The organism is Ectobacillus panaciterrae DSM 19096, from assembly GCF_000430785.1.
Lineage (GTDB): Bacteria > Bacillota > Bacilli > Bacillales > Bacillaceae_G > Ectobacillus > Ectobacillus panaciterrae.
The window spans coordinates 62,771-105,761 of the sequence record NZ_KE387249.1 but is presented as its reverse complement, the minus strand read 5'-3'; the positions used below and the strand labels follow the sequence as shown (position 1 = coordinate 105,761).

Sequence of the window (42,991 nt, the reverse complement as noted above, 5' to 3'; positions counted from 1 at the left end):
GTAGTGTTCGTGCCTAGCGAAAAAATAAGCTAGGGCAGTTCGGCTTTTAGCTGGGCTGACGGCGGGAAAAAACGCCTAAGTCTATGGATATGGCTGAGTATCCCTGAAAGTGCCACAGTGACGAAGCTTTGTTGGAAATAGCAAAGATGGAACGCGGTAAACCCCACGAGCGAGAAACCCAAACTATGGTAGGGGAGCTGTCTTGAAGGAATCAAACGGAGAGACGGACGGTTATATTCATTTTAACCGTAGATAGATGATTGCCACCGGAGTACGAGAGTAAAATCATTTGTAGTACGAAGGTACAAAACATGGCTTATTGAACGTTATTGGAACAGGCTCGTTACATGCTTATTAATGGTTATCTTATATAGTCCGTAATGGTGGGCAATAATACTTATACAATTGGAAAGAATATGAGACGTTTAATTCCAATAATTAATACTAAAATGATATAGATATAGCTAAATTGACTAATTTACTGTTTAAAATCAACTAGCGATAATCTGGGTTATACCAAAAGAATCCCTTCAGTTCCGAAACTGAAGGGAATTTTTTGGTATAAATTGGGCAAGAATACCCCCACTTCAAGCGTGTGAATGGTGTAATGTAACGGTAAGTGGGGGAGGTTCATAAGCTCTCTTAGATAAGTTGAATGCTCATAGTTACAAATTATGTTAATCGCAAGGCCGTTCAAACATTGAAACGATATAAAATTTCACGTAATGTATAAATTTAATATATAATTAATGTACTAAAAAGCAATTACTAATTGAATTTAAATATAACTTAGGCTAATATTTTATTTTTCTGAAAATTAAATTTAATGATATGATAGAAAAAGAAAGGGCTACTATTATCTAGTAAAGGAGAATGGATAATGAGTACTAATGAGGAAAAGAAAGAAATAAGGAAAGCAGTTTTGCTTCATGACAACACTGAAATTGTTCTCACCATCTTGGATATGAAAGATGGAAGCTATGAAGTAAAGGGATCTGGTATACGTGTTATGGCTGTATTAAAACAAGGGAAAGATGGAATAGAACAGCTTCACCTATCAGGAAGAGGAGCTAAAAAATATAAAGAAGAAATCTTACATGCACTTTATACAGAAGCTGGAGAACAAGTAGAGAAACAGCAAGAACTTGGAAATGTATCGTTTATCATTACTGAGAATGATTTATGTGGTTATGATATCAAGGCACCTGGTGTACAAGTTGTAGCAAGGATTAAGGGTGGTAATACAAACAATGATTTTGGCTGGGAAGGATACGAACTATCTGGCCGTGGAGCAGAAAAGTATAAAAAAGACATTTTAGATGCCATAGAAGAATACAGAATAGAACATGATCTACATCCTTTATATGTTCTTCCTCCTAATCGGGAAGTGAAGGTGGGAGAGGTTGTTCGTGTCATTGCTAATATGTACATCTCTAAACAAAAGGATGGAAAACGGGATATTATAAAAGAGAAGGATACATACGTGGGTGCTATGGCCAGAGTTACTAATGTACAACATTCTCTTCAGTATGGAACTCAATATTCCTTAAAATTTTTAGACCCTATATTAGAAGAAAGATATATAATGGAAGGAAGTCACATGTTTTATCGAAAAGAAATTGTCTTGATAGAAGAATCGATTATTCAAGAAAAAATGAGATTAGCATAAACAAAATATGAATGTAGATTTTCCCTAATTAAATAGAAAGGGAAGAAGTAAAAACACTTCTCCCCTTTCCTGTTATGGTTTTATCCATTTTATCTTAAAATCATACTGATAGACATACATTGGTTTTAAGAAATATTTTTTAATTCCTCAGTTAATCGTAAGAATTCTTCCTTGTTACGATTTCGTAGCGAACGGTCGATTTCCTTTTGGATTTGTTTTTTTCGGAAATCATGAAGGGCTTTGTCTAACACCATTTCAGCAAATACAGAATCCATGATGTTTACTTCAGATTGTCGTGGTTTACTAAGGAAATACTTTTTCATAGGAAATCAACTCCTTGACCTTTTTTCTATTATACTAAAATTTTCTGATTATTCAACATTTATTTATGTGTGTAAATATTGGCAAAAGAAAATTAAAGGTTCTGGTGCAAATATAATTCGTTAGAACCATAGAATAGCAATATCCTATAAAATGTAAGAAGAGGGTTCTGGTGCAAAAAAACTATCAAACTTGGACATACTTTTCGCCTCTCTATAGCTCTTCTAAAGTATTTGCACCAGAACCCAAAAAACAATTTCAACTTTCAACTAATGAAGAAGGATAATAATTTAAAAATTTTGAATATTAATCCCTGATGTGATATCATGATAAATGCAATTAATCTTATAGGAAAAGGGTGTATATGATGAGTCTGATTGTTAATCCTACTGAACAACTCACAAGTGAGGTTAAAGAGCATCGTAAAGCCGAACATTCTGTAAATCCCTTGTTTTTAAATCGTTGGTCGCCTCGTGCGTATGACGATCGGAAAGTCTCTGATGAAGATTTGTATAGTATCCTTGAAGCGGCACACTGGGCTCCTTCATCCTTCAATGATCAGCCCTGGCGCTTCATTGTGGCGAAAACAGAAGGGCAACTGGAGACCTTTCATGAATTCTTGCATCCCTTCAATCGAGCTTGGGCAGAAAAAGCTCCTGTTCTTGTTCTAGTGGCATCAAACAAAAAAAGAGATAACGGCGATCAAAACGGTGCACATGCATTTGATGCCGGAACAGCATGGGGTTACTTAGCCATTCAAGCTACCTTACTTGGACTCAGCACACATGCAATCGGGGGATTCGATAAAGATAAAGCCCGCAGCTTGCTGAATGTTCCAGATGATTTTGATCTTCATGCAGTAATTGCTGTTGGCTATCGCGGTGAAAAAGAAACCCTCGATGCGAATTTGCAAGAACGGGAGAATCCTAGCACTAGAAAATCGTTAGAAGAAGTTGTTTTTGAAGGAAGAATAAATTTGTAAACTGAAATATATTTTGCGATATAACCTTATCAAAAGACAAAAAGAATCATTAACCCTTACGAAGTAATAGCTTAAAATAGTACACTTAGACAATACCTAAACAACCTGCCTCCTGCACTCTACAGGAAGCAGGTTGTTTAATTTCTATAGAAGAAACCCGTATACTACGACAATGACGTTATATCTCCTTGTTTATGACCAGCTACCTTCGAGCGGTTATTTTTTAACTTGAATTATAATATCTAAAGACTTTTTTAAAATTCATCGTGATATATGGATACGCGCCTATACATGGGACATTTTATCATCATAACATGAATTCAGATTGGGCGTTTTGAGACATAAGTTCAAAACAGCAAAAGGGATTCACATTTGAACTACTCCCCGCTTAGCTACGCTTGAAGTGGGGGATTCTCAGCTGAAAATGATAAAATTACATGAAAGAAGGGAAACATGATGTCTAAATCTGGATACGTTACTGATAATACTAATATTAAAAAAAGTTCAGGAACACCAAATCTTTTTTTTGACTCGCGAAACAGTGTTCTTTTCAAGAGGAACGATGAAAATATTGCTTACCAGGTAACCTCAACACAGTTACCAGCGATGATAGGAGGAGCTTTTGTGGATCTCTTTCTTACCAAAGGCCACATGAGGGAACCGCATTGGCATCCCAATGCTTGGGAACTAGATGTCGTAGTTTCTGGAGAAGTAATCACCTCTATTCTCGATCCAGACACGCAACAGTTGCACCATTACCGAGCAAAATCCGGTCAAGTGGTCTTTATACCTATGGCTTGGTGGCATTGGATTACGCCTGTTTCGGAAGAAGCACATGTCCATCTCTTCTTCAATAATGATCAATTCGAATCGGCAGAAGGATCCGACATGCTGCGGCTGACTCCTCCAGAAGTGTTCCAAATGGCTTATAATGTTGATGCTAAACAGTTAGCCGAAGTACTAGCCCCGATAACTGAATCTGTGGTGATTGGACCGCCAAACTCTGGTTCATATCAACCTAAAACAAAGGACAATTATCAAGACAATCGTTATGACCGACCGATAACTATATCAATTGGAGGGAAAAAACAAATACTTTAGTCGGTGTCCAAGGAACTGCCGATAACCTAAGTTATGTTGCTTTTGAGCATCTGGGCTGAGCGGTATAAAGGTATGGAAAATGTATATGAAATAATTGTAAAGTCCTCCGAGATTCCTGAATCTAAGAGGATTTTTTCTCTCTAAATTATAATCATATTGAAACAGGAATTTTGAAAACACAGATTTTAGAACTTATACTGTATCCTTTCTTACCATTCTTGTAAGAAAGGATTTTCTATCTATAATGTAGAAGAGGAAATATAGAAAAGATGAATATTTGTTCAATTTTTGAAAATTTTTTTATATTTGTATTAGAATTCATTGTATTTAAAAAGGATCGTGAGATGATAAAATGACAAGAATAAATTTTACCTTCATGAATCAAGACAATATACCAATAAACGTTCAAAAATGGATTCCTGAAACAGACATAAAAGGAGTCGTTCAAATTGCTCATGGTATGAGTGAAAGAGCTATTAGATACGATTATTTTGCAAGAGCATTAATGAAAGAAGGATTTGTAGTGTATGCTAATGACCATAGAGGGCATGGTGAGTCAGCCGCTTCTATAGATGAATTAGGATATATAAGTGATAATGACGGTTTCCATGATATGGTGGAGGACATGAAACAGCTAACAGATATTATTAAGGAAGAAAATCTTAATAAAAAAGTAATATTATTCGGGCATAGTATGGGTTCTTTTTTAGCTCAAAGATATATTCAGCTGTATGGTAATGAGCTATCTGGCGTTATTTTGTCTGGAACAAATGGTAAACAAAAGCCAATTGTAAACTTTGGAATCACACTCACGAAACTGATGATAGCTTTTAAGGGAAGAAAGACAGACGGAACATTAGTAGACAAGCTGGCTTTTGGTAGCTACAATAACAGATTTAAACCAAATTCTACTAAGTTTGATTGGTTATCTAGGGATAAAGAACAAGTACAAAAATATATAGATGACCCATATTGTGGCAACGTTTTTCCGGTATCTTTTTTCCACGATTTATTTATTGGGACAAAAGTTATTCATAAAAAAGAGAATTTAGAAAAGATTCCAAAGGACTTGCCTATTTATATTTTTGCTGGCGATAGTGATCCTGTTGGCAATTATGGCAGAGGTATTGTTGATCTGGATAATACATATAAAAGTTTCAATATCAATAATGTTACTTACAAGCTATATGCTGGCGGCAGGCATGAGATGCTTAACGAAATAAATAGAGACGAGGTTATTTTAGACACAATAAATTGGCTAAAAAATATTTGCCCCTAAGGCAAGGGTATGAAAGCATTTTTCACTAAATGCTAGAGTAGGCACGGTAACAAATTTATCATAAATTGGGCGAGAATACCCCCACTTCAAGGAGCGGAAGCGAGTAAGTGGGGAGGTTCATGATTACGAACCAGTATAGAAATGAAACCATAATTGTATAAGCTAATCAATCTGAGTAGAGGATGGCGACGGTTATCCATGCCTTGTCCCAACGCCGTATCCATATAGCTATGGGTATTAAGAGGATTTTGTGAAGAGGGAAGTTTGAGGATTTATAAAAAGTTTAAAAACTATTGTATGAAGGGGCACCACCTATTAGAACAGGTGGTGTTTTTTTCTGTCTACGTAATAACGATAAGTTTAATCAGTGCCAGTGATACAACTGGCTACAATGTCTATATAAAGAAAAACAAAGTAACAATGGCAGCACTGGTTTGCTATTCATTTTATTTTCTGTATAATGTAAGGTTTCTTGAACAACAGTTTCTTTACTGCTTAGAACAATAGAAGTTCCCTTTTTATCGAAGAACATAGAATTTTCTCTTTCTTGACCCGGAACAGGCTTGTATAAAATAGTGGGAATTTTGTTCCATTATAGTAAGAATTATAATTATGCTAGAAAGACAACACTTTATAGCAAAAAGTTCATCATGTATGATAAGTATTTATATAATTCTCATTTTCTAAGCAAAACGAGAATTATGTACGGAATGTGTCTTACACAGGTTAGATAATGAATGTGCCTCATACAGCGGAGTTATACTGAAAACAGGTCTTTGTGGAAGGGAATAAGATGATTTAGCAGTTCATTGTAGAGGACTCTTATTTTGTATCATGAATGAACTATTTCACGTTACATAGCGTCTTTTTAAAAAGAGAGATTGTTACCTGATTTTGAGTATGAGGCAGGAGGGACTGAAAGATGTGGACCAGGAATTGCACCAGGAATTGCACCAGTTAATTTTACAAGCTAAAAAGGGAAATGAAGAAGCATTTGCACAACTGGTCACAAGGTTTAAAGGACATGTATTTCGTCATGCCTATGCCATGGTCAATGATAAGATGGAGGCTGAAGATATTGCACAAGAAGCATTTCTAAAGGCTTATATATCTTTGTCGAAGTTGGAAAATGAATATGCATTTGTTTCTTGGCTGACAAGAATTGTCGCAAATTTGTGTTACGATAGGCTTAAAAAGTTACAAAAAGAGATGCAATATCAAACAGAAAAAGAAGAACAGGAACTATTTGTAAGCGGAAGTTCCAATATCGAGCGATCACAAGTGCGGCTAACGATACAGGAAGCATTGCAAACGCTGTCTGTTGAGCATAAAGCAGCTATCGTCTTACGAGATATCCAAGGCTATTCTTATGATGAAATTGCGGAGATTTTACATATTCCGGTTGGGACAGTAAAGTCTCGTATCAGTACAGCAAGGGCGGCTTTAAGGAGAGAACTTTCTAGGGGTGAGGAGTATGCATGATGATATGAAAGAGCTTTTATCAGCCTATTCGGATGATGAAGTGAGCCCAGTTGAACGAAGGGATGTAGAGGCTCACATCCAGATATGCAGAGAATGCAAAAAGGAGTTGGAGGAACTGCTGTGGCTAAAACAGGAAATGGAAATCGCATATCCTTTAAGCATGGAGCCGGATTTTCAGTTTGAACAGTCTGTGATGGACAAAGTCCGGAAATATAATCAACAAAAACAAGCGATACCTAAAAGAAGATTTGCAGTTGCCGGTCTTTTTGCTGTACTGCTCTTCTCTGTATTACTTCTGCAGACAGGTCAGGTTATGTACATGGCCATGAAATTTACATTTGCATTTGTAAAGATCGGAATCAGTCTTGCGCATGCTTTTGGATCCATTCTTTCTTCCGTTCCGTATGTTGTGGAAGTAATGGTACCCACGGTCATTATTATTCTTATTTTTTCAGGATGGTCCATCCGTCGCTTATTGATAACAAAAACAGCCGGGTAAGGAGTTGCGGAACATGAAGATATTTCGAATGACGCTTAGTTTTCTTTCGGTTCTCTTTTTAACATTGACGTTCCATCATCCAGTGCTTGCTGCCGGAAACAGTATCGTGCATTACAAAGAAACTGTTATACCGGAGAATCAGAAAGTAGAAAGTGTGCTTGTTTTGGGGAACGATGCCGTAATCGATGGTACTGTTCAAACAGCTGTCATTGTAATCAATGGAAATTTACAGATTCACCGTACAGCCGACATTAAAGGGCCCGTCCTTGTAATCGGCGGAAGAGTCGAGCAGGAAAAAGGAGCGAAAATTGGAGAGCATATTCTTTCTTTTTATTTAAATGATCCGACACAGAACAGCCTTATATTGGGAGGGGCTCTGTTTCTTGGAATGTGGTTCATTCGGCTTATAGGAAGTATTTTGCTAATCATTATGACAGTGTTGACCGGAATGGTAGTGAGAAATAAGCTGGATTATGTAAAGGAGCATATGAATCAGCAATTTGGCAGATTGTTAGTCACTGGAGCTATAACAAGCTTCGCTCTTTTAGCTCTTTGTGTCTTGCTGTTTATTAGCATTATAGGGATACCAGTTGTTATTCTTTTCGTTCTTGGTGTTCTCTGTTCTTTTTTAATAGGAATGAGCTTGCTTAGTAAGGAAATCGGTAAGCAATTGAAAGTGATGGACGGAAGAGCGGAGTGGCTCGTGTTGACCGTAGGGGCTTTTACTCTTACTGCCTTCATGAATATTCCTTTAATCGGTATGCTTGTTATACTTTTGATTATCTGGCTGTCACTCGGATTTACAGCTAAGTGGCTGCTTGAGAAGTGGATGTCTAGAAAGAAAGCAAAAACTCTTAACGAAGGTTAAGAGTTTTTATTTTGCATAATATTCCAATGAACTTTTACGTACATATCATGTCCCTTTAACTGAGTGGTAAAGAAGAAATTGCTGTAAACAATACTATGACTGTGAGAGAGAAGCGATCTGCTAAAGAGTATAAATGACTTTTTAGAGCGAGGTACGATTATCTTAATCATTATTACTAAGGGGTAGACATTATGATTCACTTAGTTATGACTTACATTGATCAATATGGGTATTTTCTTTTATTTTTTGGGCTTATGCTTGAGTTGATTGCCGTTCCATTCCCTGTAGAATTTCTTATGAGTTATTCCGGTTTTTTAGTGTACCAGGGACATCTCAATTGGATGGGCAGCATTCTTCTAGCCGGGGCTGGAAGTTCAATAGGGGTGACAATAACATATTGGATTGGATATAGATTGGGAAATCCTTTTTTTGAAAAATACGGTCATCGTATTTTATTAAGTCCTGATAAGCTGAAGAAAACGTCAGATTGGTTTAATAAGCAGGGCAATAAAGTTCTTATTGTCACTTATTTCATTCCAGGCGTCAGACATATCACAGGTTATTTTTCCGGAATTACAAAAGTGTCGTTTCGAACTTATGCTATGTATGCCTATACGGGTGCTTTTATTTGGACGGGGACCTTTATTTCTCTCGGTAAAGCATTAGGGCCGCACTGGGAACAATTCCACGGTGCTGTTAAAAAGTACCTCATTCTGCTCGGGTGCTTGCTTAGCGTTATCATATTGACTCTGTATCTATTTAGAAGATATAAAGCTCAACTAAAAGAAGTGACAATGACCACAACACAAAAGGCTGTAGAAATATTTCATACTCGGAGAAGAACGTCACTATTTATCATAACTGTAGGGATCTGTACCCTTGGATTGATCATGCTTATGGCGGGAGTTATTGAGGATTTTCTGAACAATGAATTCCACGCTTTCGACCAAGGTGTAATTTCAATTGTATTAGTGCTATTTGATACACATTGGACTACCACGATGAAGGCGTTCTTTTTGGCAGGTTCGGGAAAAGTGCTGGCAGGATTCGTTTTCCTTACCGGATTATGGATTGTTTGGAGAGGAGAAGACAAAAAACTGGAAGTATTGTTTTTATTATTGCTGGTTTGCTTAGGGAAATTGTATGAAGAAAGCTTGCGCCGGTTATTTCATCAACTGAATCCTTCATATTCGGGCTCATTGTTGTACTCGTTTCCGAATGAACAAACATTTATGATCATTGTAATATTGGGTTATTTTGTGTTCATGCTTGTACGTCATACAAGAAGGATTGGGATTCATACATTTGCTGTGTTCGTGACTCTTGGACTGTTATTCTTCATTTTCATCAGCTATGTATTCTTCCGGATGCAGCCGCCTAGCGATATTGCTTCCGGTTATGTATTTGGAGGAGCATGGCTTGCAGTAAACATTCTTTTACTGGAGATTTTCCGTATTATAAGAAGTGTTTAAATAGAAACGTAAAACCTTGCATGTAAGGATAAGATACATCGTACATGAAAAATCTTAGCTCAAAAACGATATTTAAGATTTTTTATTTTTGTTGAACTTTTTTGATTTAGAGGCAGTCTATTTACATGTATAGAAACAAAGAGGAAGTATATGAGCTGGTTTACTCATGTTGATGAATTTAGGATATTCAGGCATTGTCTTGGACTGATGGTAGAAGTGATTCCAAGTGAGCTTGTGCTGTCGTATGCAGGGTACCTAGTTTCGCAAGGGGAAGTCAACTTCTTCGGAGCATCATTATCTATCTCATTGTTATGACTATAAAAAGAAATAAGCAGCACCATGCTTAAAGGAGAGGAAACGTATGAACTACGCAGTATTTCAATGGATTAATGGATGGGCGGGAAATTCGCCTTTTCTTGATAAAGTAATGATAGGCATTACCGACAGTGCTCCATATGTTGCTGTAGCATTTATGCTGTTATTATGGTTCAGCAACGCAAATAGGGAAAAGGCAATTGCCAAACAGTATACAGTCTTTTATACACTTCTATCTACTGCGCTGGCATTATTCTCGAACGCCGTTATCCATCTCGTTTATTATCACCCACGTCCATTTATCACGCATCATGTACACAAATTGGTAGCCCATGCCGCTGATTCTTCATTTGTAAGCGATCATGCGGTATTAGTATTTGCGATAGCATTTACGATGCTGCTACGGGGAGATCGGTGGAAGAATATTGCATTCATTTGGGCTGTTATTGTTGGAATTTCACGTATATATGTCGGTGTCCATTATCCGGCAGATGTAATAGGGGCAGCTGCTCTTTCATGGGGGACAAGCTTCTTAGTCATCCGGCTTTCAGTCAAAATAGAGCCTTTGGCACAAATTGTGTTCCGTATCTATTACAAGCTAACAAAACGAGTTCCTGTGTTATCTAAGTACAGCCACACAGTACGATGAACGAGTGTGTTCATTGCCAGATGCATGTGTTGCTTCGGAATACAAATGGATAGTAGTTTTTCTGTACAACTAACTACCGATAGATCGATTATATTATGGCAACAGTTCTAGTTAGAACTAATATTTAACTACCTATAACCTAGGATATGTAAAGAAGCCTGTTTATTTGAACAGGTTTCTTTTGCTTGTGTTAAATAAAAAATGTCTGTAAATATTGTATTGATTTCCGCGAACGTTCAAAAATATCTACTTTTATAAATCATTCTTTTAAAATGCACAATTTCGGGTTCTAAACAATATTTTTTGAATTTTTATAATTTTATGTAAAATTGTTTTGATTTTTGTTAATATTATGTTAAGGATTTGTAAATTTGTCTTTTGTTGCAATTTTGAAGGAAGGTGTGGGTTGAAATGAGAATAGAGACATATTGTGGTAAGTTACACTTTGCTATACTTGATTTTACATTTTGTTTGCTTAACGAAATAACGAAAAAAATTCAAGAAAGAAACCTCTTTTATGAGAACCAAATTCTCAATTATGCTCGTAAGAAACTTGACAACTTCTTTCAAACTTTATGTTTAGAGCCAGCACTAATCAATACTTATAAAAATGAGACTTGGAATACTATTACTTTTAAACTAAAGCAAGTTGTTAAAGAGAAACAGATATTTCAATGTTTAGGATAATCCCAAAAGGTGTTGGTGCAAAATGTGAGAATTTTTTATGTTGTATATACAGCAGTATCACATGCACATAATGCAAAAGGCCCTCTCATTCCGGGGGACAGGAATGAGAGGGCCTTTCTTGCTAGTGTATATCCATTTATATGAACACGGGAATTATTTGTTTGCTTTTAATTGCTCTAGTTCTTTTTGTACTTCTTCCTGTAAGTTGTTATCAAGAGCTTGTGCCTTAGAGGCATAACTGATTTGGTAAAAGTAGTTGCTGGCAGCAGCTTCAGCTTCTAGCTTCTGAATATATGATTCTACACGCGCAAAGCCTTTCACAGCATTTTCTGTATGGAAAGAAGCAAGCGCAGCATTGCTCTGTTTCATTGCCCGAGCCGCATTTAGTCTGGAAACAAGCACAAGCTTTTTATATTGCAATTCTTGATATTTTTCCTGCAGCTTGTCGATCTGTTCATACAGTGCTGCTGTCTGTTGTTTTGTCATTTCATAATTCTCTCGATACATTTCTAGCTTCTTCTCGTTGGTGATTTTGTCTTGTAAAGCCAAATGAGCCATGTTATCCTCGTCACGAGACAGCGCAAGCTCAGCTTGACGTGTTCTCTTTGCAATGATATCCTCTGTTTCTGCAATAAGTGCCTCATATTTCTTTTCTAAGAATAGCTGCTGAGACAGTGCATGCTGAGCTTTTGCGACCTGTTCTTCTGTGTCTCTTAAGTATTGCTTTAACATGCTCACCGGGTTCTCCAGCTTGTCCAATGTTTCATGTACATCTGCCGTTACGATATTTTTAATTCGTTTTAAAATACCCATCGTTTATTTCTCCTCCTGCCCAAGAATTATATTTTCAATATGGTCGGGTTAAGCGGAAAGGAATAAGCATAAAGCTCTCTTTTCATTTGAGTTTAGAGGTTCGGTTGTTCGGGAGGGGGCTTTATCACCTCGCAATGTCTTAGTGATTCTTAGTGTAAAGAAGGGAGGTTGGAATGAGATGAAAGAAAGATGGTGATAGAATGAAAAATATATAAGAAACTTTTCATCTTGAAGAAAAAATAAAACGTCTTGAGAGGCGTTTTGTTCATAGATAGAGCAAGAAATGAATGGCTCTATGTTTCTAGTGAATATTTTTGCGCCAAAGCTGAATTGTTAACATTCACTTAACAAATCGCATTTATACTAGAAAAGAGATGAGGTGATAAGATGACTGTTACGATTAAGGATATTGCAAAGTTTGCGGGTGTTTCAAAATCCACTGTTTCTAGAGTAATTTCTGGAAAAGGATATATTAGTGAGGATGCTAAAAGAAAGGTAATGGAGGCTATTGAAGAATTGCAGTACCATCCGAATGCGGTTGCAAGGGCTATGGTTTCACAACGGACGAACAACATTGGCGTTATTATATACCGCCAGCATCATCCGATTGCTTCGCATCCCTTTTACGGGAAAATTCTGGATGCTATTCTCATGAGTGCAGCACGTTTAAACTACTCTGTGTTTGTGACAACAGATAAGGAATTGTCGTTAATATCTGCCGACTATATGTTGGAAAAAAGGGTAGACGGGCTAATTTTAATCAGTCGGCTTAGTCAAGAGGTCATCGGTTATATTGATAAATTTAACATTCCTTATATTATAGTAAACGGAACGATAGAAAAGGATGATGTGATTCAGATTGTTAACCAGGATAAAAAAGGAGGGAAAATGGTTGCCGATCATTTATACCAACAAGGTCATAGATGTATCTCCGTGATTGCTGGTCCGCAGGAACATCGGAGCCATCATTTGCGGCTGCAGGGGTTTTTAGAACGCATGCATGAGTTGGGCTGCTATATTTGCCAGGAAGATATATATTATTCTCCTACTTCTACCTTTGAAGATGGGCATAAAGGTTTATACATCATCTGGGAACGTTTCTGTATCAAGAAACCGACAGCTATTTTCGCTACAAACGATATGTTAGCTTTAGGGGGGATGCAGGCGCTTTTGGAAAAAAGCTTGAGAATACCGGAGGATGTGGCTGTATCAGGATTCGATAACATTGATTATTCCAAAATGTTTCATCCTCCGCTAACAACGGTGCATGTTGATAAAATGAGAATGGGTGAGGATGCTGTTTTGTTGCTCGATGACTTGATAAAAAAAGAGCAAGTGACTCCGAAGCGAATTGAATACGAGCCTCAAATGATCGTGCGGAAATCTACAAAGGGAGAATGAAGATGAGAGGATGCGTATTAAGCGTCATTTTGGACTGTTTAGTTCTGTGCGCATCTCAATTGCTCCTCAGAAGATATTCAGCATCGCCATCATTATGATGGGTGTCTATACTAGTTATTTAAATTGCCCTGAGGAAATAAATATTCAATTGTTAAACAAGCTTATTATAAATTTACATTATCTTTAAGTTTTAATAATATTGCATAAATATTTAAATTTTATAGTTATAAATGAAAAGAGGAATAAATCTATTGATTAAAAAATGGGGAAGCAAGAGAACCCCCTAAATTTTAATGGGATTGTGGGAACGTTCCCACATCTCATCCTAATCTTTTTGCAATTTATAGTATTCAATTAGTTAATGATAATGAAAAAGGCGGTGAAATGGTTACAGAATATCTTCATAAGCATATGAACCTATAATTTATAATAAGACAAGCAACAAATAGATTAATAATTCTTTGCTTTGAATTTATATGCATTTAACAAGTCAGTAATAATATCAAATTATAAAACATATGGGAACGTTCCCGGAAAGGTGTATGAGGTGAAAAACATGAAGAAAATGGTCTCAGCAGTTCTTGTCTCAGCAGTTTTAGGAGTAGGTCTTCTTTCAGGTTGTGGAAATCAAGAAGAGAGTGCAAATGCAAAAGAAGATGAAGTAGTGGTAATTAAGGCACAAACGGCAGGGGCTGAAAAAACGCGAGTAGATAACTTGGTTAAAGCCGCTGAAGAACTTAATAGCCAGCTGAAAAAGGAAGGGAAGCATACTACAGTTCAGGTAGAGCCTAACATCTTCCAAGGAAGTTGGGATGATTACGCAAAACAATTCATGTTAGCCTTTAAAGCAAAGAAAGAACCGGACATTTATGCTACAGGTCATGAAAATATTGGCTGGTTGGCAGACGGGCATTATATTCAAACGTTAGATGATGTAAAGAAAGATAAATCCTATTCCGATGTATTCCCAAAACTCTGGGATTCCGTTAAATACAATGGACATGTTTATGCAGTTCCACAGGATACGGAAGCAAGACCTGTATTTTATAACAAAGATGTTTTAAAGAAGTTAGGATGGTCAGATGATCAAATCAACAGCCTTCCTGAACGTGTTAAGAAAGGTGAGTTTACTTTAGAGGATATGACTAAATTGGCTGAAGAAGCAAAGGCAAAAGGATTGGTTCAATATGGAGTTATCCATCGCCCGGTAGATGGCCCGGATTTCCAAGAAATTGCCTATGATTACGGTGCCAAGTTATATGATGAGAAAGATAACAAAATTGTTCTTGATAAAAAAGCTGTTGCGAAACAATTAAACTACTTCCATGATCTTGCACAAAAGAAATTGCTCCCGGACAACCTTACATCGATGGACTGGACAAGCGTTCATAAAACGGTTGTAAACGGGAAATCCCTGTTCTTCTACGGTGGAATTTGGAATGTATTTAACTGGAGTCAAGATAACTTCCATGATCAACTCGGAAAAGTAGATGCGAAGTGGGTAGATGAACACTTCGGCATGATGCTAATTCCTGCAGCGGATAAAGGCGGAAAACCTGTAACATTATCCCACCCGTTTGTGTATACTGTGTCTTCTCAAACGAAGCATCCAGAATTAGTTCAGCGATTATTAAAACTGGTTGCAGATTCAAAACTTCAAGCCGAGCATGATGTTACTACTACACATTTACCGGTAACGAAGAAAGCCGCAGAGGAACCGAAATTTAAAGAAAACATTACATTGAGCAAGGTTACTTATATGCTGGACTATACAACTTTCTTACCAAATGCCCAAGGATTCCCTACATATTCTAAGGCTATTTTTGGAGCTATCCAAGCTGTCGAATTAGGTAAGAAAACACCAGAAGCAGCATTAAAGGATGTAGAAACAGAACTAAAATCTTCTCTAGGCGATAAATTAAAAGTAGTTGAATAAAAACATTGCTACCGTACCTGGCTTTATGCCAGGTACATACATTTAAGGAGGAAATTCGATGCTTTTTTTCCGAAGATGGGGCTTGCCTTTTGTCATGCTAGGTCCATTTACCTTGTTAATTGCCATCTTCTTTTTTGTGCCAGTCATTTTAATTACAATTTTGGCGTTCACGAATATGGATTCTTCCATGCAATGGACATTTAATGGGTTGGCTAATTTTAAAAGGTTGTTCCATGACCCTAACCTCTTGGAAATCCTTAACCATACACTGGTCTATGTTTTTTTTACTCTATTTATTAACGTTGTATTTGCTTTAATTTTGGCTATTATCACCACATATTTTATTCAAAAAGAGTCGGTTAGTTTGTTTATTAGGACAGTTTGGATGCTTCCGCGCATGTCCCCCCCAGTCGTCTATGTTTTACTATGGCTATGGTTCTTAGATTCGAGTTCTTATGGTGTACTTAACAGCATCCGGTCTCTTATGCATCTGGAGCCTAAAGCTTGGTTGACAACCCATCCAATGCTAGTTGTCATTTTAGCCAATGGGATTATTGGAGCGTCTTACGGTATGATTATCTTTTCTTCTGCTATTAAATCTATACCACAGGATTTATATCAGGCAGCAAAGGTTGATGGGGCATCTATCTGGTCAATAATTGGAGAGATTATTATCCCTTCCTTACGTTGGCCCATCATGTTTGTAACTATGTGGCAATTACTTTCTTTACTAACCTCCTATGAATATATTCTTCTGTTGACTAAAGGGGGACCGTTACATGAAAGTGAAGTGCTTTCTCTTTATTCTTTTCATAATGCTTTCCAAAACTTTGAATTTGGCTATGGTTCAGCCGTTGCTTTAGTTCTTGTTGTTATCGCGCTGATGTTCTCCTTTATTTTGTGGAAAGTATTTGGGATGAATAAAATGGTAAAAAATTCACGTGTTGATTAAGGAAGGGGATCTCAACGTTTTATGAAGTGGATACGTAAATCACCTTATGCTATTGCCTATATTATTTTAGGTGTTACAACATTTCCAATTCTTGCGATGTATATTTGGCTAATCCTAAATTCATTTTCAGAGAAAATGAAATATGGTTTTATTCCTATTCATTTCACATTGGAAAATTGGAGATTCCTTTGGTCTAATATCAAGCAGGGAGGAACAGTATATCCTAGTATTTGGACGGCAACGTGGAATTCCTTTTTCTTTTCCGGAATGTTAACGTTACTCGAAGTCGTTATTGGATTAATGGCTGGATATGCACTGGCTCGTCTCAGCTTTCCTGGACGCCAGAGACTCATGCAAGTGACTCTGCTATTGCATGCATTTCCTAGTGTAGCGTTGTTAATTGCAGTATTTTATATTTTAAATTTCTTAGGTTTGTATGACACATTGTGGGGAGTTATTTTGGTCAAAACTGCTCTTCAAATACCGATGACTGCATGGATCGTTAAAGGATTCTTCGATGAGGTGCCTTGGGATGTTGAATGGGCTGGTTTAATCGATGGATGCAGTCGCCTAAAGGTTTGGTATCAAATTGTTCTTCCTCTTGTTAAACCGGGGATTGCTGCGGTTACAATTTTTTCATTTTTATCTGGATGGTCCGAATTTCTTCTTTTATATAGTTTTATAGTCAGTGATGATAACGTGACGTTGTCTGCTTATCTCCAAAAATTAATTAGTGATCCGAACCTAATTAATTACGGATTACTTAGTGCAGTTTCCTTATTTTATATGTTACCTATTATTGTCTTGTTTATCACAACGCAGAAATCACTGTTACAAGTAAGTGCTAGTGGAGGAAAAAGGATATGAAAATTGAACTAAGAAACGTTTCAAAGTCGTTTCATAAAGATGCCAATACTATTGAAAATTTAAATTTAACCATTCCTGATGGAGAGTTAGTTGCTTTACTTGGCCCTAGCGGTTGTGGGAAATCAACTACAATGCTCATGATTGCAGGGATTTATAAACCAAATGATGGAACAATTTTATTCGATGATGAACCTGTTAATGATTTAGAACCGAAAGATCGAAACATTGGAATGGTTTTTCAAAGTTATGCGTTGTACCCACATATGACGGTTCTAGATAACATTGCTTTTCCATTAAAGCAAATGAGGGTGCCCAAGGAAGAGCGTTATCACCGAACGAAAGAGGCGGCAAAGAGGGTACATCTTGAAAATTTCCTGGAGCGTAAACCTTCTGAGCTATCAGGTGGACAACAACAACGTGTTGCGCTAGCAAGGGCAATTGTAAAAGAACCGCGCGTTTTATTATTGGATGAACCTTTATCCAATCTTGATGCCCGGCTGAAAATCGAAATGAGGGAAGAAATACGCCGCCTGCAAAAGGAACTTGGTATCACAACAATTATGGTTACGCACGATCAAGAAGAAGCTATGACGATGGCGGATCGAATTGCTGTAATGAAAGAGGGAGAGATTGTGCAATACAGTACGCCTATCGATTTATATCAACAGCCTCAAAGTTACTTTATTGCTCAATTTATTGGTACACCGCCGATGAATTTCTTAAAGGGGACACTATTATCCAATGGAACTTCCTGCGAATTCAAGATGAGGGAAACCGTACATGCTTTACCGATAGCTCCGCCTTTTCAGGGTGAGAAAACTGTTTACTTTGGAGTTCGTCCTCATGACATTAGTATTGGTTGCGAGGGAGATCTTCAATTGAAAGGGAAGGTGTTACTCACAGAATCCTTAGGCCATGCTTCGCTAATTAGTGCAGAAGTGGAACAAACCTATATTCGTTTTATGACCTCACCGCAATTAAGACCGGAGATCGGAGCTATCCTTGACTTAGCGATAAAGAAAGACGCACTTCATGTGTTTGATATGAAAACAGGGGAAAGGCTCGGATGAACATGAAAAACGAATATCTTAAGTCAGCTATTCAATTTGCGAAAGAGGCAGGGCAACTCATTTTAGAAAATATGAATCAAAGCAACACCATTCAACAGAAACTAAATCATGCTGATCTTGTAACAGAAGTAGATCAACTTAGCGAAGATTTATTACGGAAGCAAATTAAAACAATGTATCCTGACCATTGGATTTTATCCGAGGAAGCAACTGGACAAGAAGATCCTTTTGAAATCATAAAGAAGGAAAAGAGCGGAATTGGTTGGATTATAGATCCTATTGACGGAACAACTAATTTTATTCATAGAATCCCTCATTTTGCTGTATCGATCGGAATTGTTAATGGGGGAGAACCGATGATTGGTGTAGTGTATAATCCTGCAACGGATGACCTTTACTATGCCGTAAAAGGTGAAGGTGCTTTTCATAATGAAACATCAATACAGGTAAGTAAAGAAAGCGGAATTCAACAAGCTGTGCTTGCAACAGGATTTCCATCTAAAGAATGGAAGGAAAACTCATCCGTCAGCAAGCAAATACATGCGCTAACTGGGAAATGCAGAAACATTCGCTTACTAGGAGCTGCCAGTTTAGACTTATGTTTTGTCGCCAAAGGATTAATATCGGGGTTTTGGCACGATGAACTTAACCCATGGGACACAGCTGCTGGGTTGCTCATTCTTCAGGAAGCCGGCGGCAAAGTAACCACGCGCTGCGGTCAACTGTATAATCTTGAAAACCGTACACTCGTAGCATCAAACGGATTTATTCATGATTCACTTCTGAAACTTCTTCAATTTTAGGAGGCTATGATGGAACATTATATTCAATCCTACTCTTTCCCAGGTGGCCCTATTACGTTAAACGTAAGCCAGGGGTATGCTTGTCAATTCAATTTGAATGAACCCGGAGAGGTAATTCTAGATGTAATCGCTTCTGTCCCAAACGGTGACTGGGCAATACGGGGCAAGGAATCAGCCTTTGTTACTATTTATGTAGATGGGAACTACAATCAAGATTTCATTTTTTACTATGGTGCGGAACAGTTCTTATATCAACGATTGCTCGGACGGCTAGAAGCAGGGGAGCATAAGATTACTTTTTTGTTTAAGGAAGAGCATTCTTCTGCTGAGATTAAGGAAGCTTGTTTTCATAAGGTAGAGGTTCGACAAATTAAGGACAAGGATCCGGATTCTATTTTTTATCGACATACGCCATTAATTTATGGACGTAATGTCAGCCATCCGTATGAAAGTACCTTTACGGATACGCCTCTATTAATTTACTACTATTGCGATCAGCACGATGATATGTCTATGACGTTAGAATATCATGTTATTTTCAGTCATGAGGATTGGGGAACTACTGCTCCTGCTCTTATGTCGAAATGGGGAAGGACAACGGATATTGAATGGGTATATCGCGTACGGATTGACGCTGTAGGAAATATAGTTGAAGATGAACGTAAGATTGAAGAATTCCAAGGACCTGAACATGTAACAACGATATTTCGTGGAAGCAGGGAGTTAGGACAACACCCGGTATTGCAGGCCAAAACCTTAAATGGAAATGTATCAGACGATATTAGTTCCAACTATCGTTATATGTTACGACCGGCTGTACGTCTCTCACGTAAGGTGAACCGTGAAGCGGTAATGAATATGTTTCTGTGGACATATCGAGTAACTGCAAAAGAAATGTTTCGTCAGGAAGCATTGGAACAATTGTCAAATCCCCAGAATCCTTTTTTAGCGGATCAACGAAATTATTTGTTCCTACAAGTCGCTCGTCATTCAGTAAATGGAAATCACCGTATCGGTAGGATAGATATTCGCGTGAAATTAACGGAAGATAAACAAATTTATACATCCATCGACGGATATCCGGAATTAGCTTATGAAAGTGTAGACGGACCCTTCTCAACTACGGTTAAGTTACCACAAGGAGCTACAATAGAGCAAATTGAGAATATTACAGCTTGTTATGTACCTATCGAGGAAGCAGCAGAAGATTATCGGATTGTTATTCCAGGTATACGTACAGCGTTTTTCCTAGGTAATGATTTCATGCCTATTCGACCTATGATTACATCAACACGAATCGTCGAGATTTCGGAAAAGCAACCGGAGGCGATTCTTTGGGAGAGAGTGAAATGATTGATATCTATACGAGCGAGCTCAGGAAAGCAGGAGAAGCATTATTAGAGCAAGTAAGGGACGGAAAAGTTGAAAATAAGGATTATTTCCATCTGGGCGTTGAATTACTTGAAATCCTTCAACACACAAAACCCGAACAAATGGAATATGTTAATATGCAAGCAGAATATTATCATTTAGATGGAAACCTTCGCCGGGCAGGGGAGAAATACCGTCGGGTGTTGGAGATAGACCCCGTTCAAGAATGTACAGAAGAAGACATTCGCCGAATAAAAAAGTTTTGCCCGATTTTGATGACGACTCCAAAAGAATGTTTCCCATTAAAGGATGTAGTGGCTATTCACCATCCAACGAAACCTTTGATTGGATACCATTTGTTCTGGGAAGATGATTATGATTTTCCCGATGATTATGAACCTTGCGATCACGAGGAATTATGGATCGAATATAATCCAACTCAGGACGTAATTACTAAAGTAATGACATTTTTCCACAGTCGTGTACTTGAATCTACGTTAGCGGTGGAAGAGGCTCACGAAAACGGACAACGCCCGATTATCAGGATTGAATGGGGGAAGCATGGATCCTTATTAGCTGGTTGGAAGGATATGCAAGAACCGCTTACTAGAGTATCCCTCGAGGAATGGATTACTAAAACATATGAACATGTAAAAGCAGGCGGACGTGTTTCAACCCATCCACTTAAGAAATATTGGCCTAAAGGATTTGATGGAACATTTGCGGAATATATAGATTTTTCTATTTCTGTTGATCCTCTTAGTTTTCTAAAGAAGAAGCCTTACATGTTTAAAACAAAGTGGGTAAACGCATCAATTTTCACTCAATGCCTACTATATAATTTTCATCCCAAAATGGAATGGCCAGATCGCTTTTGGACAAGCCTAGATGAAAATGGCATAATACAGAATCTACAGAATCGGAAACATAGCAGTTACCAAGTTGTATCGAAAGAGTAAGCGGGTATTGAGATAGTAAGTAACTTTACAAATCTATATACAAGTGAATAAAAAACCGTCTTTTTATAGTGGGGAGAGATCATCCGGCGACGTACAGAAGCGGTCAAACCTTTGTAGTGATTCATGCAAGGGTAAACCAGAGAGAAGAAGTATGCAATACTCCCTTTTCGTTGCACATGGCACATGGACATGTCGAAATTATAATTCACTCATATATAGTAACAAAATTTGTTTACTTACTTTCGATAATCTGGGTTATGTAAACACAATACCCTCCTATCTAAAAAAGATAGGAGGGTATTCGATTATGATCTAGCCTAGAAAATCATAGATTTCTTGTACCAGAACTTTCTCACATGATTTAGCTGCGCTCTACAATTGTCGCTACCCCTTGTCCGCCGCCGATACAAAGTGTTGCTAATCCTGTCTTGCTATCACGTTTTAACATTTCGTGAATAAGTGTTACTAAAACGCGGGCACCGCTGGCACCGATTGGATGCCCTAGCGCAATAGCGCCGCCATTTACATTTAATTTTTCTTTATTAAAATGAAGTTCCCGATCCACAGCAATAGATTGAGCTGCAAAAGCTTCGTTTCCTTCAATTAAATCGATATCTTCTAATTGGATAGCTGCTTTTTCAAGAGCTTTTTTCACTGCTTGAACAGGACCGATTCCCATAATGCTTGGATCCACACCTGCATTCGCATTCGCTTTTATCGTTACTAATGGTTTAATTCCTAATTCATCTGCTTTTTTACGGCTCATTACGACAAATGCTGCAGCACCGTCGTTAATTCCTGAAGCATTAGCAGCTGTGACAGATCCGTCTTTTTTAAACGCTGGACGAAGTTTTCCTAATCCTTCTGCTGTAGCGCCGAAACGAGGAAATTCGTCTTGAGCAAATACTGTTACTTGCCCTTTTCGACCTGGTACTTCTACGGGAACGATTTCATCAGCAAAGCGATTCGATTCGATTGCAGCTTGAGCCTTTTGCTGACTCCAAGCAGCGAACTCATCTTGTTCTTCACGTGAAATGCTATATGTATCACAGAGATTTTCAGCCGTAATTCCCATATGGTAGTCATTGAAGGCACACCATAATCCATCTTGAATCATGCTGTCTACTAAGTTTTGGTTCCCCATCTTAAATCCGTTGCGAGCCCCATTCAGCAAATAAGGAGCTTGGCTCATATTTTCCATGCCTCCTGCCACAACCACTTCTGCATCCCCGGCAAGAATAGCTTGTGTTGCTAAATGAACCGCTTTTAGACCAGATCCGCATACTTTATTAATAGTAAGGGCTGATACCTCTTGAGGTAAGCCTGCAGCAATAGCAGCTTGTCTTGCTGGATTTTGTCCTAGTCCAGCTTGTAAGACGTTCCCCATGATGACTTCATCTACTTGATTTACATCTACCCCAGCTTTTTCAAGTGCTCCTTTGATGACAACTCCACCTAACGAAGGCGCGGAAACATTTTGTAAACTACCTCCGAAACTTCCAATTGCAGTTCTTACAGCACTTACAATAACAACTTCTGTTTGACTCATGTCGAAATCTCTCCCTTAACATTGATGACTGTTGATTTATTTCCTCGACGTTACATATTAAATATTAAACAGCGAAAATCCTCTTAAATAACAATAATAATTTTCTTCATTTTCCGACAAATTTTGCGTTTCGTATACATCTACGATATATTTATTCTTGTCTTTTCTCTATTTTTCAGGATAAACTCCTCGACTCTTATGTCCGCTTATAAGAATATCCATGATGGAAATTCTGTTATTATATTTTGAAACAAAAAGCAGACATGTTTAACGCGGCGTATGTTAACTTGACATGAATCGAGTTGCAATATCGTACGATACAAGTAGAAGTAATACATATTTACTTTTTATACGTAAATACTACCAATAGTATTTGGAGTAACATTGAAGGAGACATTCTTATGAACTACAGGATATTTAGAGCTATTAACCAATTAGTCGGCCGTTATCCGCTTTTAGATAATATGATGATAACAATTTCTCAAAAAGTACGTTATTTGTATGCCTTTTTATTCATCTTAATGTGGTTTCGTAATAATGTTTATAAAAAAATCACGTTATATGCAGGGATATCTGCAGGAATAACATTATTTATAAATGGTTTTATAAGACGGTTCTATTTTAAACCTCGTCCATTTTTGAAACACAATGTACGTGTATTACCTCCATCCCCATCAAAAATGAATTCTTCATTTCCAAGTAAACACACAGCAATAGCATTTGCAGTAGCAACTTCTGTGCTTTTTTATAAGCGTTTATTGGGTTGTATTATGTGGCTATTAGCTTTTTGGGCAGGATTCTCGCGCATTTGGATGGGACAACATTATCCATCTGATATTATAGGTAGTGCCTTACTGGGGAGTTTAAGTGGTGTAGTGGTTAACAATACTTTGCGGGTATGGAATCCTTTCATTGTATGGACTATACATACCTATAATCGTATCTGTTCTTTGATAAAATTTCGTTAAGCTAACATGAAATAGGAAATATAAACTCAAAAACGCTGACTACTATCATCAGCGTTTTCCTTTCGTATCAGTTTTATGTACATTTTTCACATGTTTTGAGCATTTAGGAGCTGGAAATTTGTTTTCAGTATGGAGTATTTTCATTCGTTGTATATTATAAATGGCTTACAAAAGCCTATTCCAAAAAAGGATGTGACAGTATTGTTTAACGTTATTGGGCTTGGAAGAAGAAGACGTTCTAATATCGGTACATGGTCAACAATAGCAGCTTTAGGTGTTGGGGTAGGGGTTGCTTCCTATGCACTCAGACGTAATCAAGGAGGCCAAATTAAAAACATGCTTCCGAACCCAGGCAATAAGCAAGGTACATGGGATTGATACAAATTCACCTTTGACTATTATTTTTTTATGTTTAAAACTTGATAATAGGGCGATAGAAGGAACTCGACTGATGCAAATCGGTCGAGTTTTTAAAAATGATTAGAGCCTTTTGTTATGAATGGGCGATATAGATGTATCAAAATTATGTAAATAAAGAACGTATTTCTCTAACCATTTTTTATATTTAATATAGCAAGTCATATAAATTCTTCTGTAAGATAAAAGGTCTTATACTATGGGGAACGATTTCAGGATATTGAGGTGATTGAATATATGCCAATGCTGGATGTGGATGGTATTAGTTTGTATTATACAGTTAAGGGAAAAGGGATTCCGATTGTTTTTATTCATCCCCCTGTACTCACTCACGTGAATTTTAAGTACCAAATAGAGGAATTATCCCAAAAGTTTAAAGTTATTACTTTTGATATTAGAGGTCACGGAAGGAGTCAGTATTCAAGACAACCGATAACCTATCCGCTGATTGTTGAAGATATTAGACATCTGTTGGATCATCTGGAAATCAATAAAGCATTCATATGCGGATATTCGACCGGAGGCTCTATCGTATTGGAATTTTTGGCGACTTATGCCGACCGGTCCTTAGGAGGCATTGTAATTAGCGGAATGTCTGAAGTGAAGGATAGGCGCCTAAAGAATAAGATTTCTTTAGGGATGGCACTTGCGAAAGCAGGAGCCGTTTCTGTCCTGGCTCTATCCATTTCAAGGAGTAATTCGAATACACTAGAGTTGTTCATAAAGATGTTTAAAGAAGCCCGAAAAGGAGATGCAAGAAATATCGAGCAGTATTATCGTTATAGTTTGCACTATAATTGTACCAGCCAGCTAGAAAACATTGATCTTCCGATTTTGCTGGTCTATGGTAAGGAAGATCAAATATTTTATCATTATGCCAAGCTGTTGCACGAAAAATTGCCATGTAATGAATTAAAGTTCATTGATAATGTAAAGCATCAGATTCCTACAAAAGCAAAGATTGATTTAAATGAAATGATTAAGCAGTTTGTCTATATCCATAACGAGATGAATAGGGAGGAAACTTTCTCTTTACCATAAAATAGATCATACAATTAGAAGAACCATTACAGTGAGCAATGAGATGTATGCTCTTTGCAAAGAAATGTGATACATAATTAAGAAAGGCCAGGAGGAGTTATCATAACTAGATAACTCCTCCTGGCCTTTGAACATATAATCATTTATTTTTGTTTAGTTCGAGTTTTGTTTTATCATCCGTTTATTATGCCTTTTCTGAAATCGTTGAAAGAACCAAATTGGAATTGCAATCCAAGAACAACGAAAGAACCAAATTGGAATTGCAATCCAAGAACAACGAAAGAACCAAATTGAAATTGCAATCCAAGAACAGCTGGCTAAATAACCACCCAGTACATCACTTGGATAATGAACTCCCAAATATATACGGCTTATCCCAATCGCAAGAATCATGATTGCACTAACTAAAATTAAAATGCTACGGCCGAATGAACTTTTAACATGCCGCCACAGCAAAAAAGTGACTATTCCATACAAACTAAAGGCTGCCATCGAATGTCCGCTAGGGAAACTGAATCCATTCGCGTCAACAATGCGATGAATAGTTGGTCGGGCACGATGAAATATGATTTTTAATATCCAATTTAAAAGTGCCGATCCGATAACAACCCACACGAATAAAATCAACTCTCTTCGGTGATGCAAAACCTTATATAAAAAGAAGATGATCGCTAACGTAAGAAAAACAACTGGAAATCCCGCCCCGATGAAAGTAAAGAATTTCATAATACTGGTAAGCGTTGGAGATTCCAATCCTTGAATGAAAGAAATGACAATATTATCAAACTCAATAATTTTCTTATCACTAATAAGCAGCGCGATGAATCCAAATGCGCTGGCACACAAAAGACTAATAAAGAATGCACGGGTTAGTTGCAATTTCAAATTCATTTCGTTAAAACAAACCTCCTTAAATGCGCAAGATCATCATTAATAGGGCAGCGATTACGGCAATCGCACTGCTCGTACTGAAAGCGGCCATAGGTCCAAACATCTGCCATAGATAGCCTGCCATAATACTTGCTGGCAATGCCGCCAAACCGGTCATGGCATTGAAGGTACCCATCGCTGTGCCTCTTTGCCCTTCGGGTACAATATCAGCAATATAAGCTTTTTGTATTCCTTCGGTAAAAGCGTAGTAAAATCCATATAAAATAAACAATACCCAAATCCAAGAAACACTTTTTGCTATACCAAATCCAAAGTAAATGGCTGCAAAAATCAAAAACCCGGAAATGAGGACGGGACGACGACCAATACGGTCAGATAACATTCCTATAGGCATCGAAAAGATACTGCTACTCATATTCAATGCGAAAAAAGCTAGTGGAATCAAAGCGGGAAGCATCCCTGCGTCCTGTGCCCGTAAAGCTAGAAAAGCATCAGAGAAATTACCCACCGTAAAAAACGTGAAAATCAAAGAAAACCAAATAAAGCGACGATCTAGATTTCTAAAACCTATTTTCGGAAGGTTTGCTTGTTTTACATTTTCTCTTCGATCCTTTTCTTTCAAAAAAAAGATGATAAGTATAACTGCCAGAATCCCAGGAATAACGGATAGCCAGAATACGAGACGATAATTCCCTGCATAAATAGCTAAAATCCCAAAAGCAGCCAATGGTCCTAATGCTGCACCCAAGGCATCCATAGCACGGCGAAAACCAAACGCTTTCCCACGCTCTTCTTTCGTGGTGGAGTCTGCAACGAGCGCATCACGCGGCGAAGTTCTTATTCCTTTACCAAACCGATCAGAAAAACGAATGATAAGAACCTGACTCCAGGAGGCGCTTAACGCGAAAAGCGGTTTTGTCAAATTGGATAGACCATAGCCAATTAACATGAGTAGCTTATGTTTACCCAGGCGGTCCGTAATCCAGCCGGAAAACAATTTTAAAACACTGGCAGTGCTCTCGGCTATTCCTTCAATGATACCGATTGACCCTACCTGTACGTGTAAAACGGACGTAAGATATAGAGGCAGGATAGGCATAATCATATTACTCGATAGGTCAGTAAATAAACTGACAAAGCCAAGTACAAGAATCATCGGATTCATTGTAAATAGCCCTTTTTTGTTAGGTTCAGCCGAAGAATTCATTTCATCACCTCCACTTTATTGATTCGTATAGGAAACCGGTAAAAGCAAGTCCACTTCTGTTCCTTTTCCTTCTTCACTTCGTATCTTAATTTCTCCCTTATGCTGTTTCATAATATTTTTTGCGATAGCTAGTCCTAATCCCGTCCCTCCTGTCTCTCGGCTCCTTGCTTTATCGACTCGATAAAATCGTTCAAAAACATGTTCTACATCTTCCTTTGGAATACCAGTCCCATAGTCTCTTACCCGTATCAAAGCATACTCTGCGTTCTTCTCTAAAAACACTTCAATTTTGTCAGAACTATATTTGATGGCATTATCGAGCAATATGATGATGACTTGTTTTATCTTTAGTTCATCTGCTTTAACTACGATAGGAGCTTGACTGTAATGGAGTGTAATTTCCCTTTTATACACATCTTTGAATTGCTGTAGAATGCTGTGACATAGCGATATCAAATCCAATGATTTTACTTCTAAAATATTTTCTTTTTCTGACGCAGCTAAATCTAGTAATGCTTCTGTCATTTTTTGCATTCGAGTTGCTTCTGAATGAATTGCCTCAATCGCTTCTATTGTGATTTCTTCGTTTTGTATACCTCGTCTTCTTATTAAGTTGGCGTAACTCCTAATGACTGTAAGAGGAGTCTTTAGTTCGTGGGAGGCATCCGAAATAAACTGTTTTTGTTTTTCGGAATTTTCTTGTAGCCTCCTGATCATACGATTAAACGTTGTAGCCAGTTTTTCAAGTTCGTCTTTTGTTTGTTTATGAATGGTTATTGTTTTTGGAACACCGCTCTTTTCAATATCTTCCATCGTTCTAATCATATTAGAAATAGGTCGCATAATAATATTTGATAACCATCTTCCCCCGAGAAGAGATAATATAATGGCGATAGCGGAACAAGCAATAAGAATAGATAATAAAATGTCTTTTCTCGTTTCAAGTCCGGTTAAACGCTCACCCATCTCCAAAGTTCCCACAACATCATTATGCGAAGTAATAGGAACGCGAATGATCAAGATTTGCTCCTCGCGAATTTTGCGTAGCTGTGACTCAGACTTTTTAGAGAATTTACCTTCTATATCAGATAAATGATTATCATTCGTGACTTGGCTTTTAACATGAGAATCAGGATTTACAATCCGAATGAAAGAATGGTCGACTAAATATGATTTTAATGTGTCTTCTGTCAGCGTCGTTGCATTTTTTTTATGAAGTTCTTGTATAATATCGTGTGCTTTTTGAAACAGCACTTCTTCCTCCATATTCACAGTCGTCTTCATAAAAGAAAAGAATACAACAACGTTTATAATCAGTAATATGCAGAGTAGCCAAGCTGTCGTTATCAGATTGATTTTTGTTGTGATCTTCATATTAATTCTCCCTGATGGCATAGCCTACTCCTCGGATTGTATGAATTAATGGAGAAGAAAACTCCTCGTCTATCTTCTTTCTAAGATGCCGAATATACACGTCGATTACATTCGTTTCGCCTTCGTATTCATATCCCCAAACATGAGTAAGAATGCCTTCACGTGTTACAATCTTGTTTTTATTAGTAAGCAAATACACTAATAAATCGTACTCTTTGGGAGTTAGTGAAATGGATTTCTCATTCCTTGTCACTTCTCTCGTATCGATGTTTATCGATAAATCAGCAATAGATAAAAAAGGGGGGGATTCATTTGATGGAGCACCGGCTGTGATCATGGTGCTCGAACGAATACATGAACGTATCCGTGCAAGAAGTTCTTCCATTTCAAACGGTTTTGTAACATAATCATTTGCCCCTTGGTCCAAGCCCATGACTTTGTCTAACGTTGTATTCCGGGCTGTTAAAAGGATTACCGGTACATAGATATCTGCTTTTCTTAATCGTCGCAATACTTCTATACCACTGAATTTCGGCAACATTACATCCAGCAAGATCAGATCTATGTTTGCGTGTAAGGCTACTTCTAATCCTGATTTTCCATCATGTTCCACTAACACTTCATATCCTTCATACTCAAGTTCTAACTTTAAAACCCTTGCTATTTGCACTTCATCTTCTATGACTAAAATACGTTTGTTCATAATCTCCTCTTCTTTCCGCATTCATTACCCGACATGTTCCCCGTGAAAACGGTCTGTATACACTGGATATTACATTTACTTACTTATTGTAAGGCGCAACATCTCAAACAGCAAGAAGTTCAAAAACATCCACACTGCGCCGTATACATATCCGCCTGCGATATCACTCGGAAGTACATGATAAAGCGCAATGTTCGAAATAGCTACACATAATAAAAGTAAGATACCCAGGATGGGACCAACAAATTGTATATACGTATTCTTCAGATGGCGTAGCGTTAGAAATAAGCACGTGCCATATATAATGATGGTGATTGTTGCTTTTTCATCCGGAAAAGCAGGAGAGCGAGTTGCTGCTTCTTTTCCAACAAAATGAAAATACGACAGTCCATGTAAGATCGCATTATGATATATGTGCGCCCCTAGTATAGTGATAGTCAGCAAAAGGCCTTCAAGCCATCTATTCCTCCCTTTTCTCCAAATGGCTAAAATCGTAATAATAATTAGGACACTAAATACGATGGGAGACTGCAACACAAGGAGTCTTCTCATACTACTTATCCATCCTGTTTGGAATATAGAATGGACAATATATGCAGTAACTTCATTAAACTGAGTAAATTCATTATATAAGTAATCCTGCGCAAGTCCGAGCATTAAGATAATCATTCCTAGCAAGGCCAGTGTAAGACCGATAAGGAATACTTTCGTTGCCCGGATGGTTCGAAAGTAAGACATGATCCTGTTAAGCAGTCGTACGAAAAAGCTTTTGATTTGATTCTTATAAAATCGGTAAGCTAGTAACGCTCCTAAAACTAAAGCAAGTACAAGGATAATGATGATCAGATATCGACCGGCCGATTTATGGAAGTCCTCCCAGCGCGGTCCTAATATTTTCCCGAGTGTAATAAAGCAAATTCCCCATAAACTTGCCCCTATATAAGCTGGAATAAAAAAGGTTCGATACGGCATTTTGGAAATGCCGGATACGTACCCTGTAAAGTGCCGAATCCCGGGAATGAAGTACGCAAACAACAATAATTTACTACCAGACCGTTCCATCCAGGCAGCTGTTTTGTTATATGTTTTAGGACCTAGGTGAACATACTTCCCGTACTTCTCAATGAGTCTATAGCCACCCATCCTTCCGATCCAGTATGTGATTGTGATGCCAATTCCCCCTGCAGCGATCGTTGTTAAAAGAGCCAAAGTATAATCCATTTTTCCTTGAAACACGAAGTATCCGGCATAACTCATAAAGAATTCACCTGAAATAGGAATCGCAATAAGTTCAAGTACGATCACTGCAAATAAAATTAGATAACTGTGATGCTCAAATATTGAAATAAAATGTTCCATGTCATTCCTCCGAGCCTGATTCTTTTTCGTTCTTATCTTTTAGGTAACAAAAGATGCTTTGCACATGCAATTGGTTACCAATTGTTTTTGTCTTCATTTTTAAACCACTATAGCACTAAACTCTCGTTTCTTTTTCTTTTTTAATCCATTTTTAATGTAATTTTCATAGGATGTTCAGGTTCCCTCGATACACTCAGAATGCATGTTTTGGTCAACTTGATTTTACACGAGGAACCAAAACCATATAAGCAAGGAGATGAACAATATGAACTATGAAATATTTCAATGGATTAATGGTTGGTCCGGTCATTCCTCTTATCTAGATAGAGGAATGATATTCATCACTAATAGCGTTCCTTATGTCGCAATCGCACTTATGTTGTTCCTATGGTTTGCAAACAAAGAAAAACGAGCGGAAAAACAGTACACAGCTGTATATGCTGTCTTTTCTTGCTTACTGGGATTGTTCATAAACGCAATCCTGCACCTTGTCTACTATCATCCACGTCCATTCGTAACACATCATGTTCACCAGTTAATACCGCATCCAGCCGATTCTTCGTTTGTAAGTGATCACGCGGTATTAGTATTCTCTATAGCATGTACGATGTTGCTGCGAAACGATTCGTGGAAGTATCCCGTATTAGTATGGGCTATCATTGTTGGTATTTCACGTGTATTCGTCGGAGTCCATTATCCTGCGGACGTGATTGGTGGCGCTCTTATTTCATATGGGGCAAGCATATTGATTATGCAGTCCTCCAAAAAACTGGAGCCTTTGGTACAAGTAGTGTTCTACATGTATAACAGATTAACGAAACATATCCCTTTCCTAGCTAAGTACAGCTATAAAGATCTACATCAGGAAAAATGAGGATTTTTTCTAATGAAAAAGAGGCTGTAATAAGAGTACAAGGCTCTATGATTACTTGATAAACAAACTTTTTCTTATTATGGGGAAATGTTGTATTTTCTATTTTTGTCTCTTTTGATGTACTGTAATTTACTTATTTTGAATTTTGAAGATTCCATTTACATGAATGAAACAAGGAGATAAGAGAATGAAGAAGATTGTTGAGGGAACGATGCAACGAGGCATATTAATGATTGTTTGTGCTCTCATTATATTGGCTTGGGGGGGCATTTCTGCTTTCCAAATGCAGCGCGACTACTTACCAGGAATTAATAATAACACTCTTACAGTAAGTATGCGTGTTCCTGCGGAGCAAGCAGATCAAATCAAGAAGGAGATTACAGACCCGCTTGAGAGTGCTGTACAAACTACAGACGGATTAGCGAACGTAGAGACAACCTCATATGATGGTGGTTTGTTTATGAGTTTGTATTTTCCTATGAATTTTGACATGAAGAAAGCGGAAGATGAAGTAAATAAAGCATTGGCAAATGCTCAGTTACCGCCTACTGTTACAGCGAAACCAACTGTGACGAGAGTAACTACAAGTTCATTTCCTATTTTAACGTATAGCTTAACAAGTTCTAAGTTTAATGAACAAGCACTGCGCTCTAACGTACAACAAGACATTGTGAAGCAAATGAAATCTGTACCAGGTGTTTCAGATGTGAGCGTCTTTGGAGGAGCAAAAGATGGGTTTGTGTTAACCGTACGCATGAAAGAATTAGTAAAAAACGGATTAACACTAGATGATATCAATAAAGCATTAGCTACATCTCTCCCAAGTTTGCCAAAAGGAACGATGTTAAATAATCAATTATCCATCCCAGTAAGCTTCGATGGATTAACACTAGATGAACAACAAATTAAAAATGTACTTGTTAAAAATACGGAAGGGAAATCCGTACCTTTATCATCGATCGCAGATATCTCTCATTCCTTAAATGATATGAAGACCGTGTCTAGAACAAATGGTCAAGCTAGCGTGGTGCTAAACGTCATTAAAACACCTTCTGCTAATATTACCGACGTAGCAGAACAGGTAAAAGATCGAGTGCAACATCTTGCATCCGTTAAAAATGGTGACGTTTCGTTACATGCCTTATTGGATCGTGAACAGGAGTTAAACAGTTCCTTATTTGGGTTAGTTCGAGAAGGATTACTCGGCTGTTTATTCTCTATGATTTGTGTCTTTTTCTTTTTCCGTAATGTTCGATCCACTTTACTCATCGCAATCTCATTACCGATTTCTTTATTGGCAACAACTGCGATATTGAAATCTATGGGTATCACGTTAAATATCTTAACGGTTTCCGGTCTGATTGTAGCGATGGGACGAATTGTGGATGATTCGATTGTCATTTTGGATAACATGTACCGTAAAAGAGAAGAATCGAACGAGAAAGCTTTACTTCCATTACTGGCGTCTGCCGTAACGGAAATGTTACCTGCAATTCTCGCGTCCACTTTAACAACCATTGCAGTATATATACCAATCGCCATGGTAGGAGGCATTATAAGTGCATCTTACAGCGGATTTGCTTGGTCAGTGGTCATTGCGCTTATTACTTCATTCTTTGTTGCGATGTTCGTTATCCCAGCTTTAGCATTCATGGGCTGGAAAGGTGCTCCATCCAATAAAAAAACGGTAAGCATGGAGCCGATAATGAAGCCGATTTTACAATCTGCTTTTAAGCGTAAAAAGACAATGTTATTCGTATCCGGAATCATCTTTATCTTCGCAGCCGTTTATGCTGCATTTCTCCCTGTCAGCTTTTTGCCAAGCGCTAAATCTGGTCAAATTGCTGTTAAGATGGAACTACCTAAAGGAAGTACCTTACCAGAGGTAGATGCGGAAGTTCAAAAAGTAGAAAAAGCTTTACAAACAAATGCTAAGGTAAAATCCTATTCATCTAGCTTTGGGTCCACGATGACCCCTCAAAGTGATGATGTATTTGACCAAGGTGGAGGATTTATTCAGAATCCAAATGTTGCGAATCTGTCTATTGCATTGAAAGATGCTAAGGATGCTGATTCAGTTATTACCACATTGCAATCAGAGTTACCACATCTTTCTGATAAAGTAGCATACACTGTGACCAGCCAGAATATCTCCGGCGACGATTCTCAAATGAAACTATTGCTGACTGGTGCAGACCAAGCGACACTGGATCAAACTGCTCAAACAGTTCGAACCGAGTTAGCAAAAATATCTGGATTAAGCGTAGATGGAAAAGTAGATCTAACGAATGGGTTACCAAAATATAAAGTAATTTTAAATCGTTCAGCCATTGAACAACGAGGTGTGAATGTTGCCGATATCCTGAAAGTAGTAAACAGATATATGGTACAGACAAAAGATGCAACTATCACGATTGATCACAAGAGCCTTCCAGTAGACGTATACCTAGATCAAATTTCTTCTGGACAAGATGCAAAGGTTCAGCTTAATGCTTCGCCAAGCGACGTAATGTCCTCACTGGCAGGTGAAACATTTAAAGCGAAAGATGGAAACAGTGTAAGATTTGACCAATTAGCAACGATTACAAAAGATGCATCTCCGTCTACAATTAGTGAACGAGATGGTCAACCATTCTCTGTCGTTACGGCTCAAATTACATCGAATGACATTAGCAAAGTTTCAGGCCAAGTGGATCAAACACTGCAAAACATGAAGCTTCCGAATGGTGTAAGTTATTCTATGGGAGGCATATCAGAACAAGTCAAACAAATGATTTTTGATATGTCAGTTGCTGTAGCGTTCTCCATTTTATTAGTGTTACTGATTACTTCATCAGTATTTAAAGGCTGGAGAGCTCCACTAGCTGTACTCCTCAGCATTCCGCTTGCCTTAAGTGGTGTAGTAGTTGCACTGGTATTATTCGGCGGGGAGTGGAACTTAGCTGCCTTAATTGGTGTGCTGATGCTGACGGGAATCGTGGTAACGAACGGAATTGTATTAATCGACAAGATCGAACGAAACCGAAAAGAAGGAATGGATGTAAAAGCAGCTGTATTACAAGGCAGTCTGTCTAGGATTCGACCAATCTTGATGACTGCCGGTGCTACAATCCTTACGTTATTACCTCTTGCGTTCTCACATAGTGCGGATACTGTAATTTCTCAAACGCTAGGAATCGTGGTAATCGGGGGGATGATTACGTCCACATGTAACAGTTTTATTATTATCCCAATTATGTACGAATGGCTCCATAAGAAGTATGTTCCTAAAAAACTAGCAGTAACAGAAGCTAGAACACAGGATATGCGCTAAGCTCATGAACATTAAAACACCCGGGTTTGAGGATACCTCCGAGCCCGGGTATTTTAACAGAGTAGTTATCCATTGGAAAATAAGTTTGTTGTGATAAAAGGAAACAGTCCCTTTACAAGTTTTACACGTAATAGTGAGGTCATTGGTACATACGGGGATAAAGCAATAGAAGTAGACTTACCTGCTTTAAGACAAGCTATCCGTAGTGGAGAAGTGAAGAATGTTGCAATACTGGCTCCAAAGCAGATTGAAAAATTGATTGAACGGGATACTACAACTTCGGACTTCTGGAAAAACAAAGCTTTATCATGGACAAAAAGGGATTCAGAGTATCTAATAAAAGGAGAAATTCCAAAAGAGTTCTTTAAAATTAAAGAGTAGGGAAGGATGGGACAGTCATGAAACTGTACTTCAAGAAAGAGTGTCTAGGCTCCATTCTTAATGTAAGCGCAGAAGGAACATGGATGTTTGGTACAATAGAGCCAAATGAAAATATGAGCAAATTTCAAGAATTTTTTGTTAAGCTTATTGACGAAGAAGGGTTTGTAGAAGAAGATATGAATCCTGAATGGTTAGATGAAGTAAATTGGTTTATCATGAATGACCAACAGGAACTGAAGGGTATCGAGTTACCAGCTATTTATGAAGATGGTGAAATCAATTGGAGATGGAGATAATATTGTAATGAAAAAGTGAGGAGAGATACCTCACTTTTATTATCGGATCACACACCCCTCTGCCGAAGAGCGAATAGTTTGTACCGCCTGAGATATGGGGTTTGCGTTCTATTTTATCTTCACAGAATTCACGGGTTCTTTAACCGTCAAAACACCGGTATCAACGAGTATGGATTGAGCTCTTCCTATCAAATAGGGAAGATTTTTAAGTGCTCTTATGAAGAAAAGGAAAAAAGGGTGGTTAAAGATGAATGTAAAACCTTTTGGTAAAGCAACAGAAGAATCAATCAGACAGTTAGAACAACTCTTAGGGTTCACGCTTCCGGAAGATTATAAAAGATTTTTAAGTGAATATAATGGGGGCACTTCTAAAGTTAGATACAGTACATTCTTTGTTAAGGAATTGAATCAAGAAATTCCTCTAGACGTTTTATATGGTGTAGATGTGAAAAGATCTTTTGATTTAAGTACGTGTTATGAAGAATTCGAAGAAAATATGTTACCGAAAAGTTTAATAATAGGTGACGACCCGGGATCAGGATTGATTGTACTCATTACAGATGTTGAAAACTACGGTGTGTATTATTGGGATCACTCTTTTTATTTCCCGCAATCAAGCGAAGTAGAAAATACTTATAAAATTGCCGATAGCTTTAAAGCGTTTATTAGTAGGTTGAAAAATCCCTAATTATAGGTTTAGATAATTTGATTAACAAGTCGATAGTTAAGTAAATTGTACTCACTTTTGATAATAAGAATTTATGTGAAATTAAAGCATTCATATCATATTTTATAAGACTGTGAAGTAACTCTTCTTCACAGTCTTATTTTGTTCCTTAGTGATTGTAAACAAGTGAATTTGTGTGAAAGCTGGAAGGAAATTATAGAAACGACAGAAATTTCTCTAGATAACAGATAAATTAATTTATCTTTTTATTTTACTAATAAAAACTTCTGGAGGGATGTGTGTAAGAAGAATTAAGCATATGCAACTCTGACCATGAATACAATAGTTCCGAACATCTATACATAACGCAACTACAAATAAAACCCGCCCTCCAAAAAAATCCCACCCAAATTCATGCACTACAAGTGTCATGCTTTCATACAATACAAAGACTAAATAGATACCCAAATCCCAATTTGGCTCTGGCGTAGGCAAGGAGGGTTATAACAGTTGAAGGAAAAAGACTTTGGATCCTCGGCTTACGAAAAGGGAACGCGAAGTATTCGAGCTGCTTGTACAAGACAAGACGACGAAAGAAATCGCCGGCGAATTGTTCATCAGCGAGAAGACGGTGCGTAACCACATCAGCAATGAGATACAAATGCAAACAAAGTTGGACAAGCTAATCAATTCGGATAGATGGCTGTTGAACATTATTAAAGAAACGTATGATAGATATATAGAGGACGTGGTAATTGATACATTGGAATAATTTCTGAGGGTGTTAAGACTATACTGTTTATTGACCAAAAAACAGATCGTATTATATCAGCGTTTCTGCAATATTAATAAATTATAAAAATAAGAGACACTCCAGCTAAAATTTAATACATAAAAACCTCACAGAACATTTTCACAAGTGTTTAGTTTTGCTGCGCAAAATTATTTTTCTTATAGAGCTAAATATCTATAGTATCGATGTCATAAAGTATATAAAAGTGAAATATGAGGAGGCGAGCCTATGCAAATACACGTGGTACAAAGGGGAGATACCTTATGGGCACTTTCAAGATATTATAATGTTGACATGAATCAAATAATCAAGGCGAATGGACTAGAAAATCCCCATACTTTAGTAGTCGGTCAATCACTTATCATTCCTACACCTGATTTGATAAGTCATATCGTTAATGTAGGAGATAGCCTCCCGTCAATCGCCCAGCAGTATGGAGTCTCGGTACAATCCATTTTACAAGCAAACAAACTTAATATTTACTCCCCGATTTATCCAGGGCAAAGCCTAATCGTCCCTACAAGTTCCCGGACAAAGATTGAGGTAAATAGTTATACTACGAATATGAGTGATAAAGGGGCAAAAGAAATCGCAAATGTAGGGCAGTACCTTACTTATCTTACCCCGTTTACGTATACTTTCAAAAAAGACGGTACCGTTATCACGATAAACGATAAATCTATTTTAGCAGCTTCCAAGGCTCAACATATAGCGCCTCTTCTTGTTCTCGCAAACCTTGCGGATGGAAAATTCGACTCTGACCTTGTGGCAGCTATTCTTCGTAAACCTAATCTACAAGAAACGCTTATTACAAATATACTTAATATAATGAGGAATAAAGGCTACACTGGTTTAAGCTTTGATTTTGAATATATATATCCAGAGGATCGCGAGAATTATAATGCGTTTTTACAGCGAGTAGTAACTAAGTTGCACAAAGAGAGGTTCTCTGTTTCTGCAGCGCTGCCACCGAAAGTTAATGACGAACAAAAGGGATTGCTATACGAAGCACAAGATTATACCGCTCAAGGGAAAATTTTAGATTTTGTTATACTCATGACTTATGAATGGGGATGGGCTGGCGGACCGCCATTGGCAATTGCTCCAATTAATGAAGTGAAACGTGTTTTGAATTATGCTGTTACAGCCATTCCGCGCAATAAAATCCATATGGGGATACCTTTATACGGAAGAGACTGGAAAATACCCTGGGTTCAAGGAACATTTGCAAGGGTCGTCAGTAATCAAGAAGCAATTCGAACGGCTGCCAAATATGGTGCCGAGATCTATTATCATGAAACATATCAGTCTCCCTTTTTTCGTTATACCGACGAAACGGGCCAACAACATGAAGTCTGGTTTGAAGATGCGCGCAGTATACAAGCAAAATTTGATACAGTGAAACAATATGGTATTCGCGGTATAAGCTATTGGAAATTGGAAAATCAGTTCACACAAACTTGGGTAGTTCAAGATTATAATTTTCAAGTACAAAAGCTGTTATAAGATCTTTATTCTGAAAAGTATGGTCGGTAACATTTTTAACAAAAAGGATTAGTTATGGGATGTTTAACTTTGCATTCAGACTGATAAGCAGGCTTTGATACAAAGCAATTCAAATCAGAATCCAGAAATCTTTAATTGTATAAGTTAAATCTTAAAAGCAGAAGATTGTTTTTTAGTTCCCAAATGAGCTTAGGAATGCTAAAGCGGGATTGCAGAAGAAGGGGAAAGATACAGAAAGAAAATCGAAGTTTATTACTGGCTGTATAAGGAAATACGAACATCAACTGAATCGAATAAACTAATTTTTCTGGGACAGGGTATGGCTATGGTTATCCATACCCTGTCCCATATTATCTATATCCGTATGATTATCCTTATGTGCCTACAGTTACGTATTACTAAGAGGCATTAGTTTTATGCATTATTTTTATAAATTCTACTTTGTTTCTTGGATAACTAATAAAACACCACTGAGAATTAGGATGGATCCTATCCAAAACGTTACACCTATATTCTCTCCTAGAATAAGCCATCCGAGTAATGTCCCAACCAAGGGTTGAAAGAAGAAAAATAACCCGCCGCTTGAGGCGTTAAGCATTTGTAACCCGCGATTCCAAAGTAGGAATCCACCAGCCGTTGAGACAACGCCCAAATATAAGACCCCTCCCCAAATAGTCGGATGAGTCAGTTGATAGATATTAATTTCGTGTAACCGTCCCAAAACAAAAGGGGTCAGCATAACTATGGCGACCAAGATTGAATAGGTCGTCACCACAATTTGCGAATAGTTACTTGGAACACGCTTTATAAGAACGGACATGAGGGCCCATGTTAAAGCAGCAACAAGCAGTGAAATACCACCAAGTTGATTGGATATATCCATATGACCCTTTCCAACAATGAGCAATACCCCCATTGTTGCTAAACAAACGGACAGTCCCTTTTTTACATTCAACCGTTCTTTAAGCAGTAGACGGGCAAAAATAACCATAAATGCTGGTGTTGAAGAAGTGATAATTGCCCCCATTTGTGCTGAGGATAGTTTAGTCCCTATTTCCTGAGTAACAATAGAAATAGTGTTGCCAATTACCCCAATTGCTATGATTAATAGGAGATCACGTCTATGAATTCGCCATGATTGTCGTGTCATCAAACCGATAATGAGGAGTGCGATGATAGCCACCAAATATCGCATCCAAACCAATTCCAATGGAGGTATGATGGATACTACAATTTTAACAACGACGTACATACCGCCCCAAATACTGGCAGCTAAAGCTAAATATATAGAACCTAACCAGGTGTTTTTCATTTTTTGTACCCTCCGTCTTTAAGTTTAGGTCAAGAATGCCCCTAACGGAGAGAGGTAGTCACCTTCACTCCACTAAGGGCGGAGGAGTGCTACTGGTACATCGTTTTCAAATAACGGAGTCCAATACATTTTGATTCACCTCTAGTTCAATTTAAATACTGTTATTATACATGGTTTTATAGTAGCAAATGATTCTATTTTTGAACAGATAAACTGTATCTAATAACCCACGAATGTTCCATTTAAAATTTCCTTATCTGGAGCGAGAAGAATTGCATAGAAGTTATGTTGCTTTAGTTATAGAAAGTGACGTTAACGTTTAGTCCAATGTATAACAAGCTAGGGAGTTTAAATTATACAGAGAGTTTCGTTTCCATAATCGGAAAGTTTAGGAGTATGAAAAAATCCGCTATTGCCCTAGTAAGATTGTCCAATTCTTTTCTCTTTTATTTGCATTAACTAGTAGTAGTGAAAAAAAAGGATGGGACGAAAATGGAAATTAAGGAATTTTATGACTCGACTCATAAACTTATGGGTGAAAAAAAGGAGGATTCTCCTAGCCAAAATAGTAAAGAAATAAATAAGGATCATGATATTGAAGTTAGTGTAATCATTCCTTCTTATAATAAATATCCACTGAATTTATTTACTCTTTATTCTCTTGGGAAACAAACGTTCAATCCTTCGAAAATGGAGGTCCTCTTTATTGACGATGCTTCAACTGATCAAACTTTAAGGATCTTCAAAAATTATCATCCCCCCTATCATTTTAGGTATATTAAATGCAACCGAAATCTTGGTAGAGCTAAGGTTCGAAATATTGGTATCAAATCTTCAAGAGGGAAAATTCTTATATTTTTAGATGCAGAAATGATTACAGAGCCAGAATTTGTTGAAAATCATTGTAAGTATCATCAATTAATGGGTAACTTGGTTTTATCAGGAGGAATGTATTATAAGGCGGTATATTCTTGTATTTTCCCAGAATTTAATCGGGAACAATCAGAAGAACTATCTGCTATGGCAAGAAATAATCAAGTGCTCTATGAACGATTTGCAAACTATCAACATTCTAGCACCACCCCTTATCCATTATTAGTAAAAACAGATATTGATGGCCAGCTTTATAAGGAATTAAAGGTTAAGACGTCCTCAGAATATTGGTATGATACAATAATAGAAAATTTCGGTGCGGGATTAAATGGATTTCATTTTCCATGGATGGCATTTTTGACTGGAAATGTTTCCGTACGTAAAGAGTTAATTGAACAAGTCGGCCCATTCGATGAAGATTTCGTAAATTATGGTTATGAAGACTGGGAGTTAGGATACCGCTTATATAAGGCTGGAGCTAAATATTTAGCTAGTAACGCTATTGTAACTTACCATCAAGAGCATCCTGTTGGGGAGAACAGATGGAAAGAAGCGATGAGAAATTACCACTTATTCACGTTAAAACATCCTGATGTGGACGTTCTCATCCTAGGGTTAGAGCTTGCCCGTATTGCAGATTTATTAACCATGAACAAGGTATTAGGCGAGTATAAGTTACTCGTTCAAAATTATCCAAATGAGTCTTTATCTTTTCAAGAAAAGTTTATTAAAATTCTAGAAACCATTGTACTTTTGCTAAAAATCGATATCCGGCATATAAACGTGTTAGACGCGGCAGGTTTTGACTCAGACCAGAAAAACGAACTTTTATCTGATATTAAAAAACTAAAAAGTTATAAAAATTTGACTTATATCGTAGAGAAAATTATGAACGAAAGATCAAAATGAAGAGGGTTTTCTAAAATAGATAGCAGAATTTTAATGTCTATTTTTGATTTGCCTTTCTCTTGTCTGAATTGCCTATATTATGTCGGGAGTGGAAAAATGAATGGTTTCGATTATTACTTGTACGATAAGAGAAGAGTTTATAGAAAATGTTTTTAAAAACTACAAACAGCAAATATGGAAGGATAAAGAATTAATTATTATTTTAAATAAGGATACTATGGATATAGACAAATGGAAAAAAAAAGCGAAGAATTATCATAATGTCAGTGTGTATCAATTACATGAACAAGCAACTTTAGGTGATTGTTTAAATTTTGGAGTTGAAAAATCTAGATATAATTATATAGCTAAATTTGATGATGATGACTATTATGGCGCATACTACCTAGCTCATGCGATGAACGAATTTAAAAATAAAGAAATTTTCGTTTTAGGTAAAAGCTCTTATTATGTATATTTTAAAAATAAGAAAGCTTTGATGTTAGTATCTAATACAGAAAAATCATTTACTGACTCTGTAGCAGGTGCTACGTTAATTTTTAAAAAAGAAGTATTTAATAAAGTGCAATTTGAAAAAGTGAATAGAGCTGAGGACTATTTTTTTATAGATAATTGTAAAAAGAATGGTTTTAAAATCTACTCTACAGATAGATATAATTTTGCTGGCATACGTCATGACTCCGATAAGCACACATGGAAAATATCTGATGAGGATTTTATAGAATGGGGAGAAATTATCGCTTATACGGATGATTTTCAATCATTGGTTCAGAAGAAGCTGTAGAAGTGTTTGAAGAATATTATGTAATTCATAAACATAGTTTTGGGGTATAAAATGAAGGTTAATATTGATTTTCAGAAGGGTTTACAAAACTTTAACAATCTAATTGTTGTGAAGAATCAATCGTGGTAAAATTTAATAACAATGGGAAAAGATGGTGTTTAGATGATAGCGAAAGTTACCGAGATTCTAATAATGAAGCAAATCCAAAGAAAACTAGGAAAATATGAAATTAGACTGGCCCATTTTATTCCCGGACGCATCCGGCTGCAATCGCCTGT

Annotated in this window: 40 protein-coding genes, 1 other RNA gene and 1 pseudogene (1 of these 42 only partly in view); 33 read left to right on the top strand and 9 right to left on the bottom strand. The window is 37.3% G+C overall.

The features are described 5' to 3' along the window. Together rnpB and H540_RS0125985 are read left to right on the top strand one after the other, a co-directional pair. Positions 1–324: RNase P RNA component class B (gene rnpB / locus H540_RS32715), an RNA gene on the top strand; the annotation flags it as partial. 556 nt (positions 325–880) lie between these two features. Beyond that, positions 881–1,669 carry a hypothetical protein gene (locus H540_RS0125985; RefSeq protein ID WP_028403061.1) on the top strand — a complete coding sequence of 263 codons (789 nt, stop codon included), beginning with the start codon at positions 881–883 and terminating at the stop codon, positions 1,667–1,669. A gap of 125 nt (positions 1,670–1,794) precedes the next feature. Here H540_RS0125985 and H540_RS0125980 read toward each other — a convergent pair whose 3' ends face one another. Beyond that, positions 1,795–1,992 (bottom strand): IDEAL domain-containing protein, encoded by a 198-nt coding sequence (locus H540_RS0125980; protein WP_028403060.1) that lies wholly within the window; start codon positions 1,990–1,992, stop codon positions 1,795–1,797. A gap of 365 nt (positions 1,993–2,357) precedes the next feature. Between H540_RS0125980 and H540_RS0125975 the strand changes: the two genes are divergently transcribed. The 10 genes and pseudogenes from H540_RS0125975 (at position 2,358) to H540_RS35760 (ending at position 11,324) form a co-directional block, all read left to right on the top strand. Continuing rightward, positions 2,358–2,972 (top strand): nitroreductase family protein, encoded by a 615-nt coding sequence (locus H540_RS0125975; RefSeq protein ID WP_211241934.1) that lies wholly within the window; start codon positions 2,358–2,360, stop codon positions 2,970–2,972. A gap of 456 nt (positions 2,973–3,428) precedes the next feature. Further along, positions 3,429–4,073 carry a cupin domain-containing protein gene (locus H540_RS0125970; protein WP_028403058.1) on the top strand — a complete coding sequence of 215 codons (645 nt, stop codon included), beginning with the start codon at positions 3,429–3,431 and terminating at the stop codon, positions 4,071–4,073. Positions 4,074–4,425: 352 nt separating this feature from the next. After that, positions 4,426–5,352 (top strand): alpha/beta hydrolase, encoded by a 927-nt coding sequence (locus H540_RS0125960; protein ID WP_028403057.1) that lies wholly within the window; start codon positions 4,426–4,428, stop codon positions 5,350–5,352. A gap of 924 nt (positions 5,353–6,276) precedes the next feature. Beyond that, on the top strand, positions 6,277–6,834 hold the full coding sequence (locus tag H540_RS0125950; RefSeq protein WP_245592358.1) for an RNA polymerase sigma factor: 558 nt from the start codon (positions 6,277–6,279) through the stop codon (positions 6,832–6,834). Further along, on the top strand, positions 6,827–7,333 hold the full coding sequence (locus tag H540_RS0125945; RefSeq protein ID WP_028403054.1) for an anti-sigma factor family protein: 507 nt from the start codon (positions 6,827–6,829) through the stop codon (positions 7,331–7,333). The genes H540_RS0125950 and H540_RS0125945 overlap by 8 nt, the downstream gene beginning before the upstream one ends. A 13-nt stretch (positions 7,334–7,346) precedes the next feature. Next, the gene (locus H540_RS0125940) at positions 7,347–8,201 is read left to right on the top strand and encodes a hypothetical protein (RefSeq protein WP_028403053.1); all 855 of its coding nucleotides are present in this window, start codon (positions 7,347–7,349) and stop codon (positions 8,199–8,201) included. Positions 8,202–8,392: 191 nt separating this feature from the next. Further along, positions 8,393–9,673 carry a VTT domain-containing protein gene (locus tag H540_RS0125935; protein WP_034671950.1) on the top strand — a complete coding sequence of 427 codons (1,281 nt, stop codon included), beginning with the start codon at positions 8,393–8,395 and terminating at the stop codon, positions 9,671–9,673. A 166-nt stretch (positions 9,674–9,839) separates the two neighbouring features. Further along, positions 9,840–9,970: pseudogene (locus tag H540_RS33665) on the top strand (undecaprenyl phosphate transporter UptA); the annotation flags it as partial. Between the two features lie 64 nt (positions 9,971–10,034). Further along, on the top strand, positions 10,035–10,637 hold the full coding sequence (locus tag H540_RS0125925) for an undecaprenyl-diphosphatase (protein ID WP_028403051.1): 603 nt from the start codon (positions 10,035–10,037) through the stop codon (positions 10,635–10,637). A 411-nt stretch (positions 10,638–11,048) separates the two neighbouring features. Further along, positions 11,049–11,324 carry a hypothetical protein gene (locus tag H540_RS35760; RefSeq protein WP_028403050.1) on the top strand — a complete coding sequence of 92 codons (276 nt, stop codon included), beginning with the start codon at positions 11,049–11,051 and terminating at the stop codon, positions 11,322–11,324. A 153-nt stretch (positions 11,325–11,477) separates the two neighbouring features. Here the strand turns inward: H540_RS35760 and H540_RS0125915 are convergent, their stop codons facing one another. After that, positions 11,478–12,137, bottom strand: a complete 660-nt coding sequence (locus H540_RS0125915) for a PspA/IM30 family protein (RefSeq protein WP_028403049.1) — start codon at positions 12,135–12,137, stop codon at positions 11,478–11,480. 387 nt (positions 12,138–12,524) lie between these two features. Between H540_RS0125915 and H540_RS0125910 the strand changes: the two genes are divergently transcribed. The 8 genes from H540_RS0125910 to H540_RS0125875 all read left to right on the top strand — a co-directional run bounded on the left by H540_RS0125910 (position 12,525) and on the right by H540_RS0125875 (position 21,496). After that, positions 12,525–13,538, top strand: a complete 1,014-nt coding sequence (locus H540_RS0125910; protein WP_028403048.1) for a LacI family DNA-binding transcriptional regulator — start codon at positions 12,525–12,527, stop codon at positions 13,536–13,538. Positions 13,539–14,094: 556 nt separating this feature from the next. After that, the gene (locus H540_RS0125905; protein WP_211241933.1) at positions 14,095–15,474 is read left to right on the top strand and encodes a sugar ABC transporter substrate-binding protein; all 1,380 of its coding nucleotides are present in this window, start codon (positions 14,095–14,097) and stop codon (positions 15,472–15,474) included. A 58-nt stretch (positions 15,475–15,532) separates the two neighbouring features. Further along, positions 15,533–16,426: a carbohydrate ABC transporter permease gene (locus H540_RS0125900; protein WP_028403046.1), complete on the top strand. Its 894-nt coding sequence runs from the start codon at positions 15,533–15,535 to the stop codon at positions 16,424–16,426. A 21-nt stretch (positions 16,427–16,447) separates the two neighbouring features. Then, entirely contained in the window at positions 16,448–17,293 is an 846-nt protein-coding gene (locus H540_RS0125895) for a carbohydrate ABC transporter permease (RefSeq protein ID WP_051317282.1), read from the top strand. Next, the gene (locus H540_RS0125890) at positions 17,290–18,363 is read left to right on the top strand and encodes an ABC transporter ATP-binding protein (RefSeq protein WP_028403044.1); all 1,074 of its coding nucleotides are present in this window, start codon (positions 17,290–17,292) and stop codon (positions 18,361–18,363) included. Before H540_RS0125895 ends, H540_RS0125890 begins: the two co-directional genes overlap by 4 nt. Next, positions 18,360–19,166: an inositol monophosphatase family protein gene (locus tag H540_RS0125885; RefSeq protein ID WP_051317281.1), complete on the top strand. Its 807-nt coding sequence runs from the start codon at positions 18,360–18,362 to the stop codon at positions 19,164–19,166. The genes H540_RS0125890 and H540_RS0125885 overlap by 4 nt, the downstream gene beginning before the upstream one ends. 9 nt (positions 19,167–19,175) lie before the next feature. Further along, the gene (locus tag H540_RS30940; protein ID WP_051317280.1) at positions 19,176–20,519 is read left to right on the top strand and encodes a hypothetical protein; all 1,344 of its coding nucleotides are present in this window, start codon (positions 19,176–19,178) and stop codon (positions 20,517–20,519) included. Next, positions 20,516–21,496: a tetratricopeptide repeat protein gene (locus tag H540_RS0125875; protein WP_028403042.1), complete on the top strand. Its 981-nt coding sequence runs from the start codon at positions 20,516–20,518 to the stop codon at positions 21,494–21,496. The genes H540_RS30940 and H540_RS0125875 overlap by 4 nt, the downstream gene beginning before the upstream one ends. A 361-nt stretch (positions 21,497–21,857) precedes the next feature. On the opposite strand, the gene H540_RS0125870 is transcribed toward H540_RS0125875, so the two are convergent. Further along, positions 21,858–23,045, bottom strand: coding sequence for an acetyl-CoA C-acetyltransferase (locus H540_RS0125870; protein WP_028403041.1), 1,188 nt, complete (start codon positions 23,043–23,045; stop codon positions 21,858–21,860). Positions 23,046–23,446: 401 nt separating this feature from the next. Between H540_RS0125870 and H540_RS0125865 the strand changes: the two genes are divergently transcribed. The 3 genes from H540_RS0125865 (at position 23,447) to H540_RS0125855 (ending at position 25,471) form a co-directional block, all read left to right on the top strand. Beyond that, the gene (locus H540_RS0125865; RefSeq protein ID WP_028403040.1) at positions 23,447–24,013 is read left to right on the top strand and encodes an undecaprenyl-diphosphatase; all 567 of its coding nucleotides are present in this window, start codon (positions 23,447–23,449) and stop codon (positions 24,011–24,013) included. Between the two features lie 201 nt (positions 24,014–24,214). Next, complete coding sequence (locus H540_RS0125860; protein WP_155891150.1) at positions 24,215–24,391, top strand: hypothetical protein; 177 nt, start codon at positions 24,215–24,217, stop codon at positions 24,389–24,391. A gap of 276 nt (positions 24,392–24,667) precedes the next feature. Next, a complete protein-coding gene (locus H540_RS0125855; RefSeq protein ID WP_028403038.1) occupies positions 24,668–25,471 on the top strand; it encodes an alpha/beta fold hydrolase in 804 nt (267 codons plus the stop codon). A gap of 153 nt (positions 25,472–25,624) precedes the next feature. On the opposite strand, the gene H540_RS30935 is transcribed toward H540_RS0125855, so the two are convergent. From H540_RS30935 to H540_RS0125830, 5 genes are all read right to left on the bottom strand, one after another. Beyond that, positions 25,625–26,362 carry a phosphatase PAP2 family protein gene (locus H540_RS30935; protein ID WP_081415285.1) on the bottom strand — a complete coding sequence of 246 codons (738 nt, stop codon included), beginning with the start codon at positions 26,360–26,362 and terminating at the stop codon, positions 25,625–25,627. A 19-nt stretch (positions 26,363–26,381) separates the two neighbouring features. After that, complete coding sequence (locus H540_RS0125845; RefSeq protein ID WP_245592357.1) at positions 26,382–27,569, bottom strand: MFS transporter; 1,188 nt, start codon at positions 27,567–27,569, stop codon at positions 26,382–26,384. A gap of 15 nt (positions 27,570–27,584) precedes the next feature. Beyond that, positions 27,585–28,943 (bottom strand): HAMP domain-containing sensor histidine kinase, encoded by a 1,359-nt coding sequence (locus H540_RS0125840; protein WP_028403036.1) that lies wholly within the window; start codon positions 28,941–28,943, stop codon positions 27,585–27,587. A 1-nt stretch (position 28,944) separates the two neighbouring features. Beyond that, complete coding sequence (locus tag H540_RS0125835; RefSeq protein WP_028403035.1) at positions 28,945–29,646, bottom strand: response regulator transcription factor; 702 nt, start codon at positions 29,644–29,646, stop codon at positions 28,945–28,947. Between the two features lie 75 nt (positions 29,647–29,721). Then, positions 29,722–31,005 carry a VTT domain-containing protein gene (locus H540_RS0125830; protein ID WP_028403034.1) on the bottom strand — a complete coding sequence of 428 codons (1,284 nt, stop codon included), beginning with the start codon at positions 31,003–31,005 and terminating at the stop codon, positions 29,722–29,724. A 265-nt stretch (positions 31,006–31,270) separates the two neighbouring features. On the opposite strand from H540_RS0125830, the gene H540_RS0125825 reads away from it, so the two are divergent. The 7 genes from H540_RS0125825 to H540_RS0125795 all read left to right on the top strand — a co-directional run bounded on the left by H540_RS0125825 (position 31,271) and on the right by H540_RS0125795 (position 38,835). Continuing rightward, the gene (locus tag H540_RS0125825) at positions 31,271–31,879 is read left to right on the top strand and encodes an undecaprenyl-diphosphatase (RefSeq protein WP_028403033.1); all 609 of its coding nucleotides are present in this window, start codon (positions 31,271–31,273) and stop codon (positions 31,877–31,879) included. A 187-nt stretch (positions 31,880–32,066) separates the two neighbouring features. Beyond that, entirely contained in the window at positions 32,067–35,192 is a 3,126-nt protein-coding gene (locus tag H540_RS0125820) for an efflux RND transporter permease subunit (protein ID WP_028403032.1), read from the top strand. Positions 35,193–35,264: 72 nt separating this feature from the next. After that, the gene (locus H540_RS30930) at positions 35,265–35,573 is read left to right on the top strand and encodes a hypothetical protein (RefSeq protein WP_051317279.1); all 309 of its coding nucleotides are present in this window, start codon (positions 35,265–35,267) and stop codon (positions 35,571–35,573) included. 17 nt (positions 35,574–35,590) lie between these two features. Next, positions 35,591–35,869 carry a hypothetical protein gene (locus tag H540_RS0125810; protein WP_028403031.1) on the top strand — a complete coding sequence of 93 codons (279 nt, stop codon included), beginning with the start codon at positions 35,591–35,593 and terminating at the stop codon, positions 35,867–35,869. Between the two features lie 247 nt (positions 35,870–36,116). Next, positions 36,117–36,557 (top strand): SMI1/KNR4 family protein, encoded by a 441-nt coding sequence (locus H540_RS0125805; protein ID WP_028403030.1) that lies wholly within the window; start codon positions 36,117–36,119, stop codon positions 36,555–36,557. A gap of 505 nt (positions 36,558–37,062) precedes the next feature. Further along, a complete protein-coding gene (locus tag H540_RS34980; RefSeq protein ID WP_425388181.1) occupies positions 37,063–37,308 on the top strand; it encodes a LuxR C-terminal-related transcriptional regulator in 246 nt (81 codons plus the stop codon). Positions 37,309–37,557: 249 nt separating this feature from the next. Continuing rightward, positions 37,558–38,835: a glycosyl hydrolase family 18 protein gene (locus tag H540_RS0125795; protein WP_028403029.1), complete on the top strand. Its 1,278-nt coding sequence runs from the start codon at positions 37,558–37,560 to the stop codon at positions 38,833–38,835. Positions 38,836–39,271: 436 nt separating this feature from the next. On the opposite strand, the gene H540_RS0125790 is transcribed toward H540_RS0125795, so the two are convergent. Then, on the bottom strand, positions 39,272–40,147 hold the full coding sequence (locus H540_RS0125790; RefSeq protein ID WP_028403028.1) for a DMT family transporter: 876 nt from the start codon (positions 40,145–40,147) through the stop codon (positions 39,272–39,274). Positions 40,148–40,639: 492 nt separating this feature from the next. Between H540_RS0125790 and H540_RS30920 the strand changes: the two genes are divergently transcribed. From H540_RS30920 to H540_RS0125775, 3 genes are all read left to right on the top strand, one after another. Next, positions 40,640–41,929, top strand: coding sequence for a glycosyltransferase family 2 protein (locus H540_RS30920; protein ID WP_051317278.1), 1,290 nt, complete (start codon positions 40,640–40,642; stop codon positions 41,927–41,929). 100 nt (positions 41,930–42,029) lie between these two features. Further along, positions 42,030–42,713 carry a glycosyltransferase family 2 protein gene (locus H540_RS0125780; RefSeq protein WP_028403027.1) on the top strand — a complete coding sequence of 228 codons (684 nt, stop codon included), beginning with the start codon at positions 42,030–42,032 and terminating at the stop codon, positions 42,711–42,713. A 162-nt stretch (positions 42,714–42,875) separates the two neighbouring features. Then, a protein-coding gene (locus H540_RS0125775; RefSeq protein ID WP_245592356.1) for an HMA2 domain-containing protein crosses the window boundary here: on the top strand, positions 42,876–42,991 show its 5' portion. 214 nt of this gene lie beyond the right edge of the window; the window shows 116 of its 330 coding nt (coding positions 1–116); it begins with the start codon at positions 42,876–42,878; the stop codon falls past the right edge of the window.

Bases quoted from the DNA above. Each gene is read 5' to 3' on its own strand.
- H540_RS0125985 (WP_028403061.1), top strand. From the start codon at position 881: ATGAGTACTAATGAGGAAAAGAAAGAAATAAGGAAAGCAGTTTTGCTT.
- H540_RS0125980 (WP_028403060.1), bottom strand. From the start codon at position 1,992: ATGAAAAAGTATTTCCTTAGTAAACCACGACAATCTGAAGTAAACATC.
- H540_RS0125975 (WP_211241934.1), top strand. From the start codon at position 2,358: ATGAGTCTGATTGTTAATCCTACTGAACAACTCACAAGTGAGGTTAAA.
- H540_RS0125970 (WP_028403058.1), top strand. From the start codon at position 3,429: ATGTCTAAATCTGGATACGTTACTGATAATACTAATATTAAAAAAAGT.
- H540_RS0125960 (WP_028403057.1), top strand. From the start codon at position 4,426: ATGACAAGAATAAATTTTACCTTCATGAATCAAGACAATATACCAATA.
- H540_RS0125945 (WP_028403054.1), top strand. From the start codon at position 6,827: ATGCATGATGATATGAAAGAGCTTTTATCAGCCTATTCGGATGATGAA.
- H540_RS0125940 (WP_028403053.1), top strand. From the start codon at position 7,347: ATGAAGATATTTCGAATGACGCTTAGTTTTCTTTCGGTTCTCTTTTTA.
- H540_RS0125935 (WP_034671950.1), top strand. From the start codon at position 8,393: ATGATTCACTTAGTTATGACTTACATTGATCAATATGGGTATTTTCTT.
- H540_RS0125925 (WP_028403051.1), top strand. From the start codon at position 10,035: ATGAACTACGCAGTATTTCAATGGATTAATGGATGGGCGGGAAATTCG.
- H540_RS35760 (WP_028403050.1), top strand. From the start codon at position 11,049: ATGAGAATAGAGACATATTGTGGTAAGTTACACTTTGCTATACTTGAT.
- H540_RS0125915 (WP_028403049.1), bottom strand. From the start codon at position 12,137: ATGGGTATTTTAAAACGAATTAAAAATATCGTAACGGCAGATGTACAT.
- H540_RS0125910 (WP_028403048.1), top strand. From the start codon at position 12,525: ATGACTGTTACGATTAAGGATATTGCAAAGTTTGCGGGTGTTTCAAAA.
- H540_RS0125905 (WP_211241933.1), top strand. From the start codon at position 14,095: ATGAAGAAAATGGTCTCAGCAGTTCTTGTCTCAGCAGTTTTAGGAGTA.
- H540_RS0125900 (WP_028403046.1), top strand. From the start codon at position 15,533: ATGCTTTTTTTCCGAAGATGGGGCTTGCCTTTTGTCATGCTAGGTCCA.
- H540_RS0125895 (WP_051317282.1), top strand. From the start codon at position 16,448: ATGAAGTGGATACGTAAATCACCTTATGCTATTGCCTATATTATTTTA.
- H540_RS0125890 (WP_028403044.1), top strand. From the start codon at position 17,290: ATGAAAATTGAACTAAGAAACGTTTCAAAGTCGTTTCATAAAGATGCC.
- H540_RS0125885 (WP_051317281.1), top strand. From the start codon at position 18,360: ATGAACATGAAAAACGAATATCTTAAGTCAGCTATTCAATTTGCGAAA.
- H540_RS30940 (WP_051317280.1), top strand. From the start codon at position 19,176: ATGGAACATTATATTCAATCCTACTCTTTCCCAGGTGGCCCTATTACG.
- H540_RS0125875 (WP_028403042.1), top strand. From the start codon at position 20,516: ATGATTGATATCTATACGAGCGAGCTCAGGAAAGCAGGAGAAGCATTA.
- H540_RS0125870 (WP_028403041.1), bottom strand. From the start codon at position 23,045: ATGAGTCAAACAGAAGTTGTTATTGTAAGTGCTGTAAGAACTGCAATT.
- H540_RS0125865 (WP_028403040.1), top strand. From the start codon at position 23,447: ATGAACTACAGGATATTTAGAGCTATTAACCAATTAGTCGGCCGTTAT.
- H540_RS0125855 (WP_028403038.1), top strand. From the start codon at position 24,668: ATGCCAATGCTGGATGTGGATGGTATTAGTTTGTATTATACAGTTAAG.
- H540_RS30935 (WP_081415285.1), bottom strand. From the start codon at position 26,362: ATGAATTTGAAATTGCAACTAACCCGTGCATTCTTTATTAGTCTTTTG.
- H540_RS0125845 (WP_245592357.1), bottom strand. From the start codon at position 27,569: ATGAATTCTTCGGCTGAACCTAACAAAAAAGGGCTATTTACAATGAAT.
- H540_RS0125840 (WP_028403036.1), bottom strand. From the start codon at position 28,943: ATGAAGATCACAACAAAAATCAATCTGATAACGACAGCTTGGCTACTC.
- H540_RS0125835 (WP_028403035.1), bottom strand. From the start codon at position 29,646: ATGAACAAACGTATTTTAGTCATAGAAGATGAAGTGCAAATAGCAAGG.
- H540_RS0125830 (WP_028403034.1), bottom strand. From the start codon at position 31,005: ATGGAACATTTTATTTCAATATTTGAGCATCACAGTTATCTAATTTTA.
- H540_RS0125825 (WP_028403033.1), top strand. From the start codon at position 31,271: ATGAACTATGAAATATTTCAATGGATTAATGGTTGGTCCGGTCATTCC.
- H540_RS0125820 (WP_028403032.1), top strand. From the start codon at position 32,067: ATGAAGAAGATTGTTGAGGGAACGATGCAACGAGGCATATTAATGATT.
- H540_RS0125810 (WP_028403031.1), top strand. From the start codon at position 35,591: ATGAAACTGTACTTCAAGAAAGAGTGTCTAGGCTCCATTCTTAATGTA.
- H540_RS0125805 (WP_028403030.1), top strand. From the start codon at position 36,117: ATGAATGTAAAACCTTTTGGTAAAGCAACAGAAGAATCAATCAGACAG.
- H540_RS0125795 (WP_028403029.1), top strand. From the start codon at position 37,558: ATGCAAATACACGTGGTACAAAGGGGAGATACCTTATGGGCACTTTCA.
- H540_RS0125790 (WP_028403028.1), bottom strand. From the start codon at position 40,147: ATGAAAAACACCTGGTTAGGTTCTATATATTTAGCTTTAGCTGCCAGT.
- H540_RS30920 (WP_051317278.1), top strand. From the start codon at position 40,640: ATGGAAATTAAGGAATTTTATGACTCGACTCATAAACTTATGGGTGAA.
- H540_RS0125780 (WP_028403027.1), top strand. From the start codon at position 42,030: ATGGTTTCGATTATTACTTGTACGATAAGAGAAGAGTTTATAGAAAAT.